General features: G+C 43.8%; 63 protein-coding genes and 1 pseudogene (1 of these 64 running past the window's edge). 46 read left to right on the forward strand and 18 right to left on the reverse strand.

Annotation, left to right across the window (positions count from 1 at the left end; genetic code table 11):
* Positions 1-86: 86 nt before the first annotated feature.
* Positions 87-1,310 (reverse strand): transposase, encoded by a 1,224-nt coding sequence (locus F6K57_RS13125; protein WP_293068214.1) that lies wholly within the window; start codon positions 1,308-1,310, stop codon positions 87-89.
* The gene (locus tag F6K57_RS13130; protein ID WP_293068218.1) at positions 1,198-1,818 is read right to left on the reverse strand and encodes an IS607 family transposase; all 621 of its coding nucleotides are present in this window, start codon (positions 1,816-1,818) and stop codon (positions 1,198-1,200) included. Before F6K57_RS13130 ends, F6K57_RS13125 begins: the two co-directional genes overlap by 113 nt.
* A gap of 39 nt (positions 1,819-1,857) precedes the next feature.
* On the opposite strand from F6K57_RS13130, the gene F6K57_RS13135 reads away from it, so the two are divergent.
* The 15 genes from F6K57_RS13135 to F6K57_RS13205 all read left to right on the forward strand — a co-directional run bounded on the left by F6K57_RS13135 (position 1,858) and on the right by F6K57_RS13205 (position 21,083).
* Positions 1,858-2,199, forward strand: coding sequence for a hypothetical protein (locus F6K57_RS13135; protein ID WP_293068221.1), 342 nt, complete (start codon positions 1,858-1,860; stop codon positions 2,197-2,199).
* 712 nt (positions 2,200-2,911) lie between these two features.
* On the forward strand, positions 2,912-3,907 hold the full coding sequence (locus tag F6K57_RS13140; RefSeq protein WP_293036910.1) for a sugar transferase: 996 nt from the start codon (positions 2,912-2,914) through the stop codon (positions 3,905-3,907).
* Positions 3,908-4,003: 96 nt separating this feature from the next.
* Positions 4,004-5,149, forward strand: a complete 1,146-nt coding sequence (locus F6K57_RS13145; protein WP_293020021.1) for a glycosyltransferase — start codon at positions 4,004-4,006, stop codon at positions 5,147-5,149.
* A gap of 591 nt (positions 5,150-5,740) precedes the next feature.
* The gene (locus tag F6K57_RS13150; protein ID WP_293068224.1) at positions 5,741-8,002 is read left to right on the forward strand and encodes a polysaccharide biosynthesis tyrosine autokinase; all 2,262 of its coding nucleotides are present in this window, start codon (positions 5,741-5,743) and stop codon (positions 8,000-8,002) included.
* 141 nt (positions 8,003-8,143) lie between these two features.
* On the forward strand, positions 8,144-8,941 hold the full coding sequence (gene hepC, locus F6K57_RS13155) for a heterocyst development glycosyltransferase HepC (protein ID WP_293020017.1): 798 nt from the start codon (positions 8,144-8,146) through the stop codon (positions 8,939-8,941).
* Between the two features lie 202 nt (positions 8,942-9,143).
* Positions 9,144-10,217, forward strand: coding sequence for a GDP-mannose 4,6-dehydratase (gene gmd / locus F6K57_RS13160; RefSeq protein ID WP_293068227.1), 1,074 nt, complete (start codon positions 9,144-9,146; stop codon positions 10,215-10,217).
* Positions 10,218-10,536: 319 nt separating this feature from the next.
* The gene (locus tag F6K57_RS13165) at positions 10,537-10,797 is read left to right on the forward strand and encodes a GDP-mannose 4,6-dehydratase (protein WP_293020034.1); all 261 of its coding nucleotides are present in this window, start codon (positions 10,537-10,539) and stop codon (positions 10,795-10,797) included.
* A 51-nt stretch (positions 10,798-10,848) separates the two neighbouring features.
* On the forward strand, positions 10,849-12,720 hold the full coding sequence (gene hepA, locus F6K57_RS13170) for a heterocyst formation ABC transporter subunit HepA (protein WP_293068230.1): 1,872 nt from the start codon (positions 10,849-10,851) through the stop codon (positions 12,718-12,720).
* 81 nt (positions 12,721-12,801) lie between these two features.
* Positions 12,802-13,716, forward strand: a complete 915-nt coding sequence (locus tag F6K57_RS13175) for an alpha-1,2-fucosyltransferase (RefSeq protein ID WP_293068233.1) — start codon at positions 12,802-12,804, stop codon at positions 13,714-13,716.
* Between the two features lie 39 nt (positions 13,717-13,755).
* Positions 13,756-14,784 carry a glycosyltransferase family 2 protein gene (locus F6K57_RS13180; RefSeq protein WP_293020013.1) on the forward strand — a complete coding sequence of 343 codons (1,029 nt, stop codon included), beginning with the start codon at positions 13,756-13,758 and terminating at the stop codon, positions 14,782-14,784.
* A 17-nt stretch (positions 14,785-14,801) separates the two neighbouring features.
* On the forward strand, positions 14,802-15,908 hold the full coding sequence (locus F6K57_RS13185) for a polysaccharide pyruvyl transferase family protein (protein WP_293020012.1): 1,107 nt from the start codon (positions 14,802-14,804) through the stop codon (positions 15,906-15,908).
* A gap of 135 nt (positions 15,909-16,043) precedes the next feature.
* Positions 16,044-16,967 (forward strand): beta-1,6-N-acetylglucosaminyltransferase, encoded by a 924-nt coding sequence (locus F6K57_RS13190; RefSeq protein WP_293020011.1) that lies wholly within the window; start codon positions 16,044-16,046, stop codon positions 16,965-16,967.
* A gap of 270 nt (positions 16,968-17,237) precedes the next feature.
* Positions 17,238-18,359: a glycosyltransferase family 4 protein gene (locus F6K57_RS13195; protein WP_293068237.1), complete on the forward strand. Its 1,122-nt coding sequence runs from the start codon at positions 17,238-17,240 to the stop codon at positions 18,357-18,359.
* 435 nt (positions 18,360-18,794) lie between these two features.
* The gene (locus tag F6K57_RS13200) at positions 18,795-19,820 is read left to right on the forward strand and encodes a glycosyltransferase family 2 protein (RefSeq protein ID WP_293020009.1); all 1,026 of its coding nucleotides are present in this window, start codon (positions 18,795-18,797) and stop codon (positions 19,818-19,820) included.
* A gap of 330 nt (positions 19,821-20,150) precedes the next feature.
* Positions 20,151-21,083 carry a glycosyltransferase family 2 protein gene (locus F6K57_RS13205; RefSeq protein WP_293020007.1) on the forward strand — a complete coding sequence of 311 codons (933 nt, stop codon included), beginning with the start codon at positions 20,151-20,153 and terminating at the stop codon, positions 21,081-21,083.
* Positions 21,084-21,272: 189 nt separating this feature from the next.
* Here the strand turns inward: F6K57_RS13205 and F6K57_RS13210 are convergent, their stop codons facing one another.
* The gene (locus F6K57_RS13210) at positions 21,273-21,446 is read right to left on the reverse strand and encodes a hypothetical protein (RefSeq protein ID WP_293020006.1); all 174 of its coding nucleotides are present in this window, start codon (positions 21,444-21,446) and stop codon (positions 21,273-21,275) included.
* Between the two features lie 53 nt (positions 21,447-21,499).
* Here F6K57_RS13210 and F6K57_RS13215 point away from each other — a divergent pair, with 53 nt between their 5' ends.
* The 16 genes from F6K57_RS13215 (at position 21,500) to csaB (ending at position 37,373) form a co-directional block, all read left to right on the forward strand.
* Complete coding sequence (locus tag F6K57_RS13215; RefSeq protein WP_293020004.1) at positions 21,500-23,044, forward strand: O-antigen ligase domain-containing protein; 1,545 nt, start codon at positions 21,500-21,502, stop codon at positions 23,042-23,044.
* A 62-nt stretch (positions 23,045-23,106) separates the two neighbouring features.
* Positions 23,107-24,186, forward strand: coding sequence for a glycosyltransferase (locus F6K57_RS13220; RefSeq protein ID WP_293020002.1), 1,080 nt, complete (start codon positions 23,107-23,109; stop codon positions 24,184-24,186).
* 44 nt (positions 24,187-24,230) lie between these two features.
* Positions 24,231-24,422: a hypothetical protein gene (locus tag F6K57_RS13225; RefSeq protein WP_293068243.1), complete on the forward strand. Its 192-nt coding sequence runs from the start codon at positions 24,231-24,233 to the stop codon at positions 24,420-24,422.
* 2 nt (positions 24,423-24,424) lie between these two features.
* Entirely contained in the window at positions 24,425-24,616 is a 192-nt protein-coding gene (locus F6K57_RS13230; RefSeq protein ID WP_293068246.1) for a hypothetical protein, read from the forward strand.
* A 26-nt stretch (positions 24,617-24,642) separates the two neighbouring features.
* On the forward strand, positions 24,643-26,835 hold the full coding sequence (locus F6K57_RS13235; RefSeq protein ID WP_293019996.1) for a hypothetical protein: 2,193 nt from the start codon (positions 24,643-24,645) through the stop codon (positions 26,833-26,835).
* Between the two features lie 47 nt (positions 26,836-26,882).
* The gene (locus F6K57_RS13240) at positions 26,883-28,244 is read left to right on the forward strand and encodes a glycosyltransferase family 4 protein (protein ID WP_293019994.1); all 1,362 of its coding nucleotides are present in this window, start codon (positions 26,883-26,885) and stop codon (positions 28,242-28,244) included.
* A gap of 84 nt (positions 28,245-28,328) precedes the next feature.
* Entirely contained in the window at positions 28,329-29,480 is a 1,152-nt protein-coding gene (locus tag F6K57_RS13245; protein WP_293019993.1) for a glycosyltransferase family 4 protein, read from the forward strand.
* An 801-nt stretch (positions 29,481-30,281) separates the two neighbouring features.
* Positions 30,282-30,908, forward strand: coding sequence for a hypothetical protein (locus F6K57_RS13250; RefSeq protein WP_293038756.1), 627 nt, complete (start codon positions 30,282-30,284; stop codon positions 30,906-30,908).
* Positions 30,909-30,958: 50 nt separating this feature from the next.
* A complete protein-coding gene (locus F6K57_RS13255; RefSeq protein WP_293068249.1) occupies positions 30,959-31,432 on the forward strand; it encodes a hypothetical protein in 474 nt (157 codons plus the stop codon).
* 515 nt (positions 31,433-31,947) lie between these two features.
* Positions 31,948-32,172 (forward strand): hypothetical protein, encoded by a 225-nt coding sequence (locus F6K57_RS13260; protein WP_293019988.1) that lies wholly within the window; start codon positions 31,948-31,950, stop codon positions 32,170-32,172.
* A gap of 98 nt (positions 32,173-32,270) precedes the next feature.
* A complete protein-coding gene (locus F6K57_RS13265) occupies positions 32,271-32,417 on the forward strand; it encodes a hypothetical protein (RefSeq protein WP_293019986.1) in 147 nt (48 codons plus the stop codon).
* 403 nt (positions 32,418-32,820) lie between these two features.
* Entirely contained in the window at positions 32,821-33,513 is a 693-nt protein-coding gene (locus F6K57_RS13270) for a hypothetical protein (protein WP_293019984.1), read from the forward strand.
* Between the two features lie 51 nt (positions 33,514-33,564).
* Complete coding sequence (locus F6K57_RS13275) at positions 33,565-33,720, forward strand: hypothetical protein (protein ID WP_293019982.1); 156 nt, start codon at positions 33,565-33,567, stop codon at positions 33,718-33,720.
* 465 nt (positions 33,721-34,185) lie between these two features.
* Positions 34,186-34,365 (forward strand): hypothetical protein, encoded by a 180-nt coding sequence (locus tag F6K57_RS13280; protein WP_293068250.1) that lies wholly within the window; start codon positions 34,186-34,188, stop codon positions 34,363-34,365.
* Between the two features lie 242 nt (positions 34,366-34,607).
* Complete coding sequence (locus tag F6K57_RS13285; protein WP_293019979.1) at positions 34,608-36,137, forward strand: YifB family Mg chelatase-like AAA ATPase; 1,530 nt, start codon at positions 34,608-34,610, stop codon at positions 36,135-36,137.
* Between the two features lie 192 nt (positions 36,138-36,329).
* Complete coding sequence (csaB, locus tag F6K57_RS13290; RefSeq protein WP_293019978.1) at positions 36,330-37,373, forward strand: polysaccharide pyruvyl transferase CsaB; 1,044 nt, start codon at positions 36,330-36,332, stop codon at positions 37,371-37,373.
* Here the strand turns inward: csaB and F6K57_RS13295 are convergent.
* The 8 genes from F6K57_RS13295 to F6K57_RS13330 all read right to left on the reverse strand — a co-directional run bounded on the left by F6K57_RS13295 (position 37,303) and on the right by F6K57_RS13330 (position 42,383).
* Positions 37,303-37,527 carry a hypothetical protein gene (locus F6K57_RS13295; RefSeq protein WP_293019976.1) on the reverse strand — a complete coding sequence of 75 codons (225 nt, stop codon included), beginning with the start codon at positions 37,525-37,527 and terminating at the stop codon, positions 37,303-37,305. The two genes, csaB and F6K57_RS13295, sit on opposite strands and share 71 nt — an antisense overlap.
* Positions 37,528-38,017: 490 nt before the next feature.
* Positions 38,018-38,530, reverse strand: coding sequence for a hypothetical protein (locus tag F6K57_RS13300; protein WP_293058579.1), 513 nt, complete (start codon positions 38,528-38,530; stop codon positions 38,018-38,020).
* A gap of 2 nt (positions 38,531-38,532) precedes the next feature.
* A complete protein-coding gene (locus tag F6K57_RS13305) occupies positions 38,533-39,783 on the reverse strand; it encodes an AAA family ATPase (RefSeq protein ID WP_293068253.1) in 1,251 nt (416 codons plus the stop codon).
* On the reverse strand, positions 39,776-40,717 hold the full coding sequence (locus tag F6K57_RS13310) for a cobalamin-binding protein (protein WP_293068255.1): 942 nt from the start codon (positions 40,715-40,717) through the stop codon (positions 39,776-39,778). The genes F6K57_RS13305 and F6K57_RS13310 overlap by 8 nt, the downstream gene beginning before the upstream one ends.
* 18 nt (positions 40,718-40,735) lie before the next feature.
* Positions 40,736-40,861, reverse strand: coding sequence for a hypothetical protein (locus F6K57_RS13315; protein ID WP_293068257.1), 126 nt, complete (start codon positions 40,859-40,861; stop codon positions 40,736-40,738).
* A 228-nt stretch (positions 40,862-41,089) separates the two neighbouring features.
* On the reverse strand, positions 41,090-41,425 hold the full coding sequence (locus tag F6K57_RS13320; protein WP_293019968.1) for a XisI protein: 336 nt from the start codon (positions 41,423-41,425) through the stop codon (positions 41,090-41,092).
* Positions 41,413-41,829 carry a XisH family protein gene (locus F6K57_RS13325; protein ID WP_293068259.1) on the reverse strand — a complete coding sequence of 139 codons (417 nt, stop codon included), beginning with the start codon at positions 41,827-41,829 and terminating at the stop codon, positions 41,413-41,415. The genes F6K57_RS13320 and F6K57_RS13325 overlap by 13 nt, the downstream gene beginning before the upstream one ends.
* 302 nt (positions 41,830-42,131) lie before the next feature.
* Entirely contained in the window at positions 42,132-42,383 is a 252-nt protein-coding gene (locus tag F6K57_RS13330; RefSeq protein ID WP_293019964.1) for a hypothetical protein, read from the reverse strand.
* A gap of 114 nt (positions 42,384-42,497) precedes the next feature.
* On the opposite strand from F6K57_RS13330, the gene F6K57_RS13335 reads away from it, so the two are divergent.
* The gene (locus F6K57_RS13335) at positions 42,498-42,938 is read left to right on the forward strand and encodes a hypothetical protein (protein ID WP_293068261.1); all 441 of its coding nucleotides are present in this window, start codon (positions 42,498-42,500) and stop codon (positions 42,936-42,938) included.
* Here the strand turns inward: F6K57_RS13335 and F6K57_RS13340 are convergent.
* Entirely contained in the window at positions 42,928-43,113 is a 186-nt protein-coding gene (locus F6K57_RS13340) for a hypothetical protein (RefSeq protein ID WP_293068263.1), read from the reverse strand. The genes F6K57_RS13335 and F6K57_RS13340 overlap by 11 nt on opposite strands.
* Positions 43,114-43,275: 162 nt before the next feature.
* On the opposite strand from F6K57_RS13340, the gene F6K57_RS13345 reads away from it, so the two are divergent.
* Positions 43,276-43,431: a hypothetical protein gene (locus F6K57_RS13345; protein WP_293038780.1), complete on the forward strand. Its 156-nt coding sequence runs from the start codon at positions 43,276-43,278 to the stop codon at positions 43,429-43,431.
* On the opposite strand, the gene F6K57_RS13350 is transcribed toward F6K57_RS13345, so the two are convergent.
* The 4 genes and pseudogenes from F6K57_RS13350 to F6K57_RS41980 form a co-directional block, all read right to left on the reverse strand.
* Positions 43,416-44,426, reverse strand: a complete 1,011-nt coding sequence (locus tag F6K57_RS13350; RefSeq protein WP_293068265.1) for a glutathione S-transferase family protein — start codon at positions 44,424-44,426, stop codon at positions 43,416-43,418. The genes F6K57_RS13345 and F6K57_RS13350 overlap by 16 nt on opposite strands.
* 558 nt (positions 44,427-44,984) lie before the next feature.
* Positions 44,985-45,185, reverse strand: a complete 201-nt coding sequence (locus F6K57_RS13355; RefSeq protein WP_293019959.1) for a hypothetical protein — start codon at positions 45,183-45,185, stop codon at positions 44,985-44,987.
* A gap of 61 nt (positions 45,186-45,246) precedes the next feature.
* Entirely contained in the window at positions 45,247-47,676 is a 2,430-nt protein-coding gene (locus tag F6K57_RS13360; RefSeq protein ID WP_293068267.1) for a penicillin-binding protein 1A, read from the reverse strand.
* Positions 47,677-47,995: 319 nt separating this feature from the next.
* Positions 47,996-48,094: pseudogene (locus tag F6K57_RS41980) on the reverse strand (four helix bundle protein); the annotation flags it as partial.
* 174 nt (positions 48,095-48,268) lie between these two features.
* Between F6K57_RS41980 and F6K57_RS13365 the strand changes: the two are divergent.
* The 3 genes from F6K57_RS13365 to F6K57_RS13375 are packed head-to-tail and all read left to right on the forward strand — an operon-like array spanning position 48,269 to position 50,662.
* On the forward strand, positions 48,269-49,885 hold the full coding sequence (locus tag F6K57_RS13365; RefSeq protein ID WP_293068269.1) for a radical SAM protein: 1,617 nt from the start codon (positions 48,269-48,271) through the stop codon (positions 49,883-49,885).
* A 5-nt stretch (positions 49,886-49,890) separates the two neighbouring features.
* Positions 49,891-50,049: a hypothetical protein gene (locus tag F6K57_RS13370; protein ID WP_293068271.1), complete on the forward strand. Its 159-nt coding sequence runs from the start codon at positions 49,891-49,893 to the stop codon at positions 50,047-50,049.
* Positions 50,042-50,662, forward strand: a complete 621-nt coding sequence (locus F6K57_RS13375; RefSeq protein WP_293068273.1) for a class I SAM-dependent methyltransferase — start codon at positions 50,042-50,044, stop codon at positions 50,660-50,662. The genes F6K57_RS13370 and F6K57_RS13375 overlap by 8 nt, the downstream gene beginning before the upstream one ends.
* Positions 50,663-50,796: 134 nt before the next feature.
* On the opposite strand, the gene F6K57_RS13380 is transcribed toward F6K57_RS13375, so the two are convergent.
* Both F6K57_RS13380 and F6K57_RS13385 read right to left on the reverse strand, forming a co-directional pair.
* The gene (locus F6K57_RS13380) at positions 50,797-51,405 is read right to left on the reverse strand and encodes a CDP-alcohol phosphatidyltransferase family protein (protein ID WP_293019955.1); all 609 of its coding nucleotides are present in this window, start codon (positions 51,403-51,405) and stop codon (positions 50,797-50,799) included.
* 431 nt (positions 51,406-51,836) lie between these two features.
* Positions 51,837-51,998, reverse strand: a complete 162-nt coding sequence (locus tag F6K57_RS13385; RefSeq protein ID WP_293046509.1) for a hypothetical protein — start codon at positions 51,996-51,998, stop codon at positions 51,837-51,839.
* 23 nt (positions 51,999-52,021) lie between these two features.
* Here F6K57_RS13385 and F6K57_RS13390 point away from each other — a divergent pair, with 23 nt between their 5' ends.
* From F6K57_RS13390 to F6K57_RS13435, 10 genes are all read left to right on the forward strand, one after another.
* Positions 52,022-52,315 (forward strand): hypothetical protein, encoded by a 294-nt coding sequence (locus F6K57_RS13390; protein ID WP_293046512.1) that lies wholly within the window; start codon positions 52,022-52,024, stop codon positions 52,313-52,315.
* 42 nt (positions 52,316-52,357) lie between these two features.
* Positions 52,358-52,537 carry a hypothetical protein gene (locus tag F6K57_RS13395; RefSeq protein WP_293019951.1) on the forward strand — a complete coding sequence of 60 codons (180 nt, stop codon included), beginning with the start codon at positions 52,358-52,360 and terminating at the stop codon, positions 52,535-52,537.
* A 258-nt stretch (positions 52,538-52,795) separates the two neighbouring features.
* Positions 52,796-53,080 carry a hypothetical protein gene (locus F6K57_RS13400; protein ID WP_293068276.1) on the forward strand — a complete coding sequence of 95 codons (285 nt, stop codon included), beginning with the start codon at positions 52,796-52,798 and terminating at the stop codon, positions 53,078-53,080.
* A 13-nt stretch (positions 53,081-53,093) separates the two neighbouring features.
* Complete coding sequence (locus F6K57_RS13405) at positions 53,094-53,450, forward strand: SH3 domain-containing protein (RefSeq protein ID WP_293019947.1); 357 nt, start codon at positions 53,094-53,096, stop codon at positions 53,448-53,450.
* Positions 53,451-53,556: 106 nt separating this feature from the next.
* Positions 53,557-53,730, forward strand: coding sequence for a hypothetical protein (locus F6K57_RS13410; protein WP_293046518.1), 174 nt, complete (start codon positions 53,557-53,559; stop codon positions 53,728-53,730).
* A 318-nt stretch (positions 53,731-54,048) separates the two neighbouring features.
* Positions 54,049-54,393: a hypothetical protein gene (locus F6K57_RS13415; protein ID WP_293046521.1), complete on the forward strand. Its 345-nt coding sequence runs from the start codon at positions 54,049-54,051 to the stop codon at positions 54,391-54,393.
* Between the two features lies 1 nt (position 54,394).
* On the forward strand, positions 54,395-56,035 hold the full coding sequence (locus tag F6K57_RS13420; RefSeq protein ID WP_293068279.1) for a S8 family serine peptidase: 1,641 nt from the start codon (positions 54,395-54,397) through the stop codon (positions 56,033-56,035).
* A 377-nt stretch (positions 56,036-56,412) separates the two neighbouring features.
* Positions 56,413-56,586, forward strand: a complete 174-nt coding sequence (locus tag F6K57_RS13425) for a hypothetical protein (protein WP_293046527.1) — start codon at positions 56,413-56,415, stop codon at positions 56,584-56,586.
* Positions 56,587-56,840: 254 nt separating this feature from the next.
* Complete coding sequence (locus F6K57_RS13430) at positions 56,841-57,014, forward strand: hypothetical protein (protein WP_293046529.1); 174 nt, start codon at positions 56,841-56,843, stop codon at positions 57,012-57,014.
* A gap of 241 nt (positions 57,015-57,255) precedes the next feature.
* Positions 57,256-57,341, forward strand: the 5' end (the start) of a protein-coding gene (locus tag F6K57_RS13435) for a hypothetical protein (RefSeq protein ID WP_293046527.1). The gene runs 88 nt beyond the window's last position; only the first 86 of its 174 coding nucleotides appear in the window; it begins with the start codon at positions 57,256-57,258; the stop codon falls past the right edge of the window.

Consider the following 57,341-nt stretch of genomic DNA (forward strand, 5'->3'; position numbering starts at 1 on the left):
ATCCCCCTAGTCATACCTCTCCTGTTTCAGGAGGCTCCTCCTAGGAACGAGCCGCACTCCCACATCGCCTTTCGGCAAAGCCGACGCTACGCGAACAGGAAAATCCCGACGGCTCCATTGAAATCTCTAGGGATTTCGTATCCGCAACGTGGACATTGAAAATTCTTAGAACTACCAAGTTTTCTATGAATGTGTCCGCACTTTGTACAAGTCTTGGAGGTATATTCCTCTGTTATCCTCACTAATTTGGAACCATAACGGTTGCACAAATGCTCTAAAATCTGAGAGAACTGATAAAAAGCCCATGTCATCATCGCCCTAGCTGTCTTGCTTTTTAGTTTTCGCTTCTTTTTGACAACCATCTGCGACGTCTCAAAGGTAGGTAAGACGATCACATCGTAGTTTCTTGCCAAAAACGATGCTACTTGTTTGTGCAATTCAGTTCTCAGACTTCTGATCTTAGTTCTGAGTCTTTCCATAGCTATCCTTAGCTTGTATCGGCGACGTTTGTGTGTGCTTCCTTTTGATTTGTCATGCTCACTTTTTAACTTATCTAGATGGGAACAAAGTTTAGCTATTCTCTGAAAATCATTATTTGCGAACTCCAAGAAATCCGTGCCGTCAAACCCAGTCATGAACGTCCTAACTCCAGGATCTAAAGCTATCACTTTCTTGGTTTCAGTAGGCTCAATGTCAAACTCTACTGGAAAGTGCGCGAACCATCTCCCTTTGTTATAAGTAAGTTCAGTAGAACCATCAGTTAGTACACAGAAATCCTGACCTTTGAATTCGGGTTTTGGCAGATGTTTGGTTTTGGAAACCATCCACCGGCCAGCCTTGTAAGCCGTAGGGTCAAACTGGATCGTCAGATGATGATCTCGCACGCTACGAAATTTACCTATTTTTAATCCAGCTTGTGGGTTTGGCAAAAGGTTCTTCCCTTTCCCAACAGACTTCGGTTGTTTGGCGGTCTCTTTCCACGCCGTATAAGCCTCCATTGAAGCGTTATCTAAAATTTTGGAGACGTTTAAATCTCTGCACCACTGCGGAATAAGTCCGGATTGTTTCAACCAAGTTCTAAAGCCATGTTTTCCTCCTTTCTTTCCGACTTTTGTGTACCCCTGGTTCCGATTGAGCTGCTCGATCGATATGTTATAAACCTTGCGAACAGCAGAAACCCATTTTTTCCAGATCTTCTCAAGTTCTTTGCTTGGGTAAACTCGGTAACTCACTGTCTTCAAGGATTTTTCCCTTGTACTTCCTGAGTCCGTAGAGCCTACAACTGAAGACGTGGATAATTGCGAGAACATCTTCAACCATCTCTTGTTCTGGGCTGAGGTTCTTTTCGTCGAGAACCAATATTTTAGTTTGGAATTTAGAGCACAACCATGAGATAAGATCGAATCCAAAGCGACAGAGCCGATCTTTGTGGGCAACGACAATATACTTGCAAGTGCCGCTGAGAACTCTGTCCAATAGGGAGTGAAGACCTTTTCTTTTGAAGTTGAGACCGCTGCCGATGTCTCGGATGACTTCTGCGTCTGGGTAACGAGACTTAAGAAACTGTACTTGTTGATCGAGATCATCTCTTTGAGAGCGGCTTGAAACCCTTGCATATAGGATTGCTGCTCTTTCGTCTCTATCTGTTTTTTTTGTTGAAATAGAGACAACTGAGTCAAGATTGTATCTTCTTTGTCCTCCAGGGGTTTTAATTCCTTGGATTTTGCCTTCGTCAAGCCACCTTTCAAGTGTCCTGGTACTGACCCCGAGCCTGGTAGCAGCGACTCGGGGAGGAACATATTTAATTTGTTCATTCATTGACACATCTGGTTCAGTACACTGACATTATCGAACAAGATGTCGAAAAATGTCAAATATGTCGGGAAAAATATTTATCAGGACTTAACTCCTTTGGAAGTGCTTCAACCCTCCATCGCTGCTCTAACCCAAGCCTATCTTACCGCTTTTCCCGGGATTGAGTCGGCTCGTCCCAACTGGCTTAAACGAGTAGTTCAGTTTACCGGTTTGGCACTGATTCACCAAATTCAGGCAATGATTTACTATCAGAAATCCTTCGACAATACTGGAATCTGTATGCTCCAGGTTGCCAAAAGTCTACTCTGCCGACCACAACAATCTGTGCCAACAGTTTTTGGGATCTCAGAATCAGAACTGATATCAAATCCGGTAATCCCCTAGAAAGGGTGCATCTCAGTTTTGCAATTAGGCAAAAATTCCGGCGAAAATTCCCACACTTCCCGCGCCCCCGCCCCACACTACCCACACTTACCACACTACCCACACTTACCACGCTACCCACACTTACCATCTTTTTTACAAATATGAGATGCACCCGGTATATTTACCGTCTTCAAGAAAAATTCATCAAAAATTTTTAGCTCTGTCAGGATTTTATGAAAAACTCGTGAAAGTTGTATTAGTCATTCATCCGGGATTACACAGAACACTAATTGACCAAGGTCACTGCTCATAAATGAGTAATACTAAATGGTTACTTATATGGTAACGATATAAAATTATAAATGGGGAATTTGTATCCATTTTTTTTTACCACAGGTTAATTTCCGACGATTTTAAATATACCTATTACTCCGTAAAAATTTAATTGAGGGCTAAACTAGGCTTTTCTATACTAGGCACCCTTAACCAAGGCATTAGGAATCAATAATTAAAACCTAAAACCTTACTATAACCCTCAACCCAAAATTCAAAGAGTCATAAAAATTCTGACATTGCCTGAATCAAGGGCAGAGGAGCCGTACGTCTAGGTACGGTAAAAACCTAGGGTGTTCATAGGATTGCGAAACTTTACACACAATTCCTACATAGTTAAAATATACTCTCTAAAAAATGACGATTTAATCGACATTATAATTCCTATTATATCATGATGCAGTCAAGGTTAAAGACTTCTTCCCAGGCAGGGTTTATCAATGAAGCTGCTGTAGTCCAGTTACCGATCCGCCTGAGCAGACTCGAAGCAATAGAATTTAAAGAAACCTGTGATCAGCTTCTCCAAAAACCTTATTGTCCTAAGCTTATCATTGCTGACTTGAGTCAGACAGGGTTTATCGATAGTAGCGGAATTGGTGCCTTAGTCAGGAATCACAAAATCACTCAGGAAAACGGGGTCTCACTAATACTAAGGGGTATAACTCCTCCAGTTATGGCTGTGTTGGTCATGACTGGGCTAGACAAAAAATTAATTCTAGACCCCCTAGATAACCTAACAACAATAGCTGTCAATTGGTCAAAGGCTCAGTTACCCACAACTCACCCATCTACAAGCTCTTGGGCTAAGCGATGCTTAGACATAGTGGGGGGAATAGTAGGTTTAGGAATTACTGCCATATTATTTATTCCCATTGCGATCGCGATTAAACTCGACAGTCCTGGCCCAATCTTCTTTAGTCAAATTCGCTGTGGTTGGATGGGTAAAAGATTTCGGATCTGGAAATTCCGCTCGATGTATACTGATGCTGAAGCCCAGAAAGATAGCGTTCAAAATCAAGCTAAGGATGCCAAGATATTCAAAAACGAAAATGACCCTAGAATCACCAGGGTGGGTCGGTTTTTGCGGAAAACTAGTTTGGATGAACTACCTCAGTTCTGGAATGTCATTAAAGGTGAAATGAGTTTGGTAGGTACTAGACCACCGGTACCTAAGGAAGTGGAAATCTATGAGGTTCCCGAGTGGCAACGGTTGAATGTTAAACCGGGAATGACTGGAGAGTGGCAGGTGCATGGGCGATCGCAAGTTCGGGATTTTGCAGATATAATTAAACTGGATTTACGCTACCAACGAAACTGGAGCTTAATGTATGACATTAAGCTCATTATCAAAACAATTTTTATCTTGTTGTCGAAAAATAATGGAGCCGTTTAGGCTCAAAAATATCTTGGTAAAATTCCGGATACAAATTAAATCTAATGGTAAATAGATTAGAGTATTCTCTAGCAATAGGTTTTCCATTAAACAAGCATGAAAGTTGCCCTAGTTCATGATTATCTAACGCAAAAGGGTGGAGCAGAACGGGTATTTGAACTGCTTTGTAAGCGCTTCCCTAGTGCTGATGTGTTCACATCCTTGTATGATGCCCAGAACACCATTGACCTAGGTGAGCGCCTAGTGCATACCACCGGACTTCAGAACATTCCAGGGTCAACGAAATACTTCAGACTCTTGGCTCCGTTTTACTATCCAGCTTTTCGAGCCTTGGATTTAGAAAATTACGATTTGATTATCAGTAGTTGTTCAAGCTTCGCAAAGGCGGTCAAGAAAAAATTAGGAGCCAAGCATGTTTGCTTTTGCCACAATGTCACCCGTTTTTTGTGGGATACGCAAACTTACCTCAAGGAGTATGGAGAATATAGAGCGTTTTCTCCTGTAATTGATAAAGTCTTCCAATTGATCAGAAAAGTAGACCTGGACTATGCCCAGGAGCCGGACATTTACATTGCTAACTCGACCACTGTCGCTCGGCGTATCCAGAATATCTATGGTAAGCCAGCCATGACGGTCAACTATCCAATTAATAGCCATAAATTTGTGTTTTCCGACCAAAAGGAAGACTTTTACCTAGTATCATCTCGTTTACTGGGTTACAAGCGTATCGATCTGATTATCGAGGCGTTTAATTGGCTAGGCTGGCCCTTATTAGTATCTGGTGATGGTCCAGAGCGAGAGCGTCTAGAATCTAAAGCTTTGGACAATATTCGATTCTTGGGATACGTCAGCGATAAACAGCGTTGTCATTTGATGGCAAAAGCTCGTGGGGTGATCGTGGCGGCTTTAGAAGATTACGGTTTAGTGCCAATCGAAGCCAACGCCAGTGGTACCCCAGTAATTGCCTACGGTGCAGGTGGTGTTTTGGATACTCAGATACCAGGGACGACAGGGGTGTTTTTTCAACGGCAAACACCGGAAGCACTCCAAGCTGCACTACTTGAGGCTAGGGAAATTCCCTGGAATTATGCCAAAATCCGAGACCATGCCCTGAGTCATTTCACTGAAGACGTTTTCTTTAACAAAGTTGGGCAAATTATTGATAAAACCGTCAGCGGGCAGCCTGTTAATTTGAGCTATTCCTTTCCCCATTCAACCAAGGTTCCCACTTTAGCTACGTGACAGGATAGTGGCTGGACTGATTTTAGATTTTAGATTTTGGATTTTGGATTTTGGATTTTTTCGTTGATTTCTTTGGATTTATACTGGTCGATACTCCAAAATCATCAGATCCAATCTGGTGGACTAATCAATATAGTCCTGCTCGGGTGACTGCTGATGGGTAATAGATAATATCATGTCCGGTTGACTACTTCTTTTTATACCCTTTCTCTAAAAGGGATGCAACCTATGATTGTCGGTTCATTGGTAATGGGTAATGGGTAATGGGTAATCAGGCTCCAAGTCCTAATTTCCCATTCCCAAAAGGTAGGTAAAATTTGTTGCAGGTATCCTGGATAATTTTGCTTACCAAAGATTTTTCATATTTAAATTGCAATTTAAATATTGCAATTTTTAAAGGGTTAATAGTTAATTTAAAATTAACTATTTTGAAAAAAATGATAAAACCCTAGGGAATATTAACAACGTGATTAACCGGATTTTATCTCAACCGATTACTAATCATCCCGGGACTAGTTTAGACTTGATTCACTCGACTTGATGTCAATTTAACATCCAATCCAAACTTGTCAATCATTAATCTAAAATCCCATGAAGGAACTTGATTTAAACGGAGCAGCTGAAACAGATGCAGGGTATGGCCAACTGTTGGCAGTTTTGTGGCGCAGACGCTTGTGGATTATAAGTGTACTGTTGACAAGCTTGCCGATTGCCTTCTATCTCACTCTGAAGAAAGAGCCGACTTATATCAGCTCTCTACAGCTGTTGGTGGAGCCTAATTATATAGATAAAACACGAGGAATCGAGAGTCAGTTTACTGAGTCCACTGTTGATATCGATTATGCTACTCAGTTACAGCTGATGCGTAGTTCTGAATTGATTCAACGAGCAGTGGATTTGCTTCGTGATGACTACCCAGATATCACAGTCGGTGATATTAGAGGCTCCTTAAGATTAGCTCAAGTACTGCAGGGTAAAACCGAAACTAAGGTATTTCAAGCGGTCTACACAAGCAATGACCGGATTAAAACTCAAAAAGTACTGCAAGCTATTCAAAAGGTTTATCAAGATTACAACCTAGAGCAGCAGGAAATGCGGTTGAATAAAGGTCTTGCTTTTATCAATCAGCAGTTGCCAACAGCTCGTAATAATCTTGAGCAAGCTGAGCAACGGCTAGAGCAGTTTCGCAAGAGCAAAAACCTGATTGATCCCTCACAACAAGCTCTAGCTGTCAGTCAAACTCTGAATGGGATTGAACAGGAGCGCCGAGCCATCCGCGCTCAGTACATGGAAACTCAAACTCGCTACCAGGCTGTTCAGCAAAAACTGGCTCGTTCACCGCAAAATGCCTTGACATCGTCCCGCTTGAGTCAATCTGGGCGCTATCAAAATTTGCTCAATGAAATCCAAAGAATAGAACTGGCTTTGGTGGAGCAAAGTCGGATTTATACTGAAGCTCATCCTAGTATTCAAAAATTAATTGAACAGCGTCAGAGTGTGTTTGCGCTCTTGCAGGAAGAGACTAGACGGGTTTTAGGGCAAGTTCCGACTCAACTGGTTACCACTGGAAGTAACCTCCTGACAGAAGGACAGCTCGGTGGTGTTGATATCAATCTGGTCAACGAACTGATCACCTCGCAAATTAATCTAGTGAGTCTACAAACTCGTGATCAAGCCCTGGCCAAAACAGAGCAGGAAATCCGTATCCAACTCAGGGAATTTCCAGCCCTGATTGCTCAGTACAATCGTCTACAACCGCAAGTAGCCATTCAACAAAATACTCTGCAGCAGCTACTACAAGCACGGCAGGAGTTAAGCATCGAATTGGCTCGGGGGGGATTTAACTGGCAAGTTGTAGAAGCACCTTTACCGGGCTCGAAGACCGGTCCTAATATGACCCAAGACCTATTATTGGGTGCAGTGGTTGGGTTATTTCTCGGTGGTGTGGCTGCCTTTGTGCGGGAAGCCATGGATGATGGAATTCATACCTCTGATGATCTGAAAAATCAAGTGGCTCTACCCTTGCTAGGTATGATTCCAGAATTGCCAGAGGGTAAAATCAGTAAACCTGTTCTGAATCTTAGCTTGAGCCAGTCCGAGAAAGCACTTCCGATGATGGAACTGTTGGGATGGCGACCATTTCAGGAAGCACTGGACATGATTTATGTGAATATCCAGTTGCTCAATTCTGGTTCTGAGTGGAAATCCCTGATGGTTACGTCAGCGCTATCTGGTGAGGGCAAGTCAACTCTGGCGTTGGGTTTAGCCTTGAGTGCTGCTCGTTTACATCGACGAGTACTGCTAATTGATGTAGATATGCGCCGTCCGAGGTTGCACCAACAACTTGGCCTCTCCAATCAGGAAGGACTTTCTACTTTATTGGAAGATGATACTGCTACACCCAGCCCAGTTAGTATCTCACCTTTGGGGTCAACCATTGATGTTTTGACTGCTGGACCAACCCCAATTGACCCAGTTAAGCTGTTGGGTTCTAAACGGATGAAGAACTTAATGGCAGAGTTTCAGCAGACCTATGATCTGGTGTTGCTGGATACTCCCCCAGTGTTAGGTATGGTGGATGCACTCCAAGCAGCATCTTTGTGCCAAGGTGTGCTGATGGTAGGACGCCTAGAGCGAGTTACTCAATCTCAACTCACCCAGGCTACTGCTATACTCAGGAATTTAAACCTGATTGGAATCATTGCTAACGGGGTCAAGAGTTCTAATCAGAACTACGCTTACTATGGTTCGCGAAACAGCCATGGTGCTATTGAACCAAAGCAGCCTGTATCTGATCTTCCAGTGTCTCCACAACTAGAGCGTCAGTTAAGCAATCATGTCAAGTCTCGTTGAATTTTTTGGTTAATTGCTAATTGAAACTTGCTCATTAACAAGTTTCAAGTTTCAATTAACGAACACCTGAGAATGATACGTATTAAACCTGAGACTATCTAACCTTTGACTTTTGATTTTCGTGAAATGGAGTAACTATTGATGACGACTTCCAGAATCATACTAACAACCTCCAAAATCTCAATCCTAGATATCGATGATGAGCCAGAAGCACTCAGTTCTTTGCCTCCCTGCAAGCTCAAGTGGCGACAGAAACAGTTGTGGGTACTCCCTATCAAAAAAAATGAACAGCATTATTTACCTCCATTGCAAAGTCAGTCCTGGTTAAGTAATTGCTTGCAACGCTCGTCGGTAGGGCTGGTTTGTATCGACCCCAATCTGGGTGAAACAGGGTTAAAAGTTTGGACCAATGCCTGTGAGCAAGCGAAGAAGAAAGCTGTTCTAAGGGTACCGTTCAACTCAGAATTGTCTAGTAGGGAAAAACTATTCCGATCTCGACTAAGGCGGGTGATGGATTCGAGTTTAGCTGCTCTATTGCTACTGATTCTGAGTCCAGTGCTCCTGGGATTGATGTTGCTGATAGCGATTTTTTCACCAGGACCAGTCTTTTCTCGGCAATTGCTGGCTGGAGAACGGGGTAAGCTGTTCCAAGTGATTAAATTTCGCACTGAAGCTATACACAAAGGCAAAGTCACGTCTAAGATGACACATTTTGGAAAGTGGCTGCGTCAATATTGTCTGGATGGACTACCGCAGTTAGTGAATGTACTAAGGGGTGAGATGAGTTTAGTCGGACCACGTCCTTGGAAACTGGATGAGGTGATTCGGATGACCCAGGAGGAGCGGCGACAGCTGAGGTTGTTGCCAGGAATGATCAGGCTTCACCAAGAAGATATGCGATCGCATGTGTTCGATTCTCAAAGTACTCCAGTGCTGTAATAGCAATCCCTGTAGGAATTGTGAGAATTTTTGATGCCATATTCCCTACTCCCTACTCCCTACTCCCTACTCCCTACTCCCTGTAAAGTTAATAACTTCCTAACTTATTAAGTTATTAATTGCAATTTTCAATTTTGATTTGCCTTTGTGTTCATCCCGTACATTAGCAAACTAATTACTCTAATCAGAGTTGTGAGAAATCGTGACAGACATTAAACGAGCATTAATCACTGGCATTACCGGTCAAGATGGGTCTTATCTAGCGGAACTGCTGCTGGAAAAAGGGTACGAAGTCCATGGCATTATCCGACGCACGTCTACCTTCAACACAGATCGTATCGACCACATCTACCAAGACCCCCACAATCCCCAGACACGGTTATTTCTCCATTACGGAGACCTGACTGATGGCTTGACACTACAACGCATCCTAGAAGACGTGCAGCCGATAGAGGTGTACAACCTCGGAGCTCAGTCCCATGTGCGGGTCAGCTTTGATTCACCAGAATACACCGTCGATGCCACAGGTATGGGAACCCTGCGTTTGTTGGAAGCGGTACGGCACTATCAACAGCGGATTGGCTCTCAGGTACGCTTTTACCAGGCTGGCTCTTCTGAAATGTTTGGGCTAGTGCAGGCTGTCCCTCAGTCTGAAACTACACCGTTTTATCCCCGTAGCCCTTATGCCTGTGCAAAAGTTTACGCCCACTGGCAAACGATTAACTATCGCGAATCCTATGGGCTATTCGCCTGTAATGGTATTTTGTTTAACCACGAAAGTCCCCGGCGCGGCGAAACCTTTGTCACTCGCAAAATTACCCGTGCTTTGGCGCGCATTGTAGCTGGTCAGCAGAAGAAACTTTACCTGGGCAATCTCGATGCCAGACGGGACTGGGGCTATGCCAAGGATTATGTTCGCGCTATGTGGCTAATGCTGCAACAAGACGAACCCGATGACTATGTTGTTGCTACCGGTCAAACTCAATCAATTCGGGAGTTTCTCGATATTGCCTTTGGCTTAGTGAATTTGGATTGGCAGCAATACGTTGAAATCGATCCACGGTACTTTCGACCTGCTGAAGTAGACCTGTTGTTAGGTGATGCCACCAAGGCTAATACCATACTAGGTTGGCAACCTTCAGTGAGCTTTAAACAACTGGTTGAAATCATGGTTAATGCTGACCTTCAGGCACTAGGTATCATGCCTGTCACCTCTTGTACTCAATCTGCTGATACTGCCTTTATTCGTGAGGTTGTTACCGCTGGTAATCCCTAGTAATGATATGGTCTAATCCCATTTTTAGTAATGGATTAGAGAGATAGTTAGTCGCCCTTTGGGTAATGGGTAACGGGTAATGGTTAACGGGTAATTGGGAATTGGTAATTGAGAAAAAGACTATTGCTGCTGTGAAACACTACGAGGAGAGCGCAATTCCCCATTATCCATTACCTATTAACAGACTAGTATAAGACGTTGTTGATGGATTAGCGTTGCATAAAATAAGCGATTATCCGTAGGATACGCTACGCGAACGCACTGTCTTAGAAGCAGGAATTACGCACCAAGAGCCTTAAAACCTGGTTTCTCGCTATAAATCAAAGCTCCAGAGAATTATGTGATTGCTTCCGGAGTGAATCACTCCGTTCGTGAATTAGTAGATTGTGCTTGTAGTAACGTTGGTCTTGATTATCAAGATTTTGTGGAAGTTGATCAGAGGTTTTATCGTCCAACCGAAACAGTGCCCCTTTGTGGGGATAGCTGGAAAATTCGGGATGAGCTGAATTGGAAGAGTAAAAATAAATTTCCTGATATTGTCGCGGAAATGGTGGAGAGTGATCTTAGTTTTTTTAGCTAAACTTGTTTAAGTTAAGCATACCCCCCATCAAAATAGGTCTAAATAAAACCAGTGATTATTCTATATAGAATTGCTGAAATAAAGCTTATTGATTCTGTAATCAGATTTACAAAATCAACTAAATTGTGGCAAGACAACCACTTCATATTAAGGGAATTTAAATTCCTTAAACAAGCTGCTTTTTTTGCTATTGTTTTAACGATACTTGCTTCACTATTTGAAGGATTTGGATTAGGGTTTATCCTAAATTTTTTACAAAATCTAACCGACCCTAATGCTACCCCAATTCAGACAGGTATTAACTGGTTCGATATATCGGTACTTGGAGTAAATAGACCGTTCAATGATAGAATTTACCGGATATCTGCTCTAATTCTGATCACAACCTGGTTCCGTTCAGCCTTTATGTTTGGTGGACGCAGGTACAGCATGATAACTCAGATGAATTTGTTAGATAGGCTGCGCAAGAAGCTATTTGAGCAACTTCAACGGCTGAGTTTGGGTTACTTTTCTCATAGTCGTTCTGGAGCGCTAGTTTACAGTCTAACTACCGAACTAGAAAAAATTAATCAAGCTTTTGATGTGACAGCTTTTATGTTGACTAGAGTTTCTCTTCTAGTTGTCTATGTCACATCAATGTTCTTGCTTTCTTGGCAACTTTCCATTGCCTCATTAATGCTCTTTAGCCTGATGAGTGTTGGTCTTTCTAACTTGGTTAAAAGGGTGCGAGAGACAAGTTTTGATGTTTCAAAGGCAGGCAGTAACTTTACATCAGTTGCTGTAGAGTTTATCAATGGCATTCGCACAGTTAAGGCATTTGCAAGTCAAGAATTTGAGCGTAGACGATTCTATAACGCTAGCGAAAACGTTGCAAACATCACTATCAAATCTGCATCATTTGGGTATGCCATAGAACCGATTGGGGAAAGCTTAGCCACCACAATTCTGATCGGCATGATTATTGTAGCATTTACCATCTTCGTTCCTAATGGACAGATGCAGGCAGCTTCATTACTCACCTTCTTGTTTGTTTTGTTTCGTCTGATCCCGATTATACGTCTGATTAATAATGCCAGAGGGCGTCTTGGGGAATTCACCGGACCAATGAATAACATTAAAGAGCTGCTGAGAACTGACAACAAACCATACTTGCAGAATGGTAACGTGCAATTTTCAGGATTGCAGCGAGCCATTGAGTTTGCTTCGGTGGATTTTGGTTACGATCCCTCTAACCTAGTACTGCACGATATTACCTTAACTATCAACAAAGGAGAGACAACAGCCCTGGTCGGTGCTTCTGGTTCAGGTAAAACAACCCTTGCTGACTTAATTCCCCGATTTTATGACCCAACCGCAGGTAAAATTATCATTGATGGCACTGACTTACAAGAGTTTGACATCAACTCTGTGCGTCGTAAACTAGCTATTGTTAGTCAGGATACATTTATTTTCAACACCTCTGTTCGCAATAACATTGCTTATGGTTCAGAACAGGCAGATGACCTGGCAATTCGAGAAGCCGCAAAACTTGCCAATGCATTAGACTTCATCCTAGATTTGCCTGAAGGTTTTGACACGCAACTGGGTGATCGGGGAGTTCGATTATCTGGAGGTCAACGTCAACGGCTGGCAATTGCTCGTGCTTTACTGCGAGCACCAGAGATTCTGATCTTAGATGAGGCAACTAGTGCCTTAGATTCTGTGTCTGAGCGCCTGATTCAGGAGTCCTTAGAAAAACTTGCTGTAGGACGGACAGTAATTACCATTGCCCATCGCTTATCGACCATTGCCAAAGCTGATAAGGTAGTCGTTCTCGAACAGGGGCGAATTGTGGAGCAAGGAAAGTATCAAGAGTTACTCGAAAAGCGCGGTAAACTTTGGAAATATCACAAGATGCAGCATGAAGTTGGTCAAACAAATTAAGACTAGCTAGTAGCAATTATCAATGTCCAACTCTAGTAGTAACTATCATTGATTGCTTGTCAATATTATCGGAGTATTAACATGTTCGTAATTGTTAGAAAAACAGGTCAATTAGGCAATAGAATGATGCTATTTGCCAACTTTATGGCTTTTGCATTGGAATACAACTTCAAAGTCATAAATCCTGCCTTTGATGAATATGCAGTTTTTTTTGAGGGAACCCATAACGATTTTTTTTGTCGATACCCTGCCCAAAAATCAGTTCTTAAAGGCAATAGTCTTAAACTGAAAAGAAATTTTCATAGATTCGTTTACCATTCAACCCGCTTATTGGTTAAAGATTATACAGATTTGAAGTTCTCCAATATAAATATTTTAAGAGATACTGGAGTACACAAAGCTGTAATTTTTAATGATAAATTTGCCAAGTTTTTTAGTGAAAAAAACTTAGTATTTATTCATGGATATTGGTTTAGAAATTCTGTACTCTTTTTGAAGTATGCAGAAACAATAAGGAAGTTTTTTACGCCAATACAGCAACATACTCAAACGATAAACCAACTCGTAAGTAACCTAAAAAAATCCTGTGACATTCTGGTTGGGGTTCACATTAGACAGGGGGATTATAAAAAATTGCTAGGAGCAAAATATCTCTATACTACTGATGAATATGTCAGTTTGATGAAAAAAACAGAAGCTCTTTTCAATGGAAAAAAAGTCAAATTTTTAATATGTTCAAATGTGCCCCAGGACAGAGAGAAATTCTCAAAATTAGATTTCGCTTTTGCCAACAACCACATTGTAGAAGATATGTACTCACTTGCTCAGTGTGACTATATCATAGGTCCCCCAAGTACCTATAACATGTGGGCTGCTTTTTATGGACGGGTACCTTTGTACTGGATTGAAGATCCCAATGCTGACATATCCTTAGACAGTTTTCAAATTTATGATGTGCCACTAGATGTCGCTCCTCCAATTTCATTTGCACAGTAATTAATTCCTTATTACAACCAGAGGCAAGATAACAAGGATATGTCAAACCATCAAGAAGCGCAAGAGCCGCTAGTCAGTGTTATCATCCCCACCTATAACCGCTTGATATACCTCAAGCAAGCAGTTGAAAGCGTACTCCAGCAGACCTACAAAAATCTTGAAATTATCGTTTCTGACGATTGTAGCCCTGAGAATCCGCAAGCTATGATTGAGTCCTTTCAAGATGCTCGGATCCGATTCCGTCGGAACTCAAAGAATCTAGGAAATGGTCCCAATGTTGCTGGCGCATTTAAACAAGCTCAGGGAAAATATGTAGCAAGTCTCAATGACGATGACCTGTGGAATCCAGACTTTTTAGAAAAGCTAGTTCCTCCCCTAGAAGCGAATCCAAATGTAGTTGTAGCTTTTTGCGACCATTATATTATCGACGCAGATGGCGTAATTAATTATGCAACTACTGAAGAACATACCCGGCTTTGGAAGCGTGACCAACTTAAAGCAAAGGTATACCAGCCGTTCTGTACTATCGGACTAGTAGACCAAGCAGTGTCTCCTGCATCCTCTGCTTTGATTCGCAGGGACAAGGTTAATTGGGATGAACTGTTGTCAGTGGGGGTCTATTGGGATTACTACCTAACCTATCTAGCTTGCCGCAGTGGTGATGGCGCGTACTACTATCCAGAAAGACTGACTCGATACCGCGTGCATGAGTTATCTGAAACCCATATCAGTGGGAGTGGAAACGCCAAGGCTCAGATCCGCAAAGGCAAATCCGGTATTTTTTGCTACGAACACTTTTTAGCAGATGCTCAATTACAAAAGCATCGGAGTTACTTTACCCAGAAATTAGCACAAGCGAACACAACTCTGGGTATTGGACTGATACGGGATGGACGGTTAGCAGAAGCACGCCCCTATCTTTTTCGTGCCTTGAGTCAAAATTTCAGTCTGCGAACTGTAGCAGCTCTCATGCTCACCGTTATACCTCAACAATTAGCAAATCCTTTCGAGATATCTTCCAGAGGGGAAATTATCCAACAGACAAAAGTACATTCAAAATTACATTAATAATTTCAGTAATTACCATGACTATTTCAACACCAGAAAACGTAAAAGAAGTTCTTCATAACTCTCTAGGACAGTTAGACAAATTTGAAGAATGTATACTGCTAGACAATCCTGATCATTACAATATTGGCGACCACCTGATTTGGTTAGGCTCTGTACTCTTTTTGACAGATACCTTAAAAACGAAAATCAAGTATGCCACTGGTATTAACGGTTTCTCTGATGCCAGCCTAAAAAAAATTGATCAATGCCCCATAATCTTTAATGGAGGAGGCGCATTAGGTGATCTATATGAAGGTTTTCAAAATTTTAGAGAATCGATCATAGAAAACTATCGAGATCGACCAATTATTATTTTTCCTCAGACTATTTATTTTAAAAATCCCGAAAACCTCAAAAAAGCAGCAAAAGTTTTTAACTCCCATCCTAACCTAACCCTATTTACCCGAGATCAAGTCAGCTATGAAATTGCTCTTAAAAATTTCTGGAATTGTCGGGTGATTAAAGCCCCTGATATGGCATTTCAAATGGCTGGTCTATCTACTGACTCTATCCAGCCTGCTCAAGACAATTCTAGTCTTTATCTTTCCCGAAAGGATCAAGAACTTAAGGCCACTAGTAACCTGAGTCTTTCTTCTAAGATACAAAATCTCGTATTAGAAGACTGGGTTTCAGATAGATGGACTCTAAGAACTACTAAGCAACTCTCTAAAGGTTGGTATTGGCGTATCCCAGGATTGGTCAGAATAATTCGGGAAGTTTATGAGCGAGGATTAGCAACTCCTAAAGAATGGTTATCCCGACAAAACTGGAAGTATTTTCATACTAATACTGCGAAATTTAAAACAACCCATAACTCCCAAATTAATCTAGCATCTTGGGGCCTGATGCACAGCGGCATCTATCAATTCAAAAGGCATCGTTTAATTATCACTAATCGTTTGCATGGTCATATCCTTAGTACTCTTTTAGAGATTCCTCATATCTTTCTTCCTAACTCTTATTACAAGAATGAAGCATTTTACGAAGCATGGACTTCACAAATTCCCTTCGCCCGGTTTATAAAAGAACGCTCAGAACTTGAAGTAGCTGTAGAAGAAATGTTAGAGTCCTATCCTTTATAAATAGGACTTAAGTAATAGATAGTACTTAAGTAGTAGGGGGCGTTAATAACACATTCCACAGGTATAGTTACTGGGTAAGGCTTGATAGATAAAACGCGAATAAAATTCGCTAATATTTAAACCTAAGAGTCAATCATGACTAAAATTGTTTACCTAATTGCTTCTCATAGCAATCCAGACCAAATTGTCAGACTAGTCAAGAAACTTAAGACTGGTAACCCTGAGTCCCAGGTCTTAATTCACCATGATCAATCTAAGTCGAGCCTTAGCCCAACTTCTTTTGAGCATATCAACAATGTTCACATCCTGGAAGACTATGTTCCAGTTGAGTGGGCAGATTTTTCTATGGTGGAAATGGAACTTCGCTGCATCAACTGGTTAATAGATAATTCTGTGACATTTGACTGGTTAATCTTCCTCTCTGGTCAAGACTATCCCCTTCAGCCAATCAGCCAAATCGAGCAGTTCTTGCAGAACACCGAATATGACGGATTTATGGAATATTTTCCGGTACAAGAACCACCAGAAACAGCTTGGCAGTGGGGCAAAGATTTGGGCATAGAGCGCTATTTTTTTCGCTACTATAAGCTGCCAGCTAGTCTAAAGACTATAGTATATAAACTATATCGTGTTGTCAATTGGCAGCCCCTAGTCCGGATCAGGGCTGGTAAGTTTGGTGCCAGAATAGCAATCCGTTGCGTTTCAACACCTTTCACTCCAGAGTTTCAGTGCTACGCGGGTTCTCAGTGGCACACACTTTCCTATCGCTGTATTCAATATATCCATCAATTTGTTCAGCGTAACCCAGCATTTGTAGAACACTATCGAAACACACTCGTACCAGATGAGTCTTTCATCCAGAGCATCCTGCTCAACCAGTCGATGCTAAAAATAGTCAATGATAACAAACGTTATATCTCTTGGACTCCTCCCTATCCAGCCATAATGGGTGTCCAAGATTTTGAGTCAATGATTACCTCTGGTAAGCACTTTGCCCGCAAGTTCGATGACAAAGTAGATGCCAAAGTTCTCGATATGCTTGACAAACATCTTGGGTAAGATGGGAAGAATAGGGAAGAATCTACCTATAGTCATTCTGATTTCTCTAAGGTTTACAGCAAGTTTCGCCCCCCTAGCCCCCCAATTCTGGGGGTAAATTGAGTTAAAGTCCCCCAGAATTGGGGGATTTAGGGGGCTTGCAGCTGTCGTTAGTGAGGTCAATTCATCTGAAAACGGCTGTAAATTAGGATTACTAGATCAGGTAGTTAAAGACTTCTGCGAAGGATGCACTAGTCAGAGTTTTCGATAATTTTAACAGGATAGCTACTTATGAAACTCTGTATCGTTACCCACAAAGTCATGAAAAATGATGGCCAAGGTCGAGTCAACTATGAAGTCGCCAAAGAAGCCATTCGTCGCGGTCATCAGGTCACCTTATTAGCCAGTAATGTCGCCCCAGAACTCCAGCAGAGTAATCAGGTAAACTGGATTTTGATTCCAGTTAAAAGGTGGCCAACAGCACTAATTCGTCATCTGGTCTTTTCCTGGCGGAGTGGCAATTGGTTAAATCAACACCGTAGTGAGCTCAACTTAGTAAAGGTTAACGGGTCCATTACCAGAGCTGGCTCAGATGTGAATGCTGTACATTTTGTCCACAGTTCTTGGTTGCGATCGCCTGCCCATACCTCTCGGCTACGTCGGGATTTGTATGGTCTTTACCAGCGGCTAGTTACAACCTTGAATGCCCATTGGGAAAAAAAATCCTTCCGTCAGGCAAAAGTAGTAGTCGCAGTTTCCGGAAAGGTCAAGAAAGAATTAGTAGACATTGGTGTACCCCCTGAATCCATTCGGGTGATTGTGAATGGTGTTGACTTACAAGAATTTTATCCCGGTGTGGCTGACCGCAAACAATTGGGTCTTCCCGAGGGAGTGCCTTTAGCATTTTTTGCTGGAGACATCCGAACACCTCGGAAGAACTTGGATACAATTTTGCACGCCTTAGTCCAAGTGCCTGAGTTACACCTAGCTGTTGCTGGCATCACAGAAGGTAGTCCCTATCCTCAGCTAGCCGCAACCCTAAATGTGAGCGAACGGGTACATTTTCTCGGGTACCGACGTGACCTCCCTGAGATTATGCGGGCGGTGGATTTATTTGTTTTCCCATCCCGCTATGAAGCTTGCACACTAGTGCTCCTAGAAGCAATGGCTTCTGGCTTGCCAGTGATTACAGCAAGCACAGCCGGGGGGGCTGAATTAGTTACCCCAGCCTGCGGAGTGGTCTTGTCTGACCCCAACGATACCCAGGCTTTGGCAAAGGAGTTAAGTCTTCTGGCTACTAATCCTGAAAAAAGGAAACAGATGAGCCAAGCTGCACCAAAGATAGCCGCCCAATACAGTTGGGAAAAGATGGCACAAAGCTATGTGGATTTATGTGAAGAACTGATCAGGTAGTCTAAATTTAATGTTTCGCAAAGGGAGCAGGGACTTCGGAGCAGGGGGGAGGGAATATGGCATCAAAAATTATCAGAATTCCTAAACGGATCCCTATTGTAATTGATTGGTTTTTGTTGAATGTTGACTGTTGACTGTCAACGGCTAACAGTAGTACAGACTATGGTCGATAAGTGGTCTTTAAGCAATTATTTTATGCTCTGGCAATATAAAAAGGTGATAGTATAATATTTGTCTGGTAAATCAGGACTATTGAAACAATTTGTTAATTTTTTTTTAGTCAATAAATAACCCTATAGAGCCTTTTTGGGAAAATGACCGGATAGCTATTTGTTGCTGTTGAATAAAAAAATAGCACTTTTGACGAAGGAAAATTAAACAGTTCTTACGGTTATTTGATTGTAATATAATTTTCGTATAAAGGAACTACTCCTGATGCAGGACATGAAACCAGTTGCTATTTGCATTCCTACCTATAATCAAGCCCAGTACTTATGGGAGTCAGTGGGTAGCGCTTGCCGTCAAACCTATCCTAATGTGGAAGTTTGGGTGTCAGACGACGCTAGCACTGATGAAACCCCTGAGGTTATGGCACAACTATGCCAGCAGTTTCCTCAAGTACGGTACTATCGACAGCCTAAAAACCTAGGTATGGCGGCTAACAACAATTGGGTTTTGAAACAGCCAAACACTGAATTTATTGTTCGTTTGGATTCAGATGATGCCCTGTTACCCAACTATGTAGAAACGTTACTACCCCTGCTAGAGAACCATCCAGAGGCGGGTTATGCCCATAGTGCTGTGCAAGAAATTGATGAACGCAGTCACAATCGAGCTGTGCGACGTATTGCAAGACAGCACGAGTTTCAGAGCGCAGACGAATCACTACTAGCCGCAGTTTTTGGGGTAAAAGTAGCTGCCAATATCGCTATGTTTCGGGCTGAAGCGTTGCCAGCAGTTAGGTTTTATGAAGATAGTCCCGATTTTGTACAGGACTATAACATGTGGGTCAGAATGGCAGATGCGGGTTATGGAAACGTTTATGCCAATGAGATATTAGCCTGTTATCGCGTTTGGACTGATGCTAAAAATCTACGTCCTAAGCGCAAAAATATTGAATTAAAAGGATGTATTCGGGTTTTTGAAGACAGTATCTTTCCTGCTTTTAAGCGACGGGGTTGGGATACAAAGGTGATTGAGCAGCAGCGTCGTAAACTGGCCTTAAGACACACAGCATACTGTTATCGTCCACTCTTCAATGAGGTAGAACGCACCGAGCTGATTGCTTTATTGAAAGAGTTAGGAGATTCACCAGCTTTGCGATTTCGCATGTTCTTATCGAAATTGGGCTTTCGTCCTGTCTTTGAATGGACAATTTATATGGAATTACAGTTGAAAGGTATGGTAAAAGGTTGGTTAAGTACTCTACAGAGTTATTTACGGTCTCAAACAGCAGGATAGTAATCTGTTTAGAATGTAGAATGAAGAATTGAGAATTGAGAATTGAGAATTGAGAATGAAGAATTAAAAATTAAGAATTTAGAATTTAGAATTTAGAATTCTGCATTCTGCCTTCACCATTCTGCCTTCACCATTCTGCCTTCACCATTCTGCCTTCACCATTCTGCCTTCACCATTCTGCCTTCACCATTCACCATTCTTCATTCTTCATTCTTCATTCTTCATTCTTCATTCTTCATTCTTCATTCTTCATTCTGACCAACAACCTTTAACCTTCAACTTTATAACCTTCAACCTTCCAACCTTTAACCTAACTCAACCGTAGAAGAAATGAGAATCACTGTTATAGTCCCCACCTATCGCCGTCCAAAAGACCTAGAACGGTGTTTAAAGGCCCTGGAGAAGCAAACTCGACCAGCGGATGAGGTCTTGGTGATTGTACGGGATACTGATGCTGAAACTTGGGAGTTTCTTGAAGCATTCAACCCTGAGGTTTTACCCATGCGTCCTGTGAAATTAAGTATTCCGGGGCAAGTGGCCGCTCTCAACGCAGGTCTTGATGCAGCACAGGGAGATATTATTGCCATTACCGATGATGATGCTGCTCCCCGTAGCAATTGGTTAGCTTATATTGAAACTCACTTTCTGTCCGATCACCGGATCGGGGGTGTCGGTGGACGGGATTGGGTACATCTGGGTAACTACCTGGAAAATGGTGCTAAAGAACGAGTAGGTCGAGTGCAATGGTATGGAAGGGTGATTGGTAATCATCACCTGGGGGTAGGTTTACCTCGCGAGGTGGATATCCTTAAGGGAGCTAACATGAGCTATCGACGAACTGCTATATCGGGCTTGCGCTTTGATCAGCGTCTGCGAGGGACGGGAGCTCAAGTCCATAATGATCTGGGGTTTAGTCTAGCCCTAAGAAAAGCGGGTTGGAAGCTGATTTATGACCCAGGGGTAGCAGTAGACCACTATCCAGCACAGCGTTTTGATGAGGATCAGCGAGGCATAGTTTTTAGCGATACTGCCCTAATTAATGCGGCACATAATGAAACTATAGTTTTGTTAGATTACTTCCCTGTTCTACAACGGATTATATTTATAGTTTGGTCAACATTGGTCGGAACGCGAGTTCAACCGGGTTTCCTACAATGTTTGCGGTCTTTCCCCAAGGAAGGACTTTTAGCAGGACAAAAGTGGCTTGCTTCTTTGCGTGGACGTTGGCAGGGTTGGTTGAGCTGGAAAAATTGCTTAGGCTAGCAAAAGGGACTGTGGAAGGTTATTTGGTTGAAGGTTGTTCGCGAAGCGTGGCCAATAGGCCAAGGTTATTTGGTTGAAGGTTGTTCGCGAAGCGTGGCCAATAGGCCAAGGTTATTTGGTTGTTCGCCTTTGGCGTTCCCGTAGGGTAGGTTATTTGGTTGTTCGCCTTTGGCGTTCCCGTAGGGTAGGTTATTTGGTTGACTGTTGACTAAATGTGGAAAGGGAATAGCAGATCTCGGAATACGAAATATTGAAAACTGCTGTATATCTAAATATTATGTCACGATAATTATCCTTAATCAAAATCTTCTCCATCTCCCCATCTCCCCATCTCCCCATCTCCCCATCTCCCCATCTCCCCACACTCCCATTAATTATAGGTATTAAACCGGACTTGATATAATCCCTAACACCTAATGACAAAAGGAATTCCGATCAAACTAGAACCAGCCCCTGCTTGGACAGCCATCCTGTTATTTGTTGTGATTACAATACTGGGCATTATTGCTGGTGCTGGCACCATCATGCGTATTTTATTGCCTGTGGTAGGGTTTGCGGTAGGTCTTTTTCTGTATCGACGGTATCCTGTCCTCTACTTAGGTTTTATGTGGTGGCTATGGTTTCTAATGCCGTTGGTTCGTCGTTTAATTGACTATCGCAGTAACTGGGTTAATCCGAGTCCAGTATTGCTAGTAGCGCCTGTGGTGACATGGATTACTGTGGATACCTTTCTAAAATACCTTCCTAGAGCCTATAAACAGGGGGGTTTGCCTTTTATTTTGGGATTCACCAGTATTTTGTATGGCTTTATCATTGGTCTGATTAAAAGCACTCCTATTTTCGCTATTCGAGCACTGATAGACTGGTTCACCCCGATTCTTTTAGGTTTCTACTTATTTATAAATTGGCGAGATTATCCTCGCTATCGCCAAAACATTCAGCGCACATTCCTCTGGGGTGTATTGGTGATGGGAGTCTATGGCTTAGTGCAATATGTGATCGCACCGGAGTGGGATCGATTTTGGCTGATCAACGCCAGAATGTTCTCGATGGGGAATCCCGAACCGTTTGGTATTCGTTTGTGGAGCACGATGAATTCCACTGGACCGTTTGCCGCAACCATGATGGTGGGTTTGCTGTTGTTATTTAATAATAACAGTCCTTTACGTATTCCTGCTTCCATAGCTGGTTACTTGTCTTTTCTACTAACGTTGTCACGGACGATGTGGGCGAGCTGGTTCTTTGGACTGGCTTCCCTAACCAGTTCACTCAAACCCAAAATCCAGATGCGCATCATTATTTCTATCCTGGTGATGGGAATTTGTATCGTGCCGTTAACCACGATTGAGCCATTCTCGGAGGTAATTGGTAGTCGTTTGGCAACATTTTCTGACCTTGGAAATGATCACAGCGCGGAAGTTAGACAACAGATCTATGAAGAGAGTCTTGGCAAAGCTCTTTCTATGGTTCTAGGTAATGGGATTGGAAATACATTCACTATCACTGAACAAGGGGAACTCCGAAGCCTTGTGATTGACAGTGGCATTTTAGATATGTTTTTTACACTAGGCTGGTTTGGCACTCTCCCCTATGTGTCTGGATTGCTCCTGCTGGTATATAGTGTGTTCCAATATCCTGAGATTCGCCGTGATTCCTTTATGAGTGCTGCTCGTGCTATTGGTTTGAGTAATTTAATCGGGCTACCGATTGGTAGCGCCATGCTTGGTGTCGGGGGATGTTATATTTGGGGATTTTTGGGTCTAACTATGGCAGCACATAAGTATCACCAGCATCAAAATAAGCTTTCTTCGGACATGGAAAGTATTGCTGAAGTGAACACTACTAAAGAAAAGATTTATGAAAATTTTCTGATCAATGGCACTGACAGAAGAATAACAGAAGTAGGAGATGGAAAGGAACAGCGGAAGGAACACCCGGATGTTTCAACTACCAATTCCTAACTAACTTATAAACTAACTTATAGGTCAAATATGGCGGTGCTTTGCTTTTTGGGAGAGGTTTGATGCGTATACTCCATATCTTAAACCATATTAAAGAAACTGGTAATGGTATTGTCAATGTAGCGATTGACGTTGCCTGTGAGCAAGCGAAAGCGGGTCATGAGGTTGCTATTGCCTCTGCTGGCGGCGGATATGAAACATTGCTAAGCCGTTATGGCGTCAGTCACTTTGAACTTGATCAGACCCGAAAACCGTTGCATCTGCTCAAGGCTGCTGGGCGTTATCGAGGGATAATCGCAGAATTTCAGCCAGATATTGTCCATGGACACATGATGACGGGAGTAGTCCTAGCTTGGTTCCTACGGGGTTCAGCAAAATATAAGCTAGTATCCCATATTCACAATGTTTACCAACGTAGCTCAGTAGTGATGGGATTAGCTGAACGGGTGATTTCTGTGAGTGATGCGGTAGCAACGTCGATGTCTAAGCGGGGTATTCCCATGGGGAAAATGCCTGTGATCAAGAATCGCACTTTAGGTAGTCCCCGATTACCGGCTTTAGATACCTGCACTCCTAAAGCTTTGGAACATCCGGCTATTGTCACGGTAGCTGGCATGAACCGACGTAAGGGAATTACTGAGTTAATTAGCGCTTTTGAGCAGGTCGCTAAGAGTTCTCCTAAGGCACATTTGTACTTAGTGGGAGATGGTCCCGACCGTCAAATGTTTGAAACTCAAGCTGCGGCATCGTCAGTTGCTGATCGTATCCACTTTGAGGGTTTTCAAAAAAATCCTCAAGCTTACATGATGGCAGCGGATGTTTTTGTCCTGGCTTCACACCGTGAGTCTTTCCCTCTGGTTTTGATGGAAGCACGACAGGTGGGTTGCCCGATTGTTGCTACTAGGGTGGATGGTGTTCCCGAAGCACTAGATTACGGTAAGGCAGGAGTGCTAGTTCCTCCGAAAAATGCGATCGCACTGGCAGATCAGATCGAGATGCTTCTGGCTAGTCCATCTGAACAGGATAGATTAAGACGTGCAGCACAGCAAAACATTGAGGAACTAACCGTCACCACTATGGTGGAGAAGATTACTACTGTTTATCATCAGCTTCTGAGATCAAGTCCGGTTGAATACCCATAATCAAAGTGTGGGGCTCGGGCAGGGGGAGATGGGGAGATGGGGAGATGGGGAGATTTTTATTAAGGGTAATTATGCGGACATCATATTACAGTCTTCAACCTTGGCCTATTGGCCACGCTTCGCGAACAACCTTCAACCGTCTAACCTTGGCCTATTGGCCACGCTTCGCGAACAACCTTCAACCGTCTAACCTTGGCCTATTGGCCACGCTTCGCGAACAACCTTCAACCGTCTAACCTTGGCCTATTGGCCACGCTTCGCGAACAACCTTCAACCTTCAACCTTCAACCATCTAACCTTGGCCTATTGGCCACGCTTCGCGAACAACCTTCAACCTTCAACCTTGGCCTATTGGCCACGCTTCGCGAACAACCTTCAACCTTCAACCATCCAACCTTCAACCTTCACCCTTGAGTCTTCAGTCTTTTAAATAGTTTCGAGTTCAGGGAAAAAACTATGTCAAGACCTATCCCCGAATGGCAATATGCTGCGATTGTTCCTGTGATCGCTGTTTTGGTAATTATTGCCCATTCTGTGATTAGCAACAATGACACTATAACTGCTGAATCCAACCCAAGCCAACGGTTAACTTACACTACCTCTTGGATCGGTAATACCTATGGTCCTGGAGGTGAGCTTCCCGGCAAGGGAAAACATGTCCAGCTATCGATTTTAGGGATGGCTGTAAGTCCCGATGGTACGGTTTATGCTAATGCTCCCTGGGATGAAGCTGGTAGAGAAGGGGGGGTTTATAAAAATGGTGATGTTCTTGGTCAACTCGATGCTACCCATGGCTGGGGACGATCGGGGGGAACTGCGATCGCAGTCAATGATAACTATATTTACATGGCGATGACACAAAAGGGTCGCTATGGCGTAGGATATCCCAATTCTGATGATAAATGGTATTGTGTTCGTCGCTATAACAGAAGTAATTATAAAGGAGCAAAGTTTAAGGGGGGTAATGGCTATGATAAGAGTATGTTGATTATCAATACCAATCAAGGTTTGATTCGGGGAATTGCAGCAGATAATAGTCGCTTATATGTTAGTGATACTCCTAACAATAAAATCAAAGTTTATGATGCCCAGACCATGAAACCGGTTAAAAAATGGTCAGTGAATCAACCGGGTAAGTTAGCATTAGATAAAACTGGATCATTGTGGGTTATCCAGAACAAGACCAATAAGATACTTAAGTTAAATATAGAAACGGGCAAAGTTCAAGGTAAAATTGAGTCGGTTCGCATCCCTACAGCTATTGTTGTGGATAATCAAAATCGCCTATTAGTAGGAGATGGTGGACCTGATAACCAGATTAAAATCTTTAAAAATCTAGACAGCAGTGGAAATCCAACTCCTGATGGAACCTTTGGTGTCAAAGGGGGAATATACAGCGGAAGTCCTCAGGAAATTGGAAAAATTAGACCCTTACATTTTAATTCCATTACCGGGATTGGAGTCGATCAGGATAATAATATTTATGTCGCCAGTGATCCCAGTCGAATTTACGCTTGGCAAGCCGGTGGATTAACCGTGGATAGCTACAAACTGGATGGCACTCTCAATTGGAAATTGCAAGGTCTCTTATTTATTGACATTCCTGATATTGATCCAGCGGATGAAACTGTTGTTCATACGAAAAATCAACAGTTTAAACTAGATTACAGTAAATCATCAGGTCAAGAATGGACTCATGTCGCCCATACCGTTAATCCCTTTAAATATCCTAATGATAAGCGAATTAATAAGACTATCAAGCATAATGCTGGTGCTATGATTCGCCGGGTTAAGGGTCGGAAGCTTATGTTTACTAATAGTATGTATACCGAGTCAGCTGGTATCCATGTTTATCGGTTTAATCCGGACACTGATGGGGAAGTTGCTATTCCCACTGCCTCATTTTGGGGAAGTCAATTGGATTATCGGTATTGGCAAGATAAAAACGGTAATGGACAAGAGGAACAGGCTGAAAAAGGTGAATATAATCAAGGACAAAACTATCGGGGTTGGGGATTTTGGCCTGATGATGACGGTAATATCTGGATAGGTACATCAAGAAACGGGATTAAAAAACTATCCCTTAAACGGTTTGATGCCTACGGCAGCCCGATTTACGATATTAACAATCAACAATCCTTTGAAATGCCAAAGGAATTTCAAATTATTCAACGACTTGAGTATCATCCGAAAACCGATACCATGTACATTGCTGGATATTCCCCGACGTTTGATAAAAGGGGTGATTGGGGATTGATTGGTAACAGAGCTGTCAAATATATCAATTGGAGTAAAGCGCCACAAAAAGCCGGTGAAGTAGTCATCGCTTACAATCAAAAATCCGAAGGAGTAAGACCAGATTTACCGAAAAGTATGGCGGTTTCGGGAGACTATTTATTTGTCGGCTATGTCGATAATAGTTTTGAAAAAGATCCGAATCGATACCCTAAAGTGCGAGTTTATGATTTTCGCACAGGTCAAGAGATTGGCAAAATAAACCCCGGCCCAGAAGTCAAATCAACCACAGGTTGGCTGGATGTCCCGATGGCCTTAAGAGTAGTGCGAAGAAAAAATGGAGAATACTTGCTATTTGCTGAAGAGGATTTTTACGCTAAAGCTTTAATGTACCGGATAAAGATAGACCCCTAAGCTAAGCTGTTGTGCATTTAAATTTTGAATGGGAGCGCTTTGGGGAGATGGGGAGATGGGGAGATGGGGTGAAGATGTGGTGGTTTTTCAGGTTTTTTCCTAATTGGAAAATAGGCAATTTAAAGGCACAGCAGCTTACCAATTTAATTGATAGCGTTGATCATACTTATCAGGTACATTCAATTTTTTTCCCGCTACTCCCTACTCCCTACTCCCTACTCCCTACTCCCTACTCCCTTTGCTTTAACAAACACTATCGAGGCTATAGTACTGTGAAAACACTTCAAATTGGTATGGGTTGGTTCCCTGAACAAGCAGGAGGACTCAACCGAGTTTATTACGATTGCACTCGTTACTTACCCCAAGCTGGTGTGGAGATGCATGGCTTAGTGGCAGGCTCAACCGCTGTATCTGAAAACTCCGGTGGTCAAGTCCAAGCCTTTGCTAGCCATAAATCCCCTCTCTGGCAACGCTGGAGCGGTATCCGACAAACGATGCATCGAGTGCTGAAGGAGGAAGACTACCCCCTAGTAGTGTCCCACTTCGCTTTATATACCTTTCCAATTCTCGATCAATTAGACAGTCGCCCAATGGTGATGCACTTCCAAGGGCCTTGGGCCTTAGAAGGGCATGTAGAAGGCAGCAATACCGTTGCGACTCGCTTAAAATGGATGCTAGAGCGGGTGACTTACAAACGGATAGCTAAGTTTATCGTACTTTCTGAGGCTTTCCGCAACACCTTGCACCAAGAGTATCATATCCCACTAGAGCGCATTCACATCATTCCTCCGGGGGTTGATACCGAGCGTTTCGACACCACCATTACACCCCAGGAGGCACGGTCAAAACTAGGCTGGTCTCAAGAGCGACCAATTATCTTAGCTGTGCGACGGTTAGCTAAACGCATGGGCTTGGAAAATTTAATTGCAGCAGTGGATCAGGTGCGTAAGCGCTATCCAGACGTGCTGCTACTGATAGCGGGTAAAGGCACACTGATGCCAACCTTGCAAGCACAGATTGAAGCATTAGGACTGACTGACCATGTCCGCTTGTTGGGTTTTGTGTCGGATCAAGATTTAGCCCTAGCTTACCGTGCTGCAAGTTTCTCAGTTGTGCCAACCGTGGCATGGGAAGGCTTTGGTCTGATTGTTATTGAGTCATTGGTGAATGGAACGCCAGTTCTAGGAACACCTGTAGATAGTATTCCAGAGATTCTACAGCCTTTTTCAGAAGACTTATTGTTTGAAGGGACTTCTGTTGATCAACTTGCTCAGGGCATGATCGAGGTATTTTCTGGTCAGCGTCAACTCCCTAGCTCTGAGGCTTGTCAAGCTTATGTTCATGAGCACTATACTTGGCCGGTGATTGCTCAACGAATTAAATCTGTTTATCAAGCTGCCATCGATTAATCAACATTTAGCTCAGATCAGTTATCAGATTAGTCTCTGAGCTTTTGCACGTTTGAAACACTCTTTTTTGGACTACCCACTCTTATGAAGCGCCGTCGAGTCCTTTTTGTCGATCATGCCGCCGTTTTGGGCGGAGCTGAGTTGAGCCTGCTGGATCTGGCCACTGCCTACCGGGACACCAGCGAAGTACTACTGTTTGCCGATGGCCCGTTCCGGGAACGGCTGGAAGCTGCACAGGTGAAGGTCAAGGTCATACCTGCACCCCAAGCCATCTTATCCGTAAGGAGTTCAGGGGGAATGAGCGCCGCTCTCAAGGCATTACCTCCCCTGTGGTGGATGGCTTGTCGAATAGCAGCAGTTGGACGTGAGTTTGAGCTAGTACACGCCAACTCCCAAAAAGCGTTCATTGCTGCTGCGATCGCAACATTGATGGGCGGTCCTGCAGTGGTTTGGCACCTGCGAGATATTGTGACCGCACCACACTTTAGCTCCCTCAATCGTGCGATAGCCGTTTTCCTAGCTAATCGTCTAGCATCTCAAGTATTGGTCAATTCTCGTGCTACTGGTGAAGCCTTTATCGCTGCTGGGGGACGTGAAGACCTAGTAACACTGGTTTACGGCGGTATTGGTTCAGACCCCTTCGATAATCTCGCATCGGATCAATCAGCTCAAATCCGTGACCAGCTCGGCATTGGTGATGCTCCACTGGTTGGTTTATTCAGTCGGCTATCTTACTGGAAAGGTCAGCATATTTTACTAGAAGCCTTACAGGAACTCCCCAATGTACACGCCCTGTTGGTTGGTGAAGCGCTATTTGGTGAAGCAGAATACACCTCACGGCTCAAAGCCATGGCTGCCGCACCAGAACTTGCTGGTCGTGTTCACATGCTGGGATTTCGCAATGACGTGCCAGCATTGATGTCTGCTTGCGATATTGTAGTCCATACCTCTACTGAACCGGAACCCTTTGGTCGGGTGATTGTCGAGGGTCAGTTGGCAAAACGACCCGTAGTTGCTGCTGCTGCTGGTGGTGCAGTGGAGTTAATTCAGGATGGCGTGACTGGTCACTTGGTACCGCCAGGAGATCCAGTAGCACTGGCTAAGGTCATTGGTAATTTGCTCAGTGATCCAAGCGCTGCAGATAGGCTAGCCAAGGAGGGTTATATCCATGCCAAGTCTACTTTTTCCCTGGAATCCCTGTTGATGACTTTTGACCAAGCTCTGAACAAGGTATAGCGCAGCGCTATACCATCAATCCTAGTTTCACATTTGATTTGAAAACGCTATAAACGCCAGGGTAAGGGCAAGAATCAATAAGGCAGGATTTTTATAAAAAATATTGATAATAAAAATCAATAGTGCTGAGCATCAAGGCTTAATATTGTCTTAATCCTTGCCCTACATCACATTTTGGCTCAATTTTTCTTGCGCTTACCCTGCATGTATCCCCCGGATATTCAGGTGTTTGAATAAGCTGATCATGCTCTTGTGCTTATTGACCAGGCATTTTACACATATAGTGTTTTTTTTATTAAAAAAACACTATATATATGATTCAGAAAATTAGATGCGTTTACCCTGTGGTTATATTCCATTTGTTATAATAATTGTTATCATAAAAAAAACTTATAGGCAAGAGGGAGAGACGAAGGGAGGATAAGCGTGTAAAACGTGTAAAAGGAGTAAGAGGGGTAAAAGGAGTAAGAGGGGTAAGAGGGGTAAGTTTGACAATCTAATACATATTGCTGTCTGATATTTCCCAATATCTGTCATAATCTCAGTTTTATTAACTAATAAATAGCAATAGGTATGTAAATTGCTATCATAAAGGTCGCCTACTGATAACCAGGCTAAGGGCAAGAAAAATTGAGCCCAAATGTGATCTAGGGCAAATATTATGAAAATATTAAGCTTTTATTTTTAGCACTTTTCAGGACTATTGCACTTTATTATCAATATTGTTAAGGGTAATACCTGTCAGTATTCATTCTTACGCTTACCCTGCTACTGATCAAGCTCTAGATTGCTTGTTTAATCATGGTGCAACCATCCATTGAATCAAATACCTCAACACATACCTCAACTTTTCCCAGATCGATTGACATTGCAACTGTGTGCGTCTACGGCATTGGCATTCTATCTGCTGGTCTATTCCTGTTTTTACCTGTTGTTAGTTTGTTAAGCCCTAGCCCCTGGCAACGGACAATGGGAGCTATCCATGGGTCTGCTGCGATGTTAGCAGTGCTGGTTATTGCCTATGCAGGACATCTGGCTTTTCCTTTGTTAAGAGGGTCTGCTAAGATCTTGCCCCAAGTCCGCACATTGACCTTTTGGTCATCTTGCTTAGCTTTTTTGGCAATCGTTTCTGGTAATTGGGCCTATATGCGCTACCGTGCTCCTCTGGGGGGTGCGCGCGCCTGGATCAGAGAAAATACTCCGCTGGTTCATTACCTATTCATGGAGTATCACGAATTTACAGTCCTGTTTACTCTGCCGCTGGGAGTTGCCTGCACCTGGGTTCTCTGGAAATATGGCGACTCAATTTTAGAGAAGAAAAACCGTCCTGTACTAGCAGCTACCAGTATTGCCTTGATGGCGATGATGTTTTTCGCCCTGGGTGGTTTTGTTAGCGGACTCAATGTCGCTAAAACCCATGGTCTATAGCTGTTTTTTGTTTTTAAAATTCTTTCTCTGTAGAATATTGCTCAAGAAAAATGTCTCAACACTCCTCTCAAGACTTTTCTAGTCAACCTCTATACAGCCAATTTTGGACACAGCTTAAACAATTTCCAAAGGGTTTAGCCTCTGGCTCTAAATCTCCCCCAACGCTCTCTGGACCAGCAGCAGCGGCATTGCTTAGCGCTGCATTTAGTTGTTTCCTGTTAATGGTTAACCAACACCTAACATCCATTTACAAAGTTTGGAACAAAATTGTTTGGGATCTAGGGGGTTGGATTCCAGGCAGTCGGAATCCAGATCCAATTTATGGCGAGATCGGCAGCTACTCTGGCAAAGAAACGGTAATGCTAGTAGGATGGCTTCTCAGTTGGTTTATCTTGGCTCAACTTTGGCAGAATCGCCAAGTCCAGGCAAAGACCCTGATCTTTTGGCTATTTACGTTCATCGCCGCTGCCACAATTATGAACTGGCATCCAATTTTTCCCTATTTACCGCTCATGCCTAAGTAGCACTGACATATCTAACACCGCAGTAAGGATTCAGCCCTTAGCGGTCAGCGGTCAGCGGTCAGCGGTCAGTGGTCAGCGGTCAGCGGTCAGTGGTCAGCGGTCAGCGGTCAGCGGTCAGCGGTCAGCGGTCAGCGGTCAGTGGTCAGCCATTCGTGTAGCGTGAGTCTTGGCCTTGGCCAAAAGGCCACGCTACGCGAATGGCTGAAAGCTCAATACTGAATACTGAAAGCTGTTCGGTGTAGCGTGGGCGTAGCGTATTAGCTGATAGCTGAATACTGAAAGCTGTTCGGTGTAGCGTGGGCGTAGCGCATTAGCTGATAGCACCTCAAGTAGCGTGGGCGTAGCGCTTAAGCTGATAGCTGAATACTGAAAGCTGTTCGCCTAGCGTGGGCGTAGTGCATAGGCTGATAGCACCTCAAGTAGCGTGGGCGTAGCGCTTAAGCTGATAGCTGATAGCTGAATAGTTACACACGGCACATATGTGACAAGATTACAGATCTGACAACAGAGGTACTATGCAACAATCAACAACAACAGTTAAGCTCACAAAAAAAACAGTATCGATCCAGGAACTACATAAGTATGTAATTTGGGGTGTTGGTATCTGGATCATCTTTGTATTGACCTTTGTGAGCGCCTACTATCGAGTCAGTAAAAGTGAGAAATTTGACGGCATGCCTTACAAAACTCTCACAGATGAAGATTCCCAAAAACCTGCTGAATCTTATCCAAATAACTAAACCCAACATCCTGTGCTGGGTGCGGCAATAGCGCACCCAGGTCTAGGTGTAAAAAGTTGGGCGTTGCTTAATAATGGAATGATTTTAAGAGTTTTTAGGTGCGCTTTCCGCATCTAATTATTAAATTCGCCACGGGTCGCACCTGTGGAATAGGCATCTTGCCGTGGAATGGGCATCTTGCCCGTTATAGCGCTACGCGCAAGTCAGAAGTTAGAAGTCAGAAGTCAGAAGTAAGCTATGACTAAGTTTGCTGAGTTTAGGAATGTCCTAAGCTTAATGCGTAGTGCTATACAATCTTCGGGCGGGCAGGATGCCCACTCTACTCCTATTCATTGCTCTATTCAGCAACGCCAAAAGTTGCGCTAAGTCAATCACAATCTGTGGCAGGTGTTGCTGAATTGAAGTGTGAATGCGCGATCATTTGATTTTGCTAAAGTCCCGGTTGGTTAGGGCTTTCAGCTTGTTAATAAATGTTTCGCCAGCGGTATCAAAATTAAGGGGCTAGGGGAGCAGAATCATAGCCATAATCAGCAACACCATGAAGTCAAAACAACAATAAATTAATGACCAATGACTAAAGATAAATGACAGATGTCAATAAAATTTAGATGCGTTTGCCCTGTACTAACCTGTACTAATTAATTAATCATGAAAAAAAGGAACAGCATCAAAGGGTTTAGTTTCATTAGTTCTGCTGTTGTCGCCTTAAGCCTTGCTCTTGTGGGATTGCAAAGCTCGTCCCCAGAAGCAAAAGCACTGACGATTGAGGGTGACTCTACTGCCGCAGAACTATTGAGTACTTTGCAAAAAGGGGGTCATGTCATTTATTTTAGACACGGAAATGCTGTCAGAAATGTGCGACCAGATGCGGTTGACCAATTGCCTGACCAGTTTCAAGAGTGTTTAGATCCTGGACGACCCTTAAGTGCTGATGGTTTGGTCGATATGCAGAATGTTGGAGAGCATTTTAAACAGCTCAACATCCCTGTAGGTAGAGTCCTGGCAAGTCCGGCTTGTCGCTGCATCGAAACACTTTGGTATGCTTTCAATGAGGATGTGGCGGAGATCGAAGTTGTCAAAAGCCTAAACGCTATTCCAGACACACCCAGTTATGATCCAGTAGGGCTTTGGAAAAATCTTCATGAGATGCTACAGACAGTCCCCAGGGTAGGGACGAATACGGTTTTATCTGCCCACAGTACAAACATTAAGGCTCTAACTGGTTTAAAGGTCGCTCAGGGAGAAGCAGTAGTATTTCGACCGGATGGGAAAGGGTGGTTTGAGTTAGTGGCTCGCATCGAACAAGATGATTGGCAATCGCTTCCTCCAGAAATCAGATAAAGTGAGAAGGCGACAAACTTGGACATGAAAGCAACCCTTGAGCCCACGAGTGTGAGACTATGCCTACAACCTCCCGATGGCGGGAGGTTGAGTGAATCTAATCCTCTACGCGATTGCGCACCGGCGCACGCTACGCGATCGCCCATAATTCCCCTGGAACTCCTTCCCAACCAACTCCCAACTCCCCAAACGAAGTTTTCTCAATAGGCGGAAACCGGCCTTTAGAATTAAACTGTGATTGATGTGATGGATTTTTCAAAAAGCGTTCGGGAAACGGTTCTTTTGGAACATCGCCAGTTAGTGAAATCATACCGTGATTTAGCAACGCCGGTAAAAAAAGCTGGTATTTCGTTCAGATGAGCAACGGTTGTGGTTGCCACGGGGCTTTGAAGGTGCGAACACAAGCCTGAGCACACAGCTTCTCCAACGGAAATTCCCCTTAAATAGGTACTAACTAGCTTGTCAGTACCTATTTAATAGGTACAGTACCTATTTCTTCCGCCAACGGGCATCTGGCCTTCGCCCAAGGCATTCGAGCCGCCCAGCGTTCCTTTCCTGGCGCAAGATACGACGAATCAGATCAATTCCTACTTGACGGTAGAAGGGGCTGTTGGATTAATGTCTTCCCAAGTAGTCCCTGGATTTTTGGTAATAGGTAATTGCTAATGGGTAATGGTCGTAAGATTACTGATTACTGATTACCGATTCCCGATTCCCGATTCCCGATTCCCGATTCCCGATTCCCGATTCCCCGAAAATCCTAGGTTATATCCCTGTTATCGAAAGGATATCAGTATTTATGTAATTTTCCGGTTAAACTCTCCAGGCGATAAGCACTATACTTGCCTTTAAGTGAAGGTTTCTAAAAAGAGAAACGAAGGAAAAAGTGAGACTGGTAATAGGGAGATGGGGAGTTTTCCCACTCTCCCCTTATTTTATTCAGGACTTACGCATTTGCCCCCTAAATTACCCAATTCTGGGGTACTTTGACATCATTAACCACCAGAATTGGGGGGCTAGGGGGGCGAAAGACACTTAACCGCGTAAGTCCTCTTATTTTTTCCTTGTCCCAAAACACGTATCAGGCTAACACTATGCTGGCTAGGGTTTGGAGTGGTTCAATTATCGGCATTGATGCTGTAAAAGTAGGGGTTGAAGTAGATGTGTCCGGTGGCTTACCGGGAATTGTAGTCGTTGGTTTACCGGATACCGCTGTCCAAGAGTCCCGAGAACGGGTGAAAGCAGCACTGAAAAATGCTGGTTTTGCCTTTCCGATACGCAAGATTGTGATTAACCTGACCCCGGCTGACTTACGGAAAGAAGGTCCTAGTTTTGATTTACCGATCAGTGTTGGTATTTTAGCGGCATCGGAACAGTTAAATCCTCAGTTATTGGGAGACCACCTATTTCTCGGAGAAGTGTCCCTTGATGGCAGTTTGCGACCTGTGGCTGGTGTACTTCCAATTGCTGCGGCAGCAAAGCAAATGGGAATTACTGGGTTAGTGGTTCCTGCTGACAATGCTACAGAAGCTGCAGTGGTGAATGGCATCACTGTGTATGGATTTGAGCACCTATCAGATGTTGCTGATTTCCTTAACCAGCCAAACCGCTATTCACCGGTAGAGATTGATAGCGTGGGGCAGTTGCAAGTAACCCAGTCCACTGCACCGGATTTGAAGGATGTTAAAGGTCAGGCTCATGGGCGTCGAGCGTTAGAAATTGCTGCGGCTGGGGGACATAATTTAATCTTTGTCGGTCCTCCTGGCAGTGGTAAAACGATGTTGGCGCGACGATTACCGGGAATTTTGCCACCGTTGAGTTTTGCTGAAGCTTTGGAAGTCACTCAAATTTATTCTGTTGCTGGCTTATTGAAAAATCGCGGCAAACTGATCTGCGATCGCCCTTTTCGCAGTCCCCATCATTCCGCCTCTGGCCCATCTCTTGTGGGTGGTGGTAGTTTTCCGAAACCGGGAGAAATTTCCTTAGCCCACCGGGGAGTTCTATTTTTAGACGAGTTGACAGAATTCAAGCGCAATGTCTTAGAGTTCCTACGCCAACCTTTGGAAGACGGACAAGTCACTATTTCCCGCACCCGCCAATCGGTACAGTTTCCTGCTCAGTTTACCTTAGTGGCTAGTACCAATCCCTGTCCCTGTGGATACTTTGGTGACCCGATCCAACCTTGCACCTGTTCCCCTCGCCAACGGGAACAATATTGGTCGAAGCTATCAGGACCATTAATGGATCGCATTGATTTACAAGTAGCTGTGAATCGGCTTAAACCTGAAGAAATCACTAGAGAGTCTACAGGAGAAGAATCAGCACCGGTGCGAGAACGAGTCCAAGTCGCACGCGATCGCACTCATCACCGCTTCCACACTGAACCCACTCTTCATTGCAATGCTCAGATGCAAAGCCATCATCTACGTCGATTCTGTAAATTAGATGATACTTCCCGTAATGTATTAGAAGGGGCTATTCGCAAACTTGGTCTTTCTGCTAGAGGCACCGACCGTATTCTCAAAGTTGCCCGTACCATTGCCGACCTGAGTGGTGATGATGACCTTAAAACCCAACATGTTGCTGAAGCCATTCAATATCGTACTATTGATCGGATGCAATAAGCTCCAATCAGGGGCAATTGATGGGTTAACGGATCTAACGGATGGCACTATAGCTTGTAGGGTGGGCAAAAATAGTTTGGTTATGCGTGAGTATTCTAGATAATATTACTTTGCCCACCCTACTTTAATTGGCATTTTTTTTACACTCACGGATGGGAATATAGGGAGTCGTAGGCAGGACGAGTTGAAGGCATGAAGCAAGTCAAAGCAGTTTTATGTGGATATTACGGCAAGGGCAACGGTGGCGATGAAGCCTTGTTAGCGTCACTGCTGCAAATGCTCCCAAAGTCAGTGAAGCCGATAGTCCTTTCCGGTAACCCTAGTCAAACTCGTCAGCGCTATGGAGTAGAAAGTTGCGATCGCATGTCTACCCTACCAGTGCTCAAGGCCATGCGCTTTTCGGAACTATTCATCTGGGGGGGTGGTAGTTTAATCCAAGATGTGACTAGTGCCGCTAGTCCTCTCTACTACTGTGGTTTAATGGGATTAGCTCAAAGGATGGGTCTGAAAACCATTGCTTGGGCCCAGGGGGTTGGTCCAATTAAGCGTCGGCTGATTGGTTGGCTAGCCCAGCGGTCCTTCACCGGATGTACAGCAGTCAGTGTCAGGGATTATGGCTCAGCGACACTCCTAGCGGATTGGGAAATTCCGTTTATTATGGCTCCCGATCCAGTTTGGGCATTAGACTCCAAACCTGTACCAGGATTGTGGGATTTACCAGCACCAAGAGTAGCAGTTACTTTGCGATCGCATTCTACCCTAACTCCCAAACGCCTGAATAATCTGACCCATGCCTTAGTGGATTTTCAGAAAGCGACACAAACCTGTATTTTATTAGTCCCTTTCCAAGCTTCCCGAGATTTGACCATTGCTCAATCTATTGCGTCTCAGTTAACCGGTCCCCATCAGATCTTTTGTATAGAAGACCCTAGAGAATTAAAAGGATTATTTCGCGGGGTGGAAATGGCGATTGGGATGCGCTACCACAGTTTGATTATGGCAGCAGCGGAAGAATGTCGATGTTTTGCCCTCAGTTATGACCCTAAAGTTAACTACTTGATGGAGCAACTGGATTTACCTGGATGGGATGTTGCTAGTTTACCAGATGACCCAAATGTGATTAGTAAAACCTGGCTAGAACACTATGCTAATGGTGAACCATTGACTAAAGACCAAATTCAGTCATTGGTAGACCGGGCAAGGATGCATCAGGATCTGCTGATGACAGTTTGTTAATTGTTAATTTTCCAAAGGGAACAGGGAGTAGGGAGTAGGGAGTAGGGAGTAGGGAGTAGGGAGTAGGGAGTAGGGAGTAGGGAGTAGGGGTAGGTTTTTTACATTTAGGGTTAAACAGGGAGTGTGGGGCGGGGGCGCGGGGGGAAAATATCAAGAGGAGATAAGAGGAGATATAGCACTACCCATTAAGATTAGGAGGCTGGCAACTGTTAAGGATTTTATCCAAGAATGTTGCACTATCTACAAAGATGTGTTAGACTTTAAACATAGATTCAGTTTCATTAGAGATACTTTGCGACTTACATTAAAGCCGAAAACCAAGGGTTTAAGGGTTGCGTTTTTTGTCAATAGTGGAATCAAATTTATGCGCTAAGCCGGGCATAGTCCGGGTTTAGCCTTGGGAGATACCCCCTGGCTGGCAAAATCCAGCTTGCATTAGTGAGCCAAAATCTGATTTGTAGATTTTGGTAGCTAAAAAGTATCGGAAGTGAAAATAACCTATAGTGTGAGGATAAAATACTAATGCCGCGATCGCATTCTCAAAGGTTGGTGGGCATTGCTTTGGTGAATTCGGGCAGGTAGGGGAGTGGGAAACAGGCAATGCTCACCCTACAAAATGCGTAAGCACTTGTCACGCCCTCAGCTCATCTACTTCTCCTGCGTCTGGGAATTGGGGCTGGTGTAGTGGGTTGGTATGCCTTAAGTCCATGATCACCAGTAAGAATCTCCACCTGGCAACCAGTTTTTGCGTAGAATTCTGCTACAGTTTTGATGGTAGCATCACCTATTGAAACTTTTTGTGCTGCGAGTTGAGACCATTCCACTGCTAATTTTTTCAGTCCTTGAGCGTCCCAAAGCACTGACTGATCCGTGAAAGCTGCCCAAGGTGTTTTTTCATCTGCTGCTTTTTCCATAATCTCAGCTAAAGCTTGGGCAGTTTCATACCTTTTTGTTCTAGCTTGAGCAATATGATTACCAGTTTCAATAATAGCAGCCAAGGGTAGTACAAACGTTGTCGATGCTTTTTCTTCTTTTTCCAAAAGCTCAACAACTCGCTGCTTATTCCATTTATTATTACCAGACCCACAAGTCTCTTTTCCAGGAACTTCTAGGTAAACGCAGAGAATCGATGTATCGATAATCAGAACCTTCCTCATGTCTATAGTGGCTTAGGATCAGAAATATTCCTTTCAATAGCTCCTTTAGTCACTAGGTTTCCCAAGGAACCAGATGCCATTAATTTAGGTAAATTATCAATAGTTTCTAGAAGGGTGAGTGTGCTTTCTCCAGTTTCTGAAGCCCGGTGTGCCACAACTACGAAGGGAATCATTTCTGGTCCTAAAGCATCTAGCAAAGCCGGATTGTGAGTAGTGACTAATATGTCGATTTTTCTCTTTTCTCCAATTTCTTTGAGCATGTTTATCAGCAGATGTAACCGAGATGGGTGCAATCCATTGTCTACATCTTCAATTACTAATTGACTCCCTTCTGGTCGTGTGATCAGTGCGGTAATAATTGCTAAGAAATGCAGGGTTCCATCCGACATTCCTCGCGCATCAATTTCTGTAGTTTGACCAGGTTTCCATTGTTCTTTACAGTAGAGCATAGCATCTGTACCAAACTTTCCTACTGGTTCCGCCCAAACTTCCTGTATATCTCGTTCTGGCAGATATTTCAAGTAAGCAGACACCGTTGAGTCAAACTCGTCTTTTTGCTCTTTAGGTAATGCGGCTAGCACACCAGCAATATTAGAGCCATCACTCTCAATGCGATCAGAAAGCGGTGAATAGTTCCGCATTCTGGCCGGAATAGGATTAAAAATAAAAATATTTTCTATAAGTGTACAAAGGTTTAAGATTACATCCCTAACATCGGCATGGGAGTCTATTTCCCTAAGTCTAGTCAAACTAGAATTAGAACCTTTCCAGTATTTTGGCAAAGGAATTTGTTCTTGCTCCGGCAATTTAACCTGAATACCTTGGTCTGGAGTTCTAGGATAAGATACTTGGAGCAAACTAGTTTGAGTAGGGAGTTGATTACTATCTGGTGAATAGACCTGGCGAATTAGAGATTCATCAGATAACTGAACACGTGGTTTCGTTTGTACTGTAATACTATAAAGGTAATCCGTTTGATCATCCTCTCCCTCAACCACAACTTTCAAGGTAAAGTGAGATTCTGGCTTGAGTGACGCCCACTCTACTCCACCTCGAATCCCAGGAAAAGCAGCATCCCCTGCCAAAGCCGATTGAATCTCCTTTCCAAACACTATTCGTTTTAAAAGTTCCAAAGCATCAATTAGATTAGATTTTCCACTAGCATTCGTTCCGATTAACACAGTCAGGGGATCAATCGGGAGTTCTGCATAACGGAAGCTTTTCCAATTTTTCAAAATAAGTTTCTTAAGCATTTCCTACCTCAAACCGTTCCCAGGCAGTGCCTTGATAACCAAAGGTGAACAGGTCTGGATGCAAAATTTCCGCTATCATTTCTACTGAATCGACTAGTCTTGGTCCTGGACGATTGAAATACCCATTACCATCAGTAACAAAAACCTTACCCTGGCGTACGGCTTGCAAACTTGACCACTGGGAATGGTGAGCCATCTGTTGGGTTTCTTGTGTTGTGCGTTCCAAATCAAAGCCGCAAGGCATTACAATAATTACGTCTGGATCAGCTTTGACTAAAGCATCCCATTCCAGATAAGGGGAATGTTTACCTAGAGCCCCAAACAGAGGATTACCACCTGCAATTGTCACTAATTCAGGAATCCAGTTACCAGCAGCCATGAGCGGATCAGTCCACTCAATGCAAGCAACAGTAGGGCGGTGATTTTCCGACATTTCCTGTGTCTTTTGCCTACAGGTTTCGACACGAGACTGTAATTGCTTCAGTACAGATTGTGACTCTACTCCCAGGATGGTAGCAACTCGCTCAATATCTGCCCACACTTCAGTTAGCAAGTTTGGCTGCAAGGAAATTATCTGAGGCTGGCTATTTGTAAGATTAGCAACTGCTTTCTCGACCACATCGAAGTTGACAGCACAGACATCACATTGATCTTGAGTAACAATGTGGGTTGGTTGCAGTTGTTCTAAAACATCAGTTTTTACTTGGTAAATACTCAAAGCACGTTTTACCAGATTGTTTATATCATCATCAATCTGGGCACTAGGTTTATCGCTGTTGATTTGAGCCTCGGTGCAGACAGGTCGATTTTTGATGGTTGCGGGATAGTCGCATTCGTGGGATCGCCCCACAATGGCATCTGTTAATCCTAAAGCGGCGACAATTTCCGTGGCACTGGGGAGCAGAGTAACAATTTTCAGGTTTTGTGAAAGCATAGTTTAGATGTTGATAAGTTAAGGAGATAAATAGTCAATAATAGGGAACAGGGAACAGGGAACAGGGAGTAGGGAACAGGGAACAGGGAGTAGGGAACAGGGAACAGGGATTAGGGAACAGGGAACAATATTATCACAATTCATTTAGCTTTTGTAGGGTGGGCAAAGGTCGATGATTCCTAATATAATTGCCAAATTTTCAATATTTGCCCACCCTACCCCACTGATAGCTGTTCGCGTAGCGTGCGCGTATCGCATTGGCTCTTGTCAGGTGGGCAAAGGTCGATGATTCCTCATTAAATTGCCAAACTTTCAATATTTGCCCACCCTACCATGCTGACCGCTGACTGCTGACCGCTGACTGCTTATAAATTAACCAACACCATAGTCCGTATATTGCCGAAATTCTGGTGCTTGAAACCCCAGCACAATATCGTCCTTCGCTACCCCTCTCTCCACAAGTTTTTGGGCTATTCTCATTTCCGTCATATTTTGTTCAATCCAAATCTTTCCCTTCTTAATATCCAAGTGTAAAACACAACCATAGACCCGCCGATAGCCATCCCATCCCACAGTCATTACCATGTAGTGGTCTTGTTTGGTATCAAAAACCGTGTAGCAATCAATCACTCCATTGGCGATGGGAATGGCAGCATAATCCGTCAACAACGACTGAATGATCTGGCGATAATACTCTAGGTTATCCATTGTACAATTACCTCTTGAATCGGGTCATAAATTATTTGTTTAATCTGATATCTTTCTAATAAAAATTGGGTAAATTCGCGCTTGAAAAAAGCTTCATAAGCAATCACAGGCACGGCTAAATATAGAATACGAGTTGGATCATTGATTTCTAAGGCAAGCCGATAATTCAAAAACTGTCCTAATGCAGCATGGTAAGCTGTTAGTGGCGAATCACTCAAGAAGGTTTTAATCTCTACTGCAATTTTTTCTTGGCCTCGCTCTGCTGCTAACAGTTGCTCCGCACCTAAATCAATTTCAAACTTGGTTCCGCCTACTTCCAGTCGCAACGGATCATCAGTAATCTTCCACTGCTCTTTTTCTAGGGCGATTCTAACCGCAGCATGAAATTTATCTTTGGCTGCCATTGTTATTTTTTTGTAGTTTACTTACAATCATAGAACAATTCAGATTCCAGTGCGATCACTAATAGTAGACCCCTTGCCAAAGTAGTATTCTGATACTGTTATTGATGTAGTCGCTCAAGTCGGGAACCCCATCAGTGCCATTCGGCTATATTATCAAGATCAGCGTAGGCATTTGGGATCGCACTAATCCGACCCCATGCAGTTATAGTGCCTGATAGCTGATAGCTGACGCCGGCAGGTTCGGGGGTTGGTTTCAAGCAATGCCCACCCTACTAAATCCGTACTACAACATGCGATCGCTTTTAGCGGAAGCTTCGCTTCATCGCGTAGCGTGACCATTCGCACCTCAAGCAGCGTGGCCAGAGGCCAAGCGTGGCCTTTTGGTCAAGGTCAATCGCGTAGCGGCTCCAAAGGAGCATCGCACTAGAAAAATCTCCTGAGCCGGAGCGTGGAGCTAGGAAAGATGGTGAAGGTAAAACAGTTCTTGAGTTTTCGGTGATGACGCAGGGAGTTAAACTAGGAAAATTTGTGGCATTCAATGGAGATGCCGCCATTCACACTCAGGCTTTTGCTGCCCTAGAGAGTCTTGAAGGGAAGTGTGGGAGGTGTGCTAAGTTGGGACAGTTTGGGAAGTTTGGGAAGTTTGGGAATTCGACTAATTTATAGTTATGAGAAATCCTAAAAAGCAGTTAAATATATTATCATTGACTCACTACATGTTTGGGGGATTTGTCGGATTTTACTCCCTGTTTATACTAATGTTGTATATCCCTTTTGGTCTGTTCATGATTGGTGCAACTGACTCAATTCCTCCAGACTTATCAGGAGAGTTATCAGAGTGGTTTAAGTTATCACGAAATGTCTCATCGGACTTGCCTGGCTATTTGCTGGTCATTTCTGGTGCCATACTTTTCATCCTTGGAGAAATCTTTGCTTTTGCTATCATTATCTCTGGATATATGCTCAGAAAAAGCAAGAATTATTGGTTTTCGTTTATGATAGCTTGCCTACTCTGCTGGTTCAGACCATTTGGCACACTTGTTGGAGTTTTAACGATTGTTGTTCTATCTCGGGAATCGGTAAAAAAATTATATCCTTTTAACTATTAAAAGGGAATAGGGAATCGGGAATCGGGAATCGGGAATCGGGAGTCGGGAATCGGGAATTGGGAATCGGGAACAGGGAGTCGGGAATCGGGAATCGGGAATCGAAAGCAAGGAACAGGGAAAAAATTTTTTGTATCTCATTGTCTTGATCCAAAGCGCGAATGGGGGTTTCCCACAAGACCGGGCTGCATCGCTACTATAAGAACCACTGTAGTTAGTATTACTATACTTGTGATTAGTGTAAGAGTGAACGGCTGAGTGCGATGGCCTTTGGCCACGCTACGCGATCGCATCCAATTCAATCAACACTATAGGGTACCTAAATAAATTGTGAGAATTTTTGTTCCCGACTCCCGACTCCCGACTCCCGACTCCCGACTCCCGATTCCCGACTCCCGACTCCCGATTCCCGATTCCCTACTCCCGACTCCCGATTCCCGACTCCCGATTCCCGATTCCCGACTCCCGACTCCCGACTCCCTATTCCCGACCATGAGGTCTAAGCAGGCTAGCCAAATCAGGGCCACTGGGAATAATTCCACCTGGATTGAGGGGGAACAGATTGCCGTAGTAATCCCGCTTGACATCCTCCAAGCTACAAGTATCAGCAACTCCAGGAAGCTGATACAAGTCACGCAGGTAGGGGCCTAAGTTATCGTAGTCCTGAATTCTGAAACGGTTGCACTTGAACAATCCATAATAGACCACATCAAAACGGAACAGAGTGGTAAATAGACGCACATCCGCCAGGGTTACCCTATCCCCACACAGGTATCTACTGGTCTCCAGGGCTCGATCAATCTTATCCAAGGTTGTGAATAGCTGATCGCAAGCTTTCTCATAAGCTTCTTGGGTCTGGGCAAAACCGCAGCGATAGACCCCATTATTCACCGTGTGGTAGATAGTCTCATTCCACCCATCAATGGTTTCCTTTAGTTCCTCTGGATAAAGGTCTAGGGTAGGATTAGTAGCGAACTCATTGAACTGTGAGTTCAGCATTACGATAATTTCTGCACTCTCATTGTTGACAATGGTTTTGCTCTGTTTATCCCACAGCACTGGAACTGTGCAACGACCGTTGTAGCCTGTTTTTCCCAGCTCGTAAAGTTCAGGAAGGGTATCGCAACCTTCCTGCTGCTCATTAAATACCCAAATCCCCTGATTTGAGGAAGGAGACGCAATGAATACCGGTATTGCGTCTTGGAGTCCCTTGAGTGCCCTGACGACGAGAGTGCGGTGCGCCCAAGGACAACCGAGTCCTACAAAAAGACAGTAGCGTCCTGCTTCAGGTTGGTAAGGATTCTCTGCTTCTGTCCCAATAAAATTCCTAAACTCGCTCTTCGGGCGAATGTACTCTCCAGAATTATTCCGTGGAGCCAGCTTCGACATCATCATTTGCCAGAGAGTTGTCCAGACAAATTTTCCCAACCTGATGATCAGTGTTGGCGGGAGTGACTTGCCTTTTTTCTTAGTTTCAGCAGCTCCGGTCATGATGGGAATTTATTGACACTCCCCGCCGAAGTAAGAACGGGGATTCTTACTTCAACGAGCCGACTTGCTCAGCCAGGTCGGAACCAGAAAGAGTAGAGGCCGATTCTTCATAAGCGTTTTGATCATAGATCTAGGTTTCGGTGTGCCCCACCGTACCTTTACTTTTTTTTTTAGAGATAGATACTTTTTTAGATCTAAATTTTTCATAGACGTTAAAGTCGTTAGACTAAATTACGCAATATGTATCTCAGACATATTTTTTACGTTGCCTACTTATGGTTAGATAGTATCTATCTCTTTTAAAAGTCTATTGTTTATAATCTTATACTAGCACACCTAGTACAAACTGTCAAGAAAAAGTTTTAAAAAAAAGCCGTCGAACGAAGGACGGGGCTTTAAACCCAATTTTTTTGGTAAGACATCTATACGATACCAACAAATCCTGACCAGTGGCCTGATTCCCCTAATAGCGCTGAAAAAGAACCCTGACTTCAACACGGTAAGCCAGGGCTCTTTCTCAGTCAAATCTTCTGGTTTTCCCAACCAAACTAACTTCTGTTAGGATTGGTCTCCCTTAGAATTATCCTCTGGATCATCGATCTTTGGTACCCAATTAGGAGTGTCTGACCCTTCCCAACCAGCAGGACGTTTAGAGTTGTACCAAGCAATCGAGCCAATCACAACTGCTGCCACAAAACCCACAACATACACTAGGGTAAACCACAAGGGAAAACTGCCTGCTTCCATCAATACATACATAGCCAGTTTAGATTTTCTCGTATTTCGGTTATCGTACCATCCAGCATGATGGCTTCGATACCTACTTTCTAGCTGCTGGGGGAGCTAACGGACCTCCTGCTGGCTTGCGTTGAGGCTTAGGACGAGCCACCGGCTTGGGAGCAACTCTGGGTGCTGGTGCTGGTCTGCGCCTTGCTCGTGCTGGTGCATACCTGCGCTTGGCTGGTGCTGACCGTCTCGGGGCAGTGTTTCTAGGCGTATAGCGTCTGGTGGTACTTTTACGGGGATAAGACCGTTTAGTTGTAGCTTTGCGACGGTAATACCGTTTGGGTTGAGAGTTCTTCCTAGACACCCTGACCCGACTACTACGCCGCCGTGTAGAACTGGCTCTTCTGGTTGAACTAGCTCTTCTTGAACTAGTTCTTCTCCTTGACCGAGTTGTGGAAGCGGTAACGGTAGTGGGAACAAATTTTTTGTTAATAACTCGTTTGGGTTTAATCGGCTGAGCTTCAATGGTAGCTTCCCGACCTGATAACTTCCTGGGGCGCTCAGTAAAGGACTCACGGTCTAAGTCTTCGATTACCTCCAACATGAACTGACGCCAGGTGGCAGCAGCAGTTGCACTAGAACCCTTGGTAGGCTTATTATCATCATTACCTAACCAAACCCCAGCTACTAATTGGGGAATATAGCCCACAAACCAGAGGTCACGGGCATCATCCGTAGTACCGGTTTTTCCAACTGCTGGTCGTCCAATTTGAGCCGCTGTTCCGGTACCCCCGGTAACCACACCCCTGAGCATCCAGGTCACAATGGCTGCTGTTTCTGCATCAATAGCTCGCTCACCCTCGAGTTTGTGGTCATAAATCACGTTACCGTGCTGGTCAATAATGCGGCGAATCCCATGAGCATCGTGGTGAATGCCTTGGGCGGCTAAGGTGCCATAGGAACTGGTAAGTTCTAACAGGTTTACCTCAGATGCTCCTAAGGCTAGGGAGTAGGTGGAATGGAGTTTGGATTTAATCCCCATTTTCTGAGCCAGTTTGATGATCGGCTCCCAGCCCACATCCACTAGGGTTTTGACGGCTACTACATTCACCGAAGAAATCAGGGCATCCCGCACTGAGATCGAACCCCGGAATCTCTCACTGTAGTTTTTAGGTTCGTAACCATCTACTATATATCCCGCATCCATATAGCCTTTATAGGGAGACATCCCTGTTGCTACTGCTGCGGCATACACGAATGTTTTGAATGTAGAACCGGGCTGACGCTGAGCTTGGGTGACCCGATTGAGGTAATTATTGCTATCTAGGTCATTAAAATCCTTACCCCCGACCATGGCTTTGATCTGACCATTGCGGGGATCGACGGCAACTAGTGCAGCTTGTCCAAACCGTTGGTACCGACCATAGGTTTTCATGGTCTTTTGGACAGCAGTTTCAGCAGCATCTTGCCACTCTAAATTAATTGTAGTTTCAATAGTCAGCCCTTTCTGAGCCAGTACTTCTTTGGAAACGTATTTGGGCAATTCTTGTTGGATGTATTCAGTGAAATAGAATGCTTTACGCTCCAGTCGCTTCGGTTGGCTTGGCTTAATACTCAGGGGCTCGGCCATGGCTTTGTCGGCTTCAGCCTGGGAGATGTAGCCATTTTCCAACATCCGCTGCAATACTACATCACGACGCTCTTTGGCTGCTTTTTGCCTAGAGCTATTGATTTTGCCCTCAAACAATGGCGAGTAAACACTAGGAGCTGGAGGTAATCCCGCCAGTGTTGCTATTTCTCCCAAGGTCAGGTCTTTTACGGGTTTACTAAAATAGACCCAAGCCGCATCAGCAATGCCGTAAGCACCGGAACCCAAATAGACTAAGTTTAAATAGCGCTCCAGGATTTGATCTTTGGTCAAATCCTGCTCAATTTTCTGCGCCATGCGCATTTCTTTGAGTTTCCGTACGATGCTGCGTTCGTGATCAAAGTAGACAATTCTAGCGAGTTGCTGGGTAATCGTGCTACCTCCTTCTACTACTCCCCCAGCTTTCAGGTTAGCCACAGTAGCACGGAGAATACCCTGGGAATCTACCCCTTTATGCTCTTTAAAGCGTTGGTCTTCAATAGCAATGAAAGCTTCCATCAGGGTTTCGGGTATTTCCCAAATCTTGAGGGTCTCATGGGTAGCTGGCCCAATTTGCTGGATAATAGTGCTATCGGCAGCTTTGATGGTGATGGTGTCATCTCGAACATAGGTCAAGACATCCTTAGTAGAATCTGGCAGAGAGCTTTCTAGCTTTTGCCAACCCCAACCCAATGCGATCGCACTGCCACCCACCCCTAGTCCGATCCAAAACCAGGAGCGACGATAGATTGCTTTTGGTCCGATTAGCGGTTTGATAACTGTAGTAGATACACGCTTGATTCCGTTGAGAGTTTGGGCAACTACCCTCGACCGCTTCCGCCGTCTTGGCTTTGATGAGGGGGGCTTGCCATTATTAGACACAGCACTCCTATTCAAATCCGATTTCTCCGTCAGTTTCTTTGAGGGATTCGGAGGGTGGTGGCTATGTCGATCTTGGGGCTTCGGGGAAAATATTGACACATCAACTCCTTAGCAATACAAAAGCAGCCATAACTTGTTGTCTTATAACTTGTTGTCTATTTTAGGGCTATAAATCTTAAATTTAGTGAATCTGTCACTTTTTTCTTTCTGCTTGCCTAAAATCCGGATTTCTACGTACTAGGTAAGCATTCAGCTATCAGCATTCAGCTATCAGCTTTTGAATAAAACAGGTAAGCATTCGGATAATGCTGAGTTACCTCTGCTGGGATGGGATTCATAGTCTTTGGCTAATAGTTAAGTTAAGATCTTCTGCCAGTAACAGGTGATCTTCAAGTTCACTGGCTGAACCCATAGCAATTTGAAGGAAACGGGCTAGTTCGGCAACTCCGTTGCCTTAAGCATTAAGCTAACTGCTGACAGCTGACGGCACCTCAAGTAGCACCATCTGTAGCGCATATGCTTACTCATGAACCAAAGCATAATGGAAATAATAAAATAAACGTTATTTTTTGCTATTGTTCAACATGATTCGTCAACTTTAAACCCTGTGGTATTTTCCTCCGAGCGTCTTCTGTTTACACCAGCCACTCCTGACTCCAATGCCATTCCTACTATCTTTGCCTTTCCTAATCAATACAACGTCGGTATTACTAGTCTTGGCTATCAGATAGTGTGGGCATCTTTAGCCTTGCGCCCTGACCTAATGGTCAGCCGCTTATTCACCGATTACCATGAGCCATTACCGAGACAGCCAGAATTACTAGGTTATTCTATATCATGGGAATTGGATTATGTCAATATCTTAGCGGGATTGGAATTTTTGGAGATACCCCTATACTCAGCACAACGAGACTCTAGCCATCCCCTAGTGTTTGGTGGCGGTCCCGTGTTAACGGCTAATCCAGAACCCTTTGCTGACTTCTTTGATGTGATTTTGCTCGGAGATGGGGAAATCCTGCTAGATAATTTTATCGATGCTTATCAAGAGGTTCGCACTGCTGAACGTAATACTCAATTGCAGCATCTGGCTCAAGTCCCTGGAGTTTATATACCCAGTCTATATCAGGTAACCTACCATGACCTAACGAGTGCGATCGCATCCATTCAACCAGTGTCTGATCAGATTCCTGCCACGGTATCTAAACAGACCTATCGGGGCAATACCCTGTCTGCTTCCACAGTGGTCACCGAAAAAGCCGCTTGGGAAAACATCTACATGGTAGAAGTGGTGCGCAGTTGTCCAGAGATGTGTCGTTTCTGTCTGGCCAGTTACCTGACGTTACCATTTCGTACTCCTAGCGCTATCGATTCGTTGATTCCAGCTATAGAAAGGGGATTAAAGGTAACAGACCGGATTGGCTTACTGGGAGCATCCGTCACCCAGCATCCCGAGTTTGATGTTTTGTTAGATTACCTAAATCAGCCACAATACAACCATGTGCGCTTGAGTCTTGCTTCAGTGCGAACCAATACAGTTACCGAAAAGCTAGCCCAAACCCTAACTAAACGGAACACCCGTTCCATTACGATTGCAGTGGAAAGTGGCTCACAACGGTTGCGCGAGATTATTAATAAGAAACTCACCAATGACCAAATTATCCAGGCAGCAGTCAATGCTAAAGCAGGGGGATTAAAACGTCTGAAACTCTACGGGATGGTAGGAGTTCCCGGAGAGGAAATAGCAGATGTTGAAGAAACTGTAGCGATGATGGAACAGATTAAGAAAGCAGCCCCCGGTCTAGGCTTAACCCTCGGTTGCTCCACCTTTGTTCCCAAAGCTCATACACCCTTTCAGTGGTTTGGTGTCAATCCCCAAGCCCAGAAGCGCCTCAAGTTGTTGCAGAAAAAATTGCGATCGCAAGCCATAGACTTTCGACCAGAAAGCTACAACTGGTCAGTAATTCAAGCACTGATTTCCCGAGGGGATCGTCGCTTATCCCAACTCTTAGAACTAACCAGGCATTATGGGGATTCCCTAGGCAGTTTCCGCCGTGCCTTTAAACAATTGCGAGGACAGTTACCTGAACTAGACTTCTACGTCTATACCGACTGGTCAACAGAGCAAGTCTTGCCTTGGAGTCATCTGCTTGGGCCACTTCCTATGGCCACCTTGCTTAAGCACTTAGGTGCTGCGACAGCCCTGGGGGTAGGGAATGGGGAATAGGGCGTGTGGGAAGTGTGTGGTGTCAGTTATTTTATTTGATAGGATATCTATTTGATCCGAAGTTCGCTATTCCCTACTCCCTACTCCCTACTCCCTACTCCCTACTCCCTACTCCCTGTTCCCTTTACTATTTATTACTGTTACTAATTACAACCTATGCTTGAGATATTCAATGAAATACAGAATACATGGCAGGATCTAGTCCTACCTGTAGATAAAAGTAAAGATTGTTGGACAGTTAGCCAACAATTCCGTGATCATGTAAAACAATTTTTCCCGAAAAAAAAATCTACTTTATTAGAGGTGGGATGTTACAAGGGCTTGACCGCAAAGCACCTAGCTGATCACTTCACTCAATATCTGGGTTTAGATGTTAACGATAGGTACCTGAGAGTAGCAAGACTAAACAATCTTTTGAATTTTAATGTAAAATTCAAAAGATTTGATGTGTATAATTCTGATTGGAATGAGTTAACCTTTCCTGCTGATGTGGTTTTAATAGATGCACGTCACAAATACGAGTATATCAAACAAGATATTGATAACTGTTTAAAGCGATTTAAGAATGCATTGATCATTTTTGATGATTACGGAGCATGGGAAAGCGTCTTTAGGGCAGTTAATGAAGCGATCGATGAAGGTAAGTTAGAGGTAGTTAAAGAAATTGGAGTTGAGAAAGGCCAGCAACTGTGGCCAGATCAGAATAATCCATACTCTTACACACATTTTGGATCAGAAGGATTGATTTGCCGTAGTAGTAGAGCGGTTTTCAATTAGGTTAGGTTTTGAGGGAGTAGGGAGTAGGGAGTAGGGAGTAGGGAGCAGGGAACGACGACTGTTCCGAAGATTCCTGCTCCCTAAAACCTAGGATTAAATTACCTCACTCGTCCTGAGAACTGCTATATTATTCTTCAGCCAATCTTCTCCTGAATTTTTAATTTTGCAATCAAGGTTTGGCGTAAGTTGAATGCATGGAAGATGCTTAAAATATCACATTGCCACTCAGGCAAGAGCAACGTCATCCCAATCTCTTCTAAACTATTGAGCAGACAAAGGGCGATTGCGAACCACAGGGTTTTAGCATAGTCAAAACCAAATAATCCCACCGTGGCCACCAGTAGCGTTAACCCCCATATTTTCGCAGTGTAGGTATGGAAGCTAGGGAATTTTCTGAACTTGATTAGACTGATTGTGAACAAAGTAACTTGGGCAGCGATCGCTAACAATAAAGGGATTTGGAAATCTTTGATAACCTTGGGGTATACCAAGCAGGTGCTAATGGCAACGCACAAGTATAGACAGATATCTGCCCAACTATCTGCTTGACGAAGTTGGACTGTACTAACCTTTAATCGACGAGCAATGATGCCATCAAAAATGTCTGACAGTACGGCAATGATATAACCAATAATAAACCAATAGCTGATGTTACGATCCAGGGCATCTAAAAGGAGTAAGGGAGCAATTGCAAAGCGAATCCTAACTAGAAGGCTAGGAATATGTACTAGTTTGATCATCATCCTAAATTTGCTACCTCTAATTTTTACATTAAGACTCTAGGGAACCTAGTATCTATAACACGCCCTTATTGCCCACTAATTATGATTGGGCGCTGGCTTGATACTCCCTTATAAAGTATTAGCAGCACAGTTTACTCACAATAGGATCATAGACCAATTTCTCAATTGTCTGTACTAGCAAAGTGTTAACTATGGAAAAATAAGGTTTTATTTCCGTCAGCTTTAGAACTGCTGATCAACTGGCACTGTCTCCAATTACTCCAACTGTTATTTCGGTTTTACTACTAAATCAGAACCGTTGATGATTGAAGAAAAGAAATGAAAAAAGCAATGTTCTGATTAGCTACAGCTGCTGCAATTGCCGCTATTTCAGAGCATCGCGTTACTTTTGAGAGGGTAATCATGGGTACGCTTTACTGTGGAAAGGGTAATCATGGGATCACATTCCAGTTGACAGGGGAATTATGCGTTCGCGTAGCGGCTCTTTGCTGAGCATCGCGTAGCGGCTCTTTGCTGAGCATCGCATTCCAGTTGACAGGGGAATTATGCGTTCGCGTAGCGGCTCTTTGCTGAGCATCGTGTAGCAGATCCATTGGAGTTACCCCAGCCAAGCTGCGTGACCAAAGCAAAACGGATTCAACCGTGTCTAGCAAAGTGCGAGAGCTACTCGATTTTTGGCATTGCTGAGGGGCGGAATGAATATGAGTGGGGTGGGCATCCTGCCCGCGCGAAAATGAAACGGGCAAGATGCCCGTTCCACGGCAAGATGCCCGTTCCACGGCAAGATGCCCGTTCCACGGCAAGATGCCCGTTCCACAAAACTATTAAAATCATTCCATTATTAAGCAACGCCCAAAAAAAAGGTACCCTCAAGGGTACTGTGAAGCCAGAGTTAGATCTGACATTCTAGAAATGTGTTGATTGAAATGAATTGCACCAAGAGGTAAACCCCATGGCTTACAAATACCATAAACCCTGTGTGTTCCAAGTTCCGATCAAATTAGAAGTACCCATTGTTCTCGACATCGCTGTCGCTGCTAAGCGCAAGTGTTTTGACAAATATGAGGAAATGGAGCTCGAAGAGGCCGAAGGTAGCGAAACTACTGAGTCACCCGAACCCGTTGGCACTTAGTACCTTTAGGAATATTTGACAGGAATCTCTGACGGCTGGCTTTGAAGTAGCTCATAGTAATTAATCCCTGAAACCCCCCTAGGCTGATCAAGCCAGGGGTTTTTTTTACCAGTCTCCTGCTGATATAGCGCTACGCGCAAGGGCATTGGCAAGAGGCATGCATGCTAGAGTTAATCAAGTAGCGATGCAGCATGGTTTTAGCGGTTTCCACTGCAGTTGCTCATCTCCCCATCTCCCCATTCCCCTCCTGGGAGGGGAATGGGGTGGGTCCCCATCTCCCCATCTCCCCATCTCCCCATCTCCCCACACTCCCTACTCCCTATTCCCTACTCCCTATTCCCTACTCCCTACTCCCTATTCCCTATTCCCCGCCCACAAGACCAGCATAGACCAGTTTCTCAACTGTCTGTACTAGCAACAGTGTTAACTATGGAAAAATCAGGTTTTATTGGTGTCAGCTTTAGGACTACTAATAAACTGACACTGTTTCCAATCACTCCAACTGTTATTTCTATTTTACTAGTAAATAAGAAACGTCGATGATTGGAGAAAACAAATGAAAAAAGCAATCTTATTCCTAGCTACAGCTGCTGCAATTACCGTCCCGACAACTGAGGCTTTTGCTCAGCATACTTTTCCTAGTGAGCGTTCCCACTGTCTAGCCACCCTAACTGCTAACAACCCCAATTCTCGGATCACCTTACGTTCTGGAGCAGGAACTAATTATAGAAGCTTGGGTTATGGTTTAGTGGGTGATAATGTCTACGTCCTGACAGCAACTCCTCCAGAGCCAGATTACAAAATAGACAGCTTTGGCTATGGTTGGCACAGAGTAGGTTTTCCAGTAAGTGGAGCCAAAGGATGGATTCGCGACGATTTACTCAAGGTCGAATGTGCTCCCATTAATGATTAAGTAGGTCTATAGGGAAAAAAGGTACCCTCAAGGGTACTGTGAAGCCAGAGTTAGATTTGACATTATATAAATGTATTGAAATTAATTAAAGCAAGAGGTAAACCCCATGGCTTACAAATACGATAAACCCTGTGTGTTCCAAGTTCCGATCAAATTAGAAGTACCCATTGTGCTCGACCTAGCTGTAGGTGCTAAGCGTAAGTGCTTTACTAAATATGAGGAAATGGAAATCGAAGAGAACGGAGCGGTTACTGAGCCAGCTGAACCCGTTAGCACTTAATCTCTTTAGCAATCTTTAACAGGAAGATCTGGGCATAAATTAATTCCTATATCTCCTCTCTATCCAGGGTAAGCGCATCTTGTTGGGTAACCGGGGGTAGTTCTCAATAAACCCGGCCTTGTCTTGATGCAGTCGCTCATGGGGGAAACCCCCTTTGGCGGCGCTGCATCGCTATTGTGCTTATTGACAATAAATTGCCTATATATAGTGTTCATTGAATTCAATAAAAACTATATATAGGAATAAAAAAATTAGATGTGTTTACCCTGTTCTAGCTGTAGGGATTATAAAAATAAAAGTACAAGAGCTGTTGTTCGTATGTTCTACTTGGAATATTCAGTTTTTGCTCACTTAGAGACAGTTCAAGTAGCTTGCCACTTGAATGTCAACCAAGCTAGAAAAATGCGTTACTTAATTACACTCAATCTACCGCCTCCTAACAATTCTTTGGAGTTCGTGAAGCAACTAGATGGAATCAAAGACTTAGAGATTGATGAAGATTATGGTCTAATTCTCATAAGTCCGAAGCGGGATTTGTATGTCATCCGTGTATCGGGTGACATGGATTCTCAAAAACTGATAGCAATACAACCGTTAGTCAAGGGAGTTCACGGTGATATAAAAATAGCTCCCACAGAATCTCAAGAAGAAGAGGATAAATAACATGCGTGTGTTAATTCAGATGCGATTTATGCCGGAACTCCGTGCTGCAATGACTGCCGAGAGTTTCACTATGACAACAGAGGCTGTTTCTATTGATGGCTTTTCACTGGATCAAAGTTATACACCTGTTTTGGTGCCTAATCGACAAAGACGAGAAGAGGTTGGAGTCACAGAAGTGGGACGACTATTTTCCTTTGATGCTCGCCCTGAAGTTTCCACTTATCTGTTAAGAGGTGAGGTGGCAGATGAGGCACTAGAGCCTTTAATAGCGGCAGTTGAACAAGACCCTAATGCGATTGGTGTGTTTTCAGATCCACGAATTAGTGCGATCGCTATTTGTCCAACTGCTTCAGTGGGAACCCATCGAAATGTGGAGAATTTACTGCAATTTCCACAACTTCAAGCAAAAGGAATGGATGGGTCTAACGTAATGGTGGCGATCGTTGATAGCGGAGTCAATCTATCCCATCTAAACAGTAAGGGTAAAACACCTCAATTCGATGGGAGCAAAAGCTGGACTCCAGTATCTGGACTTACCCCAGGTAATATGCCTGTCGGTCATGGAACAATGTGTGCCTTTGATGTCTGCATTGCTGCGCCAAACAGCACTCTTCTCGACTATGCCCTTCTCCGATCGCAGACACCAGGTGGCTCGCTAATGGATGGGTTTTTGAGTGATGCTGTCAAAGCTTTCAGTAACTTGCTGCAAATACTCTCAACAGCCCCAGAACCTAAACCAGCTTTGGTAGTTAATAATAGTTGGGCAATGTTTCATCCCTCTTGGGACTTTCCGGTGGGCCATCCTGGCAATTACAGTGATAATCCCAATCATCCCTTTAACATCATTGTTGAAAGTTTAGAGGATGCTGGTGCTGATATTCTTTTTGCTGCTGGTAATTGTGGTGCAGAATGTCCTGATGGAAGATGCCAAGGCGTTACTAACAGACCCATTTATGGTGCGAATTCTCATCCAAGTGTCCTTAGCATTGCTGGGGTGACAGTTAATAAAGAGCGAGTTGGCTATTCTAGTCAGGGACCAGGACATCTCGACTCTCAAAAACCCGATCTTTGTGCCTATACTCATTTTGTTGGCTCAGGAGTTTATCCAGCAGATATTGGCACTTCAGCAGCTTGTCCTGTTGCGGCTGGTGTTGTAGCATCGATTCGGACGAAGTATCCGCCTTCGGTTCTCTCTCCCGCTGAACTTCGTCAACTGTTGCGCCGAACTGCCGAAGATTTGGGTGTGGCAGGTTTTGACTACGATCATGGGTTTGGGCTGATCGATGTTCCAGCCATCCTCAATGCCCTAGAGCGGATAGAAATACCGGAATTACAAATAGGAGAGGCGGTTTCAGGGCATTTAAAGCAGACTGGCGATTCTAGCTTATATCGGGTGAGGGTCGGCACCTCATTGAGCCTTGAGCTAGATGGACCCGATGGTGTAGATTTCGATCTCTATGTCAGAAAGGCATTGCAGCCAACTATCAGTGAGTTCGACTATCGTGGGTATACCAGTTTACCTGACGAGAAAATTAGTATCCGACCTTCAGAACCAGGTGAATATTTTGTTATGGTTCGTTCTTTTCGTGGAGCAGGAGATTTTTCTCTGAAAGCTAGTGTGGAATCCATCTTGAACGTGTAGGTGTTTGAGTAACAACTGTACCTGAAGGGGCGACGAAACAGGCTGAAATACTTGGTATCTAACGCTATAGCATTTTTCAATTGGGTGAGGTACAAAGTTCTAGGTTTTAGGGAGTAGGTAGATTCTTATCATCCCTTGTGTCAAGCCTGATTGAGATGCTCTTACCTTGCCTCTATATCCTCCATTCTGACCTCAGGATGGAGGAGTTTTTATTTATTCGTTAAGCGATAATAATCCCCACCAATACCGAGGCTAAGTTATGCCATCTTATTATCAGCTGCTAAAAAGGTACCCTCAAGGGTACTGTCAAGCCAGGGTTAGATTTGACATTATATAAATGTGTTGATTGAAATTAATTACAGCAAGAGGTAAAACCCATGGCTTACAAATACCATAAACCCTGTGTGTTCCAAGTTCCCATCAAATTAGAAGTACCCATTGTGCTCGATCTAGCTGTAGGTGCTAAGCGTAAGTGCTTTACTAAATATGAGGAAATGGAAATCGAAGAGAACGGAGCGGCTACTGAGCCAGCTGAACCCGTTAGCACTTAGTCTGTTTAGGAATCTTTAACAGCTGGCTTTGAAATTTTGGGCATAAATTAATTCCTATCTCTCCTCTGTTTCCTCCCTCCTGAGCTCAGGATGGAGGAGTTTTATTGTAGAGCTTAACCTATAATCACCCCTAAGTTATGGGAGACTATCATCAGTTGAAAAAAGGTACCCTCAAGGGTACTGCCAAGCCAGGGTTAGATTTGACATTATATAAATGTGTTGATTGAAATTAATTACAGCAAGAGGTAAAACCCATGGCTTACAAATACCATAAACCCTGTGTGTTCCAAGTTCCGATCAAATTAGAAGTGCCCATTGTGCTCGATCTCGCTGTAGGTGCTAAGCGTAAGTGCTTTAGTAAATATGAGGAAATGGAAATCGAAGAGAACGGAGCGGCTACTGAGCCAGCTGAACCCGTTAGCACTTAATCTCTTTAGCAATCTTTAACAGGAAGATCTGGGCATAAATTAAGTCCTATCTCTCCTCTATATCCTCCATTCTGAACTCAGGATGGAGGAGTTTTTATGGTTAACCGATAATCACAGCTAAGTTAGGCTATCTTATTATCAGTCAAAAAAAGGTACCCTCAAGGGTACTGCCAAGCCAGAGGATTATTTGACATTATATAAATGTGTTGATTGAAATTAATTACAGCAAGAGGTAAAACCCATGGCTTACAAATACCATAAACCCTGTGTGTTCCAAGTTCCCATCAAATTAGAAGTACCCATTGTGCTCGATCTCGCTGTAGGTGC

Origin of the sequence: Moorena sp. SIO4A5 (genome assembly GCF_010672005.1) — a bacterium.
GTDB lineage: Bacteria > Cyanobacteriota > Cyanobacteriia > Cyanobacteriales > Coleofasciculaceae > Moorena.

What these genes read in the sequence shown, in the direction of transcription:
- F6K57_RS13125 (WP_293068214.1), bottom strand. Translation starts at nt 1,310, where the DNA reads ATGTTCTCGCAATTATCCACGTCTTCAGTTGTAGGCTCTACGGACTCA.
- F6K57_RS13130 (WP_293068218.1), bottom strand. Translation starts at nt 1,818, where the DNA reads ATGAATGAACAAATTAAATATGTTCCTCCCCGAGTCGCTGCTACCAGG.
- F6K57_RS13135 (WP_293068221.1), top strand. Translation starts at nt 1,858, where the DNA reads ATGTCGAAAAATGTCAAATATGTCGGGAAAAATATTTATCAGGACTTA.
- F6K57_RS13140 (WP_293036910.1), top strand. Translation starts at nt 2,912, where the DNA reads ATGCAGTCAAGGTTAAAGACTTCTTCCCAGGCAGGGTTTATCAATGAA.
- F6K57_RS13145 (WP_293020021.1), top strand. Translation starts at nt 4,004, where the DNA reads ATGAAAGTTGCCCTAGTTCATGATTATCTAACGCAAAAGGGTGGAGCA.
- F6K57_RS13150 (WP_293068224.1), top strand. Translation starts at nt 5,741, where the DNA reads ATGAAGGAACTTGATTTAAACGGAGCAGCTGAAACAGATGCAGGGTAT.
- hepC (WP_293020017.1), top strand. Translation starts at nt 8,144, where the DNA reads ATGACGACTTCCAGAATCATACTAACAACCTCCAAAATCTCAATCCTA.
- F6K57_RS13175 (WP_293068233.1), top strand. Translation starts at nt 12,802, where the DNA reads ATGTTCGTAATTGTTAGAAAAACAGGTCAATTAGGCAATAGAATGATG.
- F6K57_RS13180 (WP_293020013.1), top strand. Translation starts at nt 13,756, where the DNA reads ATGTCAAACCATCAAGAAGCGCAAGAGCCGCTAGTCAGTGTTATCATC.
- F6K57_RS13185 (WP_293020012.1), top strand. Translation starts at nt 14,802, where the DNA reads ATGACTATTTCAACACCAGAAAACGTAAAAGAAGTTCTTCATAACTCT.
- F6K57_RS13190 (WP_293020011.1), top strand. Translation starts at nt 16,044, where the DNA reads ATGACTAAAATTGTTTACCTAATTGCTTCTCATAGCAATCCAGACCAA.
- F6K57_RS13195 (WP_293068237.1), top strand. Translation starts at nt 17,238, where the DNA reads ATGAAACTCTGTATCGTTACCCACAAAGTCATGAAAAATGATGGCCAA.
- F6K57_RS13200 (WP_293020009.1), top strand. Translation starts at nt 18,795, where the DNA reads ATGCAGGACATGAAACCAGTTGCTATTTGCATTCCTACCTATAATCAA.
- F6K57_RS13205 (WP_293020007.1), top strand. Translation starts at nt 20,151, where the DNA reads ATGAGAATCACTGTTATAGTCCCCACCTATCGCCGTCCAAAAGACCTA.
- F6K57_RS13215 (WP_293020004.1), top strand. Translation starts at nt 21,500, where the DNA reads ATGACAAAAGGAATTCCGATCAAACTAGAACCAGCCCCTGCTTGGACA.
- F6K57_RS13220 (WP_293020002.1), top strand. Translation starts at nt 23,107, where the DNA reads ATGCGTATACTCCATATCTTAAACCATATTAAAGAAACTGGTAATGGT.
- F6K57_RS13225 (WP_293068243.1), top strand. Translation starts at nt 24,231, where the DNA reads ATGGGGAGATTTTTATTAAGGGTAATTATGCGGACATCATATTACAGT.
- F6K57_RS13235 (WP_293019996.1), top strand. Translation starts at nt 24,643, where the DNA reads ATGTCAAGACCTATCCCCGAATGGCAATATGCTGCGATTGTTCCTGTG.
- F6K57_RS13240 (WP_293019994.1), top strand. Translation starts at nt 26,883, where the DNA reads ATGGGGAGATGGGGAGATGGGGTGAAGATGTGGTGGTTTTTCAGGTTT.
- F6K57_RS13245 (WP_293019993.1), top strand. Translation starts at nt 28,329, where the DNA reads ATGAAGCGCCGTCGAGTCCTTTTTGTCGATCATGCCGCCGTTTTGGGC.
- F6K57_RS13250 (WP_293038756.1), top strand. Translation starts at nt 30,282, where the DNA reads ATGGTGCAACCATCCATTGAATCAAATACCTCAACACATACCTCAACT.
- F6K57_RS13255 (WP_293068249.1), top strand. Translation starts at nt 30,959, where the DNA reads ATGTCTCAACACTCCTCTCAAGACTTTTCTAGTCAACCTCTATACAGC.
- F6K57_RS13260 (WP_293019988.1), top strand. Translation starts at nt 31,948, where the DNA reads ATGCAACAATCAACAACAACAGTTAAGCTCACAAAAAAAACAGTATCG.
- F6K57_RS13270 (WP_293019984.1), top strand. Translation starts at nt 32,821, where the DNA reads ATGAAAAAAAGGAACAGCATCAAAGGGTTTAGTTTCATTAGTTCTGCT.
- F6K57_RS13280 (WP_293068250.1), top strand. Translation starts at nt 34,186, where the DNA reads ATGGTCGTAAGATTACTGATTACTGATTACCGATTCCCGATTCCCGAT.
- F6K57_RS13285 (WP_293019979.1), top strand. Translation starts at nt 34,608, where the DNA reads ATGCTGGCTAGGGTTTGGAGTGGTTCAATTATCGGCATTGATGCTGTA.
- csaB (WP_293019978.1), top strand. Translation starts at nt 36,330, where the DNA reads ATGAAGCAAGTCAAAGCAGTTTTATGTGGATATTACGGCAAGGGCAAC.
- F6K57_RS13300 (WP_293058579.1), bottom strand. Translation starts at nt 38,530, where the DNA reads ATGAGGAAGGTTCTGATTATCGATACATCGATTCTCTGCGTTTACCTA.
- F6K57_RS13305 (WP_293068253.1), bottom strand. Translation starts at nt 39,783, where the DNA reads ATGCTTAAGAAACTTATTTTGAAAAATTGGAAAAGCTTCCGTTATGCA.
- F6K57_RS13310 (WP_293068255.1), bottom strand. Translation starts at nt 40,717, where the DNA reads ATGCTTTCACAAAACCTGAAAATTGTTACTCTGCTCCCCAGTGCCACG.
- F6K57_RS13315 (WP_293068257.1), bottom strand. Translation starts at nt 40,861, where the DNA reads ATGAATTGTGATAATATTGTTCCCTGTTCCCTAATCCCTGTTCCCTGT.
- F6K57_RS13320 (WP_293019968.1), bottom strand. Translation starts at nt 41,425, where the DNA reads ATGGATAACCTAGAGTATTATCGCCAGATCATTCAGTCGTTGTTGACG.
- F6K57_RS13325 (WP_293068259.1), bottom strand. Translation starts at nt 41,829, where the DNA reads ATGGCAGCCAAAGATAAATTTCATGCTGCGGTTAGAATCGCCCTAGAA.
- F6K57_RS13330 (WP_293019964.1), bottom strand. Translation starts at nt 42,383, where the DNA reads ATGGCGGCATCTCCATTGAATGCCACAAATTTTCCTAGTTTAACTCCC.
- F6K57_RS13335 (WP_293068261.1), top strand. Translation starts at nt 42,498, where the DNA reads ATGAGAAATCCTAAAAAGCAGTTAAATATATTATCATTGACTCACTAC.
- F6K57_RS13350 (WP_293068265.1), bottom strand. Translation starts at nt 44,426, where the DNA reads ATGACCGGAGCTGCTGAAACTAAGAAAAAAGGCAAGTCACTCCCGCCA.
- F6K57_RS13355 (WP_293019959.1), bottom strand. Translation starts at nt 45,185, where the DNA reads ATGTATGTATTGATGGAAGCAGGCAGTTTTCCCTTGTGGTTTACCCTA.
- F6K57_RS13375 (WP_293068273.1), top strand. Translation starts at nt 50,042, where the DNA reads ATGCTTGAGATATTCAATGAAATACAGAATACATGGCAGGATCTAGTC.
- F6K57_RS13380 (WP_293019955.1), bottom strand. Translation starts at nt 51,405, where the DNA reads ATGATGATCAAACTAGTACATATTCCTAGCCTTCTAGTTAGGATTCGC.
- F6K57_RS13385 (WP_293046509.1), bottom strand. Translation starts at nt 51,998, where the DNA reads ATGGATCTGCTACACGATGCTCAGCAAAGAGCCGCTACGCGAACGCAT.
- F6K57_RS13395 (WP_293019951.1), top strand. Translation starts at nt 52,358, where the DNA reads ATGGCTTACAAATACCATAAACCCTGTGTGTTCCAAGTTCCGATCAAA.
- F6K57_RS13400 (WP_293068276.1), top strand. Translation starts at nt 52,796, where the DNA reads ATGGGGTGGGTCCCCATCTCCCCATCTCCCCATCTCCCCATCTCCCCA.
- F6K57_RS13405 (WP_293019947.1), top strand. Translation starts at nt 53,094, where the DNA reads ATGAAAAAAGCAATCTTATTCCTAGCTACAGCTGCTGCAATTACCGTC.
- F6K57_RS13410 (WP_293046518.1), top strand. Translation starts at nt 53,557, where the DNA reads ATGGCTTACAAATACGATAAACCCTGTGTGTTCCAAGTTCCGATCAAA.
- F6K57_RS13415 (WP_293046521.1), top strand. Translation starts at nt 54,049, where the DNA reads ATGTTCTACTTGGAATATTCAGTTTTTGCTCACTTAGAGACAGTTCAA.
- F6K57_RS13420 (WP_293068279.1), top strand. Translation starts at nt 54,395, where the DNA reads ATGCGTGTGTTAATTCAGATGCGATTTATGCCGGAACTCCGTGCTGCA.
- F6K57_RS13425 (WP_293046527.1), top strand. Translation starts at nt 56,413, where the DNA reads ATGGCTTACAAATACCATAAACCCTGTGTGTTCCAAGTTCCCATCAAA.
- F6K57_RS13430 (WP_293046529.1), top strand. Translation starts at nt 56,841, where the DNA reads ATGGCTTACAAATACCATAAACCCTGTGTGTTCCAAGTTCCGATCAAA.